At 37.0% G+C, this 57,671-nt stretch carries 47 protein-coding genes, 1 tRNA gene and 1 pseudogene (2 of these 49 cut by a window edge); 34 read left to right on the top strand and 15 right to left on the bottom strand.

The window, feature by feature from the left end:
• The 10 genes from QSH13_RS04675 to QSH13_RS04630 form a co-directional block, all read left to right on the top strand.
• On the top strand, positions 1 to 351 hold the final stretch of the coding sequence (locus QSH13_RS04675) for a hypothetical protein (protein WP_185901138.1). The gene continues 1,047 nt to the left of window position 1, outside the view; only the last 351 of its 1,398 coding nucleotides appear in the window; its start codon lies beyond the left edge, outside the window; the stop codon is at positions 349 to 351.
• On the top strand, positions 351 to 1,196 hold the full coding sequence (locus QSH13_RS04670) for a hypothetical protein (protein ID WP_286038877.1): 846 nt from the start codon (positions 351 to 353) through the stop codon (positions 1,194 to 1,196). The genes QSH13_RS04675 and QSH13_RS04670 overlap by 1 nt, the downstream gene beginning before the upstream one ends.
• On the top strand, positions 1,141 to 3,681 hold the full coding sequence (locus QSH13_RS04665; RefSeq protein WP_286038876.1) for an ImcF-related family protein: 2,541 nt from the start codon (positions 1,141 to 1,143) through the stop codon (positions 3,679 to 3,681). The genes QSH13_RS04670 and QSH13_RS04665 overlap by 56 nt, the downstream gene beginning before the upstream one ends.
• A gap of 45 nt (positions 3,682 to 3,726) precedes the next feature.
• Positions 3,727 to 5,346 carry a type VI secretion system protein TssA gene (tssA, locus tag QSH13_RS04660; protein ID WP_235375961.1) on the top strand — a complete coding sequence of 540 codons (1,620 nt, stop codon included), beginning with the start codon at positions 3,727 to 3,729 and terminating at the stop codon, positions 5,344 to 5,346.
• A gap of 32 nt (positions 5,347 to 5,378) precedes the next feature.
• Positions 5,379 to 7,142 (top strand): type VI secretion system baseplate subunit TssF, encoded by a 1,764-nt coding sequence (tssF, locus tag QSH13_RS04655; protein ID WP_185901140.1) that lies wholly within the window; start codon positions 5,379 to 5,381, stop codon positions 7,140 to 7,142.
• Positions 7,106 to 8,203 carry a type VI secretion system baseplate subunit TssG gene (gene tssG / locus QSH13_RS04650; RefSeq protein WP_109395822.1) on the top strand — a complete coding sequence of 366 codons (1,098 nt, stop codon included), beginning with the start codon at positions 7,106 to 7,108 and terminating at the stop codon, positions 8,201 to 8,203. Before tssF ends, tssG begins: the two co-directional genes overlap by 37 nt.
• The gene (gene tssJ, locus QSH13_RS04645) at positions 8,178 to 8,741 is read left to right on the top strand and encodes a type VI secretion system lipoprotein TssJ (RefSeq protein WP_185901142.1); all 564 of its coding nucleotides are present in this window, start codon (positions 8,178 to 8,180) and stop codon (positions 8,739 to 8,741) included. Before tssG ends, tssJ begins: the two co-directional genes overlap by 26 nt.
• A 2-nt stretch (positions 8,742 to 8,743) precedes the next feature.
• Entirely contained in the window at positions 8,744 to 9,172 is a 429-nt protein-coding gene (gene tssE / locus QSH13_RS04640) for a type VI secretion system baseplate subunit TssE (protein ID WP_109406570.1), read from the top strand.
• 85 nt (positions 9,173 to 9,257) lie between these two features.
• Complete coding sequence (locus tag QSH13_RS04635) at positions 9,258 to 10,634, top strand: VasL domain-containing protein (protein ID WP_286038875.1); 1,377 nt, start codon at positions 9,258 to 9,260, stop codon at positions 10,632 to 10,634.
• 572 nt (positions 10,635 to 11,206) lie between these two features.
• Positions 11,207 to 11,944 carry an ankyrin repeat domain-containing protein gene (locus QSH13_RS04630; RefSeq protein WP_194294818.1) on the top strand — a complete coding sequence of 246 codons (738 nt, stop codon included), beginning with the start codon at positions 11,207 to 11,209 and terminating at the stop codon, positions 11,942 to 11,944.
• A gap of 144 nt (positions 11,945 to 12,088) precedes the next feature.
• On the opposite strand, the gene QSH13_RS04625 is transcribed toward QSH13_RS04630, so the two are convergent.
• Positions 12,089 to 12,382 carry a helix-turn-helix domain-containing protein gene (locus QSH13_RS04625; protein WP_109395818.1) on the bottom strand — a complete coding sequence of 98 codons (294 nt, stop codon included), beginning with the start codon at positions 12,380 to 12,382 and terminating at the stop codon, positions 12,089 to 12,091.
• 846 nt (positions 12,383 to 13,228) lie between these two features.
• Between QSH13_RS04625 and QSH13_RS04620 the strand changes: the two genes are divergently transcribed.
• On the top strand, positions 13,229 to 13,537 hold the full coding sequence (locus QSH13_RS04620) for a helix-turn-helix domain-containing protein (protein ID WP_109395817.1): 309 nt from the start codon (positions 13,229 to 13,231) through the stop codon (positions 13,535 to 13,537).
• Between the two features lie 612 nt (positions 13,538 to 14,149).
• Here the strand turns inward: QSH13_RS04620 and QSH13_RS04615 are convergent.
• Positions 14,150 to 14,226, bottom strand: a tRNA-Arg gene (locus QSH13_RS04615).
• A 190-nt stretch (positions 14,227 to 14,416) separates the two neighbouring features.
• Between QSH13_RS04615 and folD the strand changes: the two genes are divergently transcribed.
• The 4 genes from folD (at position 14,417) to QSH13_RS04595 (ending at position 17,779) form a co-directional block, all read left to right on the top strand.
• A complete protein-coding gene (folD, locus tag QSH13_RS04610; RefSeq protein ID WP_109397780.1) occupies positions 14,417 to 15,289 on the top strand; it encodes a bifunctional methylenetetrahydrofolate dehydrogenase/methenyltetrahydrofolate cyclohydrolase FolD in 873 nt (290 codons plus the stop codon).
• 3 nt (positions 15,290 to 15,292) lie between these two features.
• On the top strand, positions 15,293 to 15,505 hold the full coding sequence (gene ybcJ / locus QSH13_RS04605) for a ribosome-associated protein YbcJ (protein WP_023582608.1): 213 nt from the start codon (positions 15,293 to 15,295) through the stop codon (positions 15,503 to 15,505).
• A 652-nt stretch (positions 15,506 to 16,157) separates the two neighbouring features.
• On the top strand, positions 16,158 to 17,099 hold the full coding sequence (gene fruK / locus QSH13_RS04600; protein WP_109397781.1) for a 1-phosphofructokinase: 942 nt from the start codon (positions 16,158 to 16,160) through the stop codon (positions 17,097 to 17,099).
• A 236-nt stretch (positions 17,100 to 17,335) separates the two neighbouring features.
• Complete coding sequence (locus QSH13_RS04595; protein WP_196544399.1) at positions 17,336 to 17,779, top strand: hypothetical protein; 444 nt, start codon at positions 17,336 to 17,338, stop codon at positions 17,777 to 17,779.
• A gap of 77 nt (positions 17,780 to 17,856) precedes the next feature.
• Here the strand turns inward: QSH13_RS04595 and cysS are convergent, their stop codons facing one another.
• Positions 17,857 to 19,248 carry a cysteine--tRNA ligase gene (cysS, locus tag QSH13_RS04590; RefSeq protein WP_286038874.1) on the bottom strand — a complete coding sequence of 464 codons (1,392 nt, stop codon included), beginning with the start codon at positions 19,246 to 19,248 and terminating at the stop codon, positions 17,857 to 17,859.
• A gap of 375 nt (positions 19,249 to 19,623) precedes the next feature.
• Here cysS and ppiB point away from each other — a divergent pair, with 375 nt between their 5' ends.
• The 7 genes from ppiB (at position 19,624) to QSH13_RS04555 (ending at position 27,388) form a co-directional block, all read left to right on the top strand.
• On the top strand, positions 19,624 to 20,118 hold the full coding sequence (ppiB, locus tag QSH13_RS04585; protein ID WP_006533972.1) for a peptidylprolyl isomerase B: 495 nt from the start codon (positions 19,624 to 19,626) through the stop codon (positions 20,116 to 20,118).
• Positions 20,119 to 20,130: 12 nt separating this feature from the next.
• Positions 20,131 to 20,853, top strand: coding sequence for a UDP-2,3-diacylglucosamine diphosphatase (locus QSH13_RS04580; protein ID WP_286038873.1), 723 nt, complete (start codon positions 20,131 to 20,133; stop codon positions 20,851 to 20,853).
• 134 nt (positions 20,854 to 20,987) lie between these two features.
• Entirely contained in the window at positions 20,988 to 21,509 is a 522-nt protein-coding gene (gene purE, locus QSH13_RS04575) for a 5-(carboxyamino)imidazole ribonucleotide mutase (RefSeq protein ID WP_109397785.1), read from the top strand.
• The gene (gene purK, locus QSH13_RS04570) at positions 21,506 to 22,573 is read left to right on the top strand and encodes a 5-(carboxyamino)imidazole ribonucleotide synthase (RefSeq protein ID WP_109406568.1); all 1,068 of its coding nucleotides are present in this window, start codon (positions 21,506 to 21,508) and stop codon (positions 22,571 to 22,573) included. Before purE ends, purK begins: the two co-directional genes overlap by 4 nt.
• Positions 22,574 to 22,696: 123 nt before the next feature.
• Positions 22,697 to 23,956 (top strand): MFS transporter, encoded by a 1,260-nt coding sequence (locus QSH13_RS04565; RefSeq protein WP_109397787.1) that lies wholly within the window; start codon positions 22,697 to 22,699, stop codon positions 23,954 to 23,956.
• Positions 23,957 to 24,023: 67 nt separating this feature from the next.
• The gene (locus QSH13_RS04560) at positions 24,024 to 25,049 is read left to right on the top strand and encodes a mechanosensitive ion channel family protein (protein WP_109397788.1); all 1,026 of its coding nucleotides are present in this window, start codon (positions 24,024 to 24,026) and stop codon (positions 25,047 to 25,049) included.
• A gap of 176 nt (positions 25,050 to 25,225) precedes the next feature.
• Positions 25,226 to 27,388 (top strand): ornithine decarboxylase, encoded by a 2,163-nt coding sequence (locus QSH13_RS04555; RefSeq protein ID WP_286038872.1) that lies wholly within the window; start codon positions 25,226 to 25,228, stop codon positions 27,386 to 27,388.
• Positions 27,389 to 27,476: 88 nt separating this feature from the next.
• Here the strand turns inward: QSH13_RS04555 and ybbP are convergent, their stop codons facing one another.
• Positions 27,477 to 29,918: a putative ABC transporter permease subunit YbbP gene (gene ybbP / locus QSH13_RS04550; protein ID WP_286038871.1), complete on the bottom strand. Its 2,442-nt coding sequence runs from the start codon at positions 29,916 to 29,918 to the stop codon at positions 27,477 to 27,479.
• Positions 29,915 to 30,601 carry a putative ABC transporter ATP-binding protein YbbA gene (gene ybbA / locus QSH13_RS04545; RefSeq protein WP_109397791.1) on the bottom strand — a complete coding sequence of 229 codons (687 nt, stop codon included), beginning with the start codon at positions 30,599 to 30,601 and terminating at the stop codon, positions 29,915 to 29,917. The genes ybbP and ybbA overlap by 4 nt, the downstream gene beginning before the upstream one ends.
• Here ybbA and tesA point away from each other — a divergent pair.
• From tesA to QSH13_RS04520, 5 genes are all read left to right on the top strand, one after another.
• On the top strand, positions 30,572 to 31,201 hold the full coding sequence (gene tesA / locus QSH13_RS04540; RefSeq protein WP_109406565.1) for a multifunctional acyl-CoA thioesterase I/protease I/lysophospholipase L1: 630 nt from the start codon (positions 30,572 to 30,574) through the stop codon (positions 31,199 to 31,201). The two genes, ybbA and tesA, sit on opposite strands and share 30 nt — an antisense overlap.
• Before the next feature lie 50 nt (positions 31,202 to 31,251).
• A complete protein-coding gene (locus QSH13_RS04535; protein WP_109397793.1) occupies positions 31,252 to 32,037 on the top strand; it encodes an SDR family oxidoreductase in 786 nt (261 codons plus the stop codon).
• An 84-nt stretch (positions 32,038 to 32,121) separates the two neighbouring features.
• Positions 32,122 to 32,979 (top strand): co-chaperone YbbN, encoded by an 858-nt coding sequence (locus QSH13_RS04530; protein ID WP_109397794.1) that lies wholly within the window; start codon positions 32,122 to 32,124, stop codon positions 32,977 to 32,979.
• A 37-nt stretch (positions 32,980 to 33,016) separates the two neighbouring features.
• Complete coding sequence (locus QSH13_RS04525) at positions 33,017 to 33,940, top strand: SPFH domain-containing protein (RefSeq protein ID WP_109397795.1); 924 nt, start codon at positions 33,017 to 33,019, stop codon at positions 33,938 to 33,940.
• A 2-nt stretch (positions 33,941 to 33,942) separates the two neighbouring features.
• Positions 33,943 to 34,434 (top strand): NfeD family protein, encoded by a 492-nt coding sequence (locus tag QSH13_RS04520; protein ID WP_109406564.1) that lies wholly within the window; start codon positions 33,943 to 33,945, stop codon positions 34,432 to 34,434.
• Here the strand turns inward: QSH13_RS04520 and cueR are convergent.
• On the bottom strand, positions 34,385 to 34,798 hold the full coding sequence (gene cueR / locus QSH13_RS04515; RefSeq protein ID WP_109397797.1) for a Cu(I)-responsive transcriptional regulator: 414 nt from the start codon (positions 34,796 to 34,798) through the stop codon (positions 34,385 to 34,387). The genes QSH13_RS04520 and cueR overlap by 50 nt on opposite strands.
• Before the next feature lie 131 nt (positions 34,799 to 34,929).
• On the opposite strand from cueR, the gene copA reads away from it, so the two are divergent.
• From copA to ybaK, 4 genes are all read left to right on the top strand, one after another.
• Positions 34,930 to 37,872 (top strand): copper-exporting P-type ATPase CopA, encoded by a 2,943-nt coding sequence (gene copA / locus QSH13_RS04510; RefSeq protein WP_286038870.1) that lies wholly within the window; start codon positions 34,930 to 34,932, stop codon positions 37,870 to 37,872.
• Between the two features lie 364 nt (positions 37,873 to 38,236).
• A complete protein-coding gene (locus tag QSH13_RS04505) occupies positions 38,237 to 39,769 on the top strand; it encodes a YadA C-terminal domain-containing protein (RefSeq protein WP_286038869.1) in 1,533 nt (510 codons plus the stop codon).
• A gap of 120 nt (positions 39,770 to 39,889) precedes the next feature.
• A complete protein-coding gene (locus tag QSH13_RS04500) occupies positions 39,890 to 40,699 on the top strand; it encodes a TraB/GumN family protein (RefSeq protein ID WP_196544392.1) in 810 nt (269 codons plus the stop codon).
• 23 nt (positions 40,700 to 40,722) lie between these two features.
• The gene (gene ybaK, locus QSH13_RS04495; RefSeq protein WP_109397801.1) at positions 40,723 to 41,202 is read left to right on the top strand and encodes a Cys-tRNA(Pro)/Cys-tRNA(Cys) deacylase YbaK; all 480 of its coding nucleotides are present in this window, start codon (positions 40,723 to 40,725) and stop codon (positions 41,200 to 41,202) included.
• A 120-nt stretch (positions 41,203 to 41,322) separates the two neighbouring features.
• Here ybaK and ushA read toward each other — a convergent pair whose 3' ends face one another.
• Positions 41,323 to 42,987 carry a bifunctional UDP-sugar hydrolase/5'-nucleotidase UshA gene (ushA, locus tag QSH13_RS04490; RefSeq protein WP_109397802.1) on the bottom strand — a complete coding sequence of 555 codons (1,665 nt, stop codon included), beginning with the start codon at positions 42,985 to 42,987 and terminating at the stop codon, positions 41,323 to 41,325.
• Positions 42,988 to 43,272: 285 nt separating this feature from the next.
• Between ushA and QSH13_RS04485 the strand changes: the two are divergent.
• Positions 43,273 to 43,933, top strand: a pseudogene (locus QSH13_RS04485) (MFS transporter); the annotation flags it as partial.
• A gap of 238 nt (positions 43,934 to 44,171) precedes the next feature.
• Positions 44,172 to 45,932, top strand: a complete 1,761-nt coding sequence (gene ybaL / locus QSH13_RS04480; RefSeq protein ID WP_109406562.1) for a YbaL family putative K(+) efflux transporter — start codon at positions 44,172 to 44,174, stop codon at positions 45,930 to 45,932.
• Positions 45,933 to 46,050: 118 nt separating this feature from the next.
• On the opposite strand, the gene QSH13_RS04475 is transcribed toward ybaL, so the two are convergent.
• The 8 genes from QSH13_RS04475 to QSH13_RS04440 all read right to left on the bottom strand — a co-directional run bounded on the left by QSH13_RS04475 (position 46,051) and on the right by QSH13_RS04440 (position 56,227).
• Positions 46,051 to 47,361 (bottom strand): inosine/guanosine kinase, encoded by a 1,311-nt coding sequence (locus QSH13_RS04475; protein ID WP_023582630.1) that lies wholly within the window; start codon positions 47,359 to 47,361, stop codon positions 46,051 to 46,053.
• A gap of 103 nt (positions 47,362 to 47,464) precedes the next feature.
• Positions 47,465 to 48,583, bottom strand: coding sequence for an LPS O-antigen length regulator Wzz(fepE) (gene wzz(fepE) / locus QSH13_RS04470; protein WP_109397804.1), 1,119 nt, complete (start codon positions 48,581 to 48,583; stop codon positions 47,465 to 47,467).
• Positions 48,584 to 48,746: 163 nt separating this feature from the next.
• Positions 48,747 to 49,727 carry a ferrochelatase gene (gene hemH, locus QSH13_RS04465; protein ID WP_286038868.1) on the bottom strand — a complete coding sequence of 327 codons (981 nt, stop codon included), beginning with the start codon at positions 49,725 to 49,727 and terminating at the stop codon, positions 48,747 to 48,749.
• A gap of 163 nt (positions 49,728 to 49,890) precedes the next feature.
• Positions 49,891 to 50,535 (bottom strand): adenylate kinase, encoded by a 645-nt coding sequence (gene adk, locus QSH13_RS04460; protein ID WP_006534026.1) that lies wholly within the window; start codon positions 50,533 to 50,535, stop codon positions 49,891 to 49,893.
• Positions 50,536 to 50,716: 181 nt separating this feature from the next.
• The gene (htpG, locus tag QSH13_RS04455; protein WP_109397806.1) at positions 50,717 to 52,600 is read right to left on the bottom strand and encodes a molecular chaperone HtpG; all 1,884 of its coding nucleotides are present in this window, start codon (positions 52,598 to 52,600) and stop codon (positions 50,717 to 50,719) included.
• Positions 52,601 to 52,826: 226 nt separating this feature from the next.
• Positions 52,827 to 54,011, bottom strand: a complete 1,185-nt coding sequence (purT, locus tag QSH13_RS04450; RefSeq protein ID WP_286038867.1) for a formate-dependent phosphoribosylglycinamide formyltransferase — start codon at positions 54,009 to 54,011, stop codon at positions 52,827 to 52,829.
• Between the two features lie 124 nt (positions 54,012 to 54,135).
• Positions 54,136 to 55,047, bottom strand: a complete 912-nt coding sequence (rarD, locus tag QSH13_RS04445) for an EamA family transporter RarD (RefSeq protein WP_109397808.1) — start codon at positions 55,045 to 55,047, stop codon at positions 54,136 to 54,138.
• Positions 55,048 to 55,279: 232 nt separating this feature from the next.
• Positions 55,280 to 56,227, bottom strand: a complete 948-nt coding sequence (locus QSH13_RS04440) for a PfkB family carbohydrate kinase (protein ID WP_109397809.1) — start codon at positions 56,225 to 56,227, stop codon at positions 55,280 to 55,282.
• Between the two features lie 272 nt (positions 56,228 to 56,499).
• Between QSH13_RS04440 and QSH13_RS04435 the strand changes: the two genes are divergently transcribed.
• Positions 56,500 to 57,671: the 5' portion of a glycoside hydrolase family 32 protein gene (locus QSH13_RS04435; protein WP_109397810.1), read on the top strand. It continues 295 nt past the right edge of the window; 1,172 of the gene's 1,467 nt are visible here — the first part of the coding sequence; its start codon is at positions 56,500 to 56,502; its stop codon lies beyond the right edge, outside the window.

Genomic DNA, 57,671 nt, shown 5'->3' with positions numbered 1-57,671 from the left:
ATTTACTTATCAAGATTTAAAGAAACTAGTCAGCTTTTATTTTATAAATCAGATAAAAACTATTATTGCCAAACAATAGGAGTTCAAAAATCACACATTGACAATCATTACTGGAACATATCAAAACCATTATTTCCACTAGGTACTCTTCTGGTTGGTTTTTTTGCTCTTATTTCAGTCATTTTTAAGAATATAATTGACCACGTCGAATTTAACAGTGAAAGAATAATAATCACATCAACCTCCTTTCTTTTTACTATCATAATAATTAGTGTAATTAAAAAAATTTATATTAATTTTTACTGGAAAATTCATTTTTTAAACACGCTTAACAAAAAATGGAATTTATGATGAAATCAAAAATAACACGCTATCTTTCACTCTTTGTCATTATTTCAATAATTTCATTAGCTACAATTTTGTTCTTATTTATTATTTTTAATAAAACATCTATCACAGTAACTCAATCGTACTTAATGATTGGTTCAGTTATTTTCTCCTTAATAGTGCTTTTTTTCCTTTCTCGCTACCTTAAACCTAATATAATTATGGATATTGAAGCTAATGATAAAAAAGATAAGATAAACAAAAAAAATGACAGAGTAAATGATTGGAATAAATATATAAAAGAAAACTACTCATTTACTTACAAGTCAAAACTATCAATCCAACTCCTTATCGGCTCCCCCCTTTCTATAGAAAAACTCACTCCCAACCTAACAACGGATATCTGGCAAGAAAATAACGGCACATTGCTTATTTATGGTGGCGATATCCATCAACCTATTGATGAAAATTTAATTCAAGATTTAAAACAACTGCGCCGACGTCGTCCGCTTGATGCGGTTATTTGGGTCTCTGAAAACAGCTTATCGCAACAACCATTGGGGCATTCTTTATTTAATCACTTAAACCCCGCCAATACAGACACCGCAAGCCGTTATTTCCACCAGCTCTTTCGTCAATTACGCTGGCAGGCACCTATTTGGCTATGGAACGTCAGTAATAGCGGTGAAATAACCGCAGATGAAACACCTACAGTACTGTATTCCGCCCCCTTAAAAGCCACTTCTGAAACACTTTCTAATAACTTAAAAACACTTTTACCTGCATTAGTAGAACAAGGTACACACGCTGTCTTTGCACAATCAAACACATACCTATTTACTGGCGTTAGCCCGTTTTCTACAACATGAAGGATGTGAAAAACTCGCCAATAACTTGGCGCCACTTTTATCGGGTTATCGCTCATTACCCTTTGCAGGCATGCTCTTTAGTACACCTGTTCGTGAGAATTTATCTTTATCTTCCACGATATCGTTAAATAACCAATGGACAGATAATACACACTGGAAAGCCCTACTCTCTGCAAATAAACAGCTTCCACCACAATTAAAAGCTTCACCTTTAGGTTTAAATTCAAAACGCATTTTACAATATACTGCCGCAACGGCCATGACGTTGTGGGGTATTGGTATGGTGGTCTCTTACTTGATGAATCGCCAATTAATTACCCAAAGCCAACAACAAGCGCAATTAGCAACGGACAATCACCAATCTGAACTTGCGCGTTTACAAGCCCAATATGGTTTGCAACAAACCTTGGGGTTATTGAGTTATCGAGAACAGAATGCGGTGCCATTTTGGTTACGCTTTGGCTTAAGTAGTAATAGCTCATTGCTTAGTCATCTCTGGCCGGTTTATAGTCAATCTATGTTACCGTTATTACGGGATTCAACTCAGCATCATCTTGAAACTTATCTTCAAAGCTTTGTGCAGCTTCCCCCCGAAAGTGCTGAACGCACAGAAGGGGCTCAATCTGCTTATCAAACATTAAAAGCCTATTTGATGATGAGTGAACCGTCTCGTATCGAACCGGCTTTTTTTACTGAAAGCGTACTCAATATTTGGCATCAAAATGAAGATCTAAAAGAAGGTGAATGGCAAACATTAGGCACGGAGCTATTAACCTTCTATGCCGCTCAATTACCGTATCATAATGAATGGACTATCAAACCTAATCGCAATTTAGTCGCTGGAAGTCGCACTATCCTTATTCGCCAAATTGGTCAACGTAATGGCGAGTCTGCGCTTTATCAAAAAATCTTACAACAGGCACAGCATAACTTTGCAGAGATGACATTAGAGGATATGACAGGGGATACCGATGTCAGTTTCTTACTCAGCACCTCTGAAACCATACCCGGTATTTTTACGCGCAAAGCGTGGGAAGAGTCGATTGAACCGGCGATTAAAAAAGCCGTTCATGAAAGACGAGAAGAAATAGATTGGGTATTAAGTGATACACAAAAAGAGACCGATATTGATATCTCACCTGAAAAACTGCAACAAAATCTCACCGAGCGCTATTTTAATGATTTTTCGGGCAGTTGGTTAAGCTTTCTTAATGGCTTACAGTGGCGAGAAACACAGAGTTTATCCGATACGATTGATCAACTCACACTCATGAGCGATATCAGACAGTCCCCCATTATTGCGTTGATGAATACGCTTTCTTACCAAGGCAAAACGGGTCGTCAGCAAGAAAAGCTCGCTGACTCTTTTGTGAATTCCGCCAAAGACTTATTAAACAAAGAGCAACAACCGGTAATTAGCCAAAAAGCCGAGTTCACAGGTCCCTTAGAGCCTGTTTTTGCACCAATACTGGCGTTTACTGATCCGCAATCTGCAGTACAAAATAGTGATACATTAAGCTTACAAGCCTATCTCACACGGGTAACGCGAGTGCGTTTAAAACTGCAACAAGTGGTTAATGCCCCCGATCCCCAAGCGATGTCTCAAGCCTTAGCAAGAAGTGTTTTTGAAGGAAAAACGGTCGATTTATCAGAAACGCAAGACTACGGAAGCTTAATCGCCGCAAGCTTTGGTCAAGAGTGGAATGGATTTGGGCAAACACTACTGGTACAACCCCTATCTCAAGCATGGCAACAGCTATTAGCGCCGACTTCGCAAGGTATCAACACCCAATGGCGAAATGCGGTTGTGAATGATTGGAATAGCGCCTTTGGTGGACGTTATCCACTCAAAAATACGCAAAGTGAGATCTCACTGCCTCTTATGGCGCAATATTTACGCCCTGATAATGGACGTATTCAACGTTTTCTTGAAACTCACCTTAATGGTGTTTTACATAAAGAGGGGACACATTGGGTACCCGATACCACCAATGCTCAAGGCTTAACCTTTAATCCCGAGTTCTTAAAAGCCTTAGATAAATTAAGCTACTTAGGGGATGTGGTTTTTGCGAATGGTGAAGCACGCCTTTATTTTGAATTACGTCCGGGTACCTCTCCAAATATTATGCAAACCCATCTTATGATAGATAAACAGTCTCTTATCTATGATAACCAACAACCACAATGGCAACGCTTTGTCTGGCCAGCGGATACCGTTGCCTCTGGTGCATCACTGAGTTGGATCACAACCAATACAGGCACACGTATTTATGGCGATTATCGTGGCGTCTGGGGCATTATTCGTTTATTGGAAGATGCCAATATCACCCCTTATGCCGGTAGCACAAGCAGTTATTCAGTCAATTGGAAAACCTTAAATGGACAATCTCTTAATTACACCTTAAGAACAGAAATGGGTGATGGTCCAATTGCACTCTTACAACTCCGTAATTTTGTGTTACCGGAAAAGATTTTTTTGGATTAAATAAAAATCACATTCCCTAATATCTCAAAAGGAAATACGCTCACTATGTCCTTATTGGATACCTTAATCTCATCATGCTTTGCTGATGATACAAACAAAGTGCAACAACTTGCTCAACAACAAATCAATTTATGGGATCGTTGGCTATTACCCATTACGCCTAATCAACCTGTGGGTGATGATCCCAGCTATGAAGATGACTTTGAGCGCATGAAAGAAGAAGTCAATAAACTCTCTGGTGCCGATACGGAGCTTATTTGCTTACTTGCTGAAAATTTACTGCTCAATTCCTGCAAAGATGTGCGCGTTGTAACTTATTATATTTGGGCACGCTTGCACAAAGAAGGTGAACACGGACTTGCCGATTCTTTGGGGCTTTTGGCTGGATTGCTTATTCGCTATCACGACACATTATTACCGAGCCGAGCCACTAGTCGAAAATTTGCTTTAGAGTGGTTATCTGGGCAACGTGTTTTAGATAGTTTATCGCTTTATCCCGAGGTCGATCATAATGAATTTTCTCGTATTATCGCCTTATTAACCACCATTGAAACAGAGATTGAAACATGGAATGAAAATGAAAAACCACAATTTTCAGGATTATATCAAGCACTCGAAAAACGCCTAGCTCAATCAGGCGGGACAAATTCATTAGTCCCACAAAACATTAGCCGGACTGACCCAACTTACAACAGTCCTACCTCTCCTTCAATTTCACAGAGCACACCAATAGAGACCATACAGTCGGGTCGTGAATTATTAGATCAATCAAAAATGCTCGCTAATTATCTACGTAATCAATCTAATGGTTGGTTAGCAGGACATAGATTAATGAAAGTGGTGAGATGGGATACAATTCATCAACTTCCGCCACAAGATCAGCAAGGTCGTACTCGCCTTTCGCCACCAAGAACAGATGCAAGAGCACAACTTAAACGCCTCTATTTACAACAAAGTTGGGGGGAACTGGCGGAGCAAGCGGATAAGCTTTTTGCAGAAGGTGTTAACCATTTTTGGTTAGATGTGCAGTGGTATCTCTATCAAGCACTTAGTAAATCCCCTGCACCTTGGAATGCATGGTCTGATATTATAAAAAACGATTTAAAACAATTCCTTACTCGTCTTCCTGATTTAGAGAAACTCTCATGGGAAGATGGCACACCATTTGCCGATGAAGTCACATTAAGTTGGATAAAACAACAGGTTATGGAAGAAAATTTTGATGTCATGCAAGGATTATCAAATAATGTTTCTAATCAATCTGAAGATCAATCAATACTGGCATTAGAAACCGAAGCTATCACACAAGCTGATAATGAAGGTATAGACGTTGCATTAAAATGGCTACAACATCGCCCTGATATCAGCACTTCAAGACAAAAATGGTTATTAAACCTCATAATGGCACGAATAGCAGAACAATTTGCTCGCCACGATCTGGCATTAAATTTATTACGTGAACTCGATAAAAAAGCACTTTCTATGTCGTTAACACAATGGGAGCCCAACTATATTTTTGAAGTGAAAGCACGGCAGCTTCATCTTTTCCGAGCCAAAATTCAACGTAACACCTCAGATAAGCCCCGTATAGAACAACAGATGGAACTGTTACTCAGTGAATTAACTGCAATCGATCCCGTTCGCTCTGCAATTTTATATTCCTAATCTTTTACTCGAAAAATCAAGGTATCAAATTAATGGATGATTTAACCCTTCGCTATTTTGATGCAGAAATGCGCTATCTTAGAGAAGCCGCAAAAGAGTTTGCGCAAGCACATCCCGATAGAGCGGCAATGCTCGACTTAGATAAAGCCGGTACACCCGATCCTTTTGTTGAGCGTTTATTTGAAGGTTTTGCTTTCTCTATGGGGCAATTAAGACAAAAAATTGATGATGATTTACCTGAGTTAACAGAAGGTCTTGTCAGTTTATTATGGCCTCACTATTTACAAACGATTCCATCATTATCCATTGTTGAATTAGCCCCTGACATTCAAAAAATGAAAATGACGGATAAAATACCTGCTCAATTTGAGGTTCTTTCCCGCCCTATTGGTCCTAAAAAAACGATTTGTCACTATCGAACAACACAAGATTTAACGCTTAATCCAATAAAAATTGCTGCTGTAAATTTAACGACCGAGCCAGATGGGCGTTCAGCTATTCGGTTAAAATTTAAATGCAGTGAAATAATTAATTGGTCTGAAGTAAGCCTTCATGCTCTCTCGTTTTATTTATCTGGCGATATTCCAACAACTAATGCACTGCATTTAGCATTAACTAAACAAGTTGCCAAAACTTATCTAAAGCTTCCTCAGTCAAAAGATAGAATAGCAATCCCTCTCTATTTTTCACCAGGAGGATTTAAGAATACAGACACTCTTTGGCCTAAAGGAGACACCACATTTAGTGGTTATCAATTATTACTCGAATATTTTTCTTTCCGTGAAAAGTTTATGTTTGTTTCACTTAATGGATTAGATGATATCCATTTTCCTGAAGAAACATCTGAATTTGAATTAGATATTGTTCTCAATACATTGTGGGATAACACTCTTACATTAAATGAGGAAAATATACGTTTACATTGTGTCCCCGTTATCAACCTTTTTAATATAGAAGCCGATCCACTGACTGTTAATAGATTGGAAAGTGAATATTTATTACGACCTCGCCGTGTTCAAGATGGGCATACTGAAATCTATAGTGTTGATAGCGTATATGGTTCTCAACGTACAAATGAAGCAGTTTATGTACCCTTTACCAGCTTTCGTCATCGTGGTGGCATGTTACGGCATAATGCACCTGAACGTTATTATCACACCCGAGTGAAGCGTGGTGTTACGGGCCTTCATGATACTTGGCTGATACTAGGAGGGGAACAACAAGAGATTGATTTAGCAACTCAAACAGAAACCCTGTCATTACAACTTACTGGCACGAATGGGCAATTACCTCGCAAAGCACTGCAAAGTACCTTACTTGATAGAACAGAACAAACCTTACAGATCCCATTAACAGTATGTAATTTGTGCAAGCCAACACTTCCTCTTTATCCACCTTCAGAAGATCGCTTCCACTGGCGAGTGCTAAGCCATTTAGGTTCTAGCTTTCTTAACATGATGGATAATGCTGAAGTGCTACGAGGCACTCTCGCACTTTATGATTGGCGAGATGATGATATGAACCACAGAAAACTCGACGCCATTATTCATGTCGAACATCATTTAATTGAACGCTTTGAGAAAGGTTTTTTACAGCGAGGTATTGATATCGAAGTCACGATTGATAGCAATGGTTTTAATGGTGAAGGTGATATTCATTTATTTGGAGAAATGCTTAATCGTTTTTTTGCGCTTTATGCTGATGTTCATCTTTTTAATCAATTAACACTGATTATTTTGCCAACAGGAAAACGAATTCAATGGAAAGAAAGCCACAACCCACAGCTACCTCGCTGATTCAGGCTTTAGGCGATAAATTACCTTATGTAAATTTCTATCGCTTTTGCCAATTACTTGAAAAATCCAACCCCCAATTACCTGAATTAGGAAGTTCTCATGATCCGAAAACTGATCCTATTCGTTTTCGCCCACATCGTGGTATGGGGTTTCCTGCCACAGAGATCAAAGGAACTGATCCCCTAGACAAATATCGAAAAAGCACAATACCAAGCTTACATACTACTTTTTTGGGACTTTATGGTATTACATCACCACTACCAACATCTTACCTTGACGATATTGCACAATACCGTGATGGTACAGATTCACTCACTGACTTTTTAGATATTTTTAACCACCGTCTTACTACCCAATTTTATCGTATTTGGCGCAAATATTCTTATCCTGCGACTTTTGGAGAAGGAGGATCAGATAAAACATCGCAATATCTTTATGGCTTAATTGGTTTAGGTATTCCTGGTTGTGCTAATCATGTGCAATCACCTTTATCTCGCTTTTTAGCACTATTAGGGATCTTACGTTTACCAACACGTACAGCCGAAGGTATTAGTGCATTAGTAAAATTATTAGCACCATCAACAAAAGTCAGTATTGTACCTCATGATCCCCGAAGAATTGCACTCGACACTCCTACAATTATGTCGTGCTCACAACCTACAACATTAGAAAATAAACCCGTTTTAGGTCGTTATGCTATTGATGTAAATAGCCAAGTATTAATAAAACTACACACCGAAAACAAGGAAGAAGCAAAAGGTTGGTTACCTGATGGCAGCATTTATCAGGATTTTATGGCATTACTTCGTGTTTATTTGGGATCAAGAGTTAATGCACGACTACGTTTAACATTACCTAGACATTTATTACCTGATGCAACATTAAGTGCCTCTAAAAATCAAGGGGTACAATTAGGTAGAACCGCCGTTATGCGGCCTCACAGCCAGATTGAAAAAGCACGCCCAGCATCTTTTATCACCATTGGACTTGGTTTTTATCAATATCTAACACCCCGCACTCAACATTATAAAAGTGATGAATATGGCAATTATCAATTTTAAATCGCAAACATTCCTTTCTTCTGCCCGCCGATTAGCACTGCTATTTATTGTAACGTTTACAATTGCAGGTTGTGGTTTAACTCAAACCATCAGTGATGGTACGGTCTCTTTAACAAAATCTATTTTTTATAAACAAGTCAAAATATTGCATTTAGACTTTACCGCAAGAGAGGCACTTAATACTGATGATAATGGTTCATCACTTTCCGTCATTGTGCGAATATTTCAACTAAAATCAGCAGATACTTTTAATAATAGCGATTATCTTTCACTGTTTAATCAAAATAATGAGGTTTTAAAATCCTCTTTATTAGCACAAAAAGATTTACGTATTCGCCCTGGTGAATCTATTTCTCTCGATATGCCAATGGAAAAAGAAACTGAATTTGTCGCTATTGCTACAATGTTTCATACACCTGATGAAGCCAAAAACAACTGGCGAATTGTTATTCCGAAAAACGAACTCGATCCTGATAAAGCACGTAAAATTGTGCTTTCTGAAAACACACTAATATTACAACCTTTGGATAAAAAATAACGATGTCACAACCTTCACTCTATGAAATGCTAACGGGTTATTTTTCTGGGGGATTACCTGTTGACGCTATATCAGAAGAAGATCAGGTTATTCTTTCTATTATGGATAATATTCGTCGAATATTAAATTCACGAGCAGGAACATTAAAACATCTACCTGATTATGGTTTACCTGATATGAGCAAAATAATTCAAGGACTACCAGGAAGTTCACATAAAGTAATGTCTATATTATCAACAACATTACTAAAATATGAACCAAGAATAAAATCAGTCACACTAAGTATATTACCTGAAAATGAATTTGGAAAATTGTGTTATTCTTTAGATATTGAATTACATGAAAGAGGGCTTATACGTTATGGTACTGAGTTCTCACCTGATGGAAGAATATTTCTTCATCATTTAAAAAAACAATCTTATTTATCATAATGTTATTTCTTGCTACTTATTTTTAATTTTCTTTATTTAGATTTGTTTTTATCTTATTAAGATCATCAGTTACCTTGAGGAAAATATGAATTCTTACTTAGATTCACTTTCAATTGGAGGTGATCCTCGTGTATTTAATCAATTTATTGCTATTAAAGAAGAACTTGATAAACGTTTTCATCCAGCTCGCCCAGATATTAATTGGCAATATGTCCATGAATTGTGTATTTCTTTATTTAATCAAAATGGTGTCGATCTTCAAACTGCATCTTGGTTTGTTGTATGTCGCCAGAATCAAGCTGGGCTTGATGGTTTAAATGAAGGACTTTACCTTACTCATAAAATATTGATCCAACATTGGCAAACCTTATGGCCAGTACAAACACATACGCGTATCAATATTCTTTCGTCCTTAAGTCAACAGTTAGTCTCAGGTATTCGTGGAACGACTTTTGTTTATTCTGACCTGCCGATCCTTTATCAAATTGAAGAATTATTAAAAAGTATCAATCATCATCTTCAAATATTAGAAATTAAACATCTTGTTCAATTTGATTATCTAGAGAACTTAATTATTGCTCAAGCTAGGCAATTAGAAAATGCAGACACATTAGATAGTAATTTTAATTCTCCCGAATTATCTATTATTGTCAATAAAGAAGATGAGATCTCACCTCAAATTATCGATACGACTTTATCTACTTCCCTTAATGCCAATGAAAGTAATACGTCACCAAAAACCTATATATCCTCATCCATTTCATTACAAACTCCCATAAAAAAGACATGTCGGCAGGAGCTATGGCGAGGTATTTTAATTGGCACTCTAACCAGTAGTTTATTATTTTTTATCCTATTTTATTTTTGGTTATCTGAATTAAAAAATAACAATCTAACAGATGCTTTCCCCTATATTCCAACCATTAATTCCCACGCAGGCTCTCTTATTGAACAACAAACTGTAAATGGTAAAAATATAACAAAGACGCTCAATTCCGAACAAATTGATGTGATCAAAAAACGTTTAGATGAACTCACATTACTTTCTCCCACATGGGCACAGAGTTATGGGCTTGAAGTCATCAACTATTTAAACGAGCAGTATGAAGATAATCCAGAGCTTTTAGCATTTACACAGTTTTGGAAAAACAATCTAAAAATAAATGCCACCCCGGATGAACAACTCAATCAATGGTCTAAAGGTATGACTGAACTTGATGGATTAAGCCAAAGATTAGATAGCTTTGATGGTAATCCTAAAAATTACATCACAGGCTCTGAATTAAAATCTATTATTTTCAAAGCTCGCCAACATTTCAATCAAGCCAAACCTTTAGAAGAAGAATTACGCTTACTTGAGAAACAACCAACACAAAATTCAATTTCAGACTATGAATACCAAAAAATAGATAATCATTTTAAACAACTATTGAATCGATATTCATTATTACGTTCTAAATAAGTAACAATATGTTCTTGATAAGTAGTTTAATACTTATTGGTATTATTAGTTTATTTAGTAGCTGTATTACATTTTTACTTTATGGTAGTTCTACTTTTGTTACCCTCACAGATTTAATTAGAAATAAAACACAGCAAAAATGAATATATAAAAAATCAAAAGTAAATATTAAACGTTAAAATCCAAAAAATCATCATTACACTATTTTTTATAGTGATAGTAATATCCATTAAAAAGTAACCAATTATTACAGGATAATCTTTAAATTAAAAAGGAGGAAATAAGATGATAATAAACCATGCTATCATCTCATAATTATATAGCATAATTAAATCGTCATATAATGACAAAAAACAAAAAAATTTATTACATTCAAAAAAACAAGTAAAATTACGTACGTTTGATTGCGAAATAAACAAATTAGTTAATAAGATTTATCCTTATTATAAATACGTATTAATAAAACACACCCTACTTACATTTTGTTTCAATTAACAACACTAATAAATATTAAATTTTAATAAACTAATTACAATTAGATTTGTTAATCGTTTATATTTTAAGGTGTTTAAATGAATATAAAAAAATTTGTTATTTCATTGGCATTAATTTCTTTTAACGCACAAGCATTGATTATTAATGAAAATAATCCACCCGAGTATCAATCTTTTAAATCAAATTATTCTGATATGATTGAGTTGGCTAATAAATCGCGTTTACCACATCGGGTATTCTATACTTCACCAAGTACAGGCAAAAATGCACTATGGTTTGATGCTGTTAAACACGGTGATTTAAATGAAGTAAAAAAGATGCTGGCCAATGGTCAAAACATTGAAGCAAAAGACACAGGAAGCTTAGAGCAAACAGCCCTGGGATGGGCTGCGTTTATTGGTGATGAAGAGATGGTTGATTATCTCATCTCTCAAGGTGCGAACCTTTGGGCTACGGATAAAGACGATGTTTATAATGTTTTTAAATCAGCCGTATTAGGAAATAATGTCAATGTGGTAAAAAAGATCCACGACCTAATGAGAAGTGATATTGAACTCAATAATCAAAGAGTAGAAAATGATGGTGAAACATTTATTATGATTGCCGCCAGTAATAATCGTCTTAATACTGTAAAATACCTTATTTCTCAAGGTGCTGATGTTAATCTTATTACGACGACTCAAGATAAGTCATTATTTTCTTATAACCACAGCGCGTTAAGTTATGCTTGTCAAAATAATCTTGAAGATATGCAGAAACTATTGATTAAAAATGGTGCCATAAATCATATAACAGGTACAACATCCTGCTATTAAATATAAAAAAGTCATCCTATAATAAGATGGCTTTTGTGCTATTAGTTATTGGGTTTTGAGAAATAGAATTTTAATTAATACAACTAAAAAATGATCAATATATTTATTAAAACTCAATATCAAAAAGTAATGTACTAATGTTTTTTAAATTACTTTTTTCTTTCTAAATATAACTATTTCACTCGGTTGATTTACCGAGTTCTTATCCTCAAATACCATAAAGTCTGTTTCCTTAGCTTCTAAAATAAGACTTTGAGGTGTAACACCAAGTATATAAGAAATAGTAACCAGCTGATCTACGGTTATTTTTATATGCCCATCTTCTAATTGAGAATAATGTAGCATTGTCATTCCCAACCTCTCAGACATTTCATTTTCTGTTATCTTTAATTGTTTTCTTATCATTTTTATTCTATTCCCAACTCTGGTATTAATCATCCCTTTATTCCCCTTCGTTCATTATATCATTAGATGATTACATCGATAAATTACCGAATTATAGTTTATAAATTATCAAACCATAAACTGAAAATACTTAACCATTAGCTAGTGAATAATCGTAACATTACTTATATTCACTAATTTTGTTAATAAGGTTATTCCGATATTTTAAATTTAAAATAATTTACATTTCTATATGTTATTTTAATCTTTATCATATTTAGAGTAACACTATAGTATTAAATATCGAGTTTATAATCAATAAATATCAGTGAATTAGTTAATTTTTAGTTATAATTTTATAGAAAAAGAGAAAGTTATTTTAAATAAAAAATATAAAAAGCTAAGAAAAACAACTAAAAAATAATTTTATTTTTTCAAAAAACACATCAAAATATAAATAAGATAATTTATATTGATTAATTACCCCCCATTTTCAATGATCAAATTTAGACTATTTTAGTATTATATTATTTATTTTTATAACTTTATATTTTATTTAGAATGAAAAGATAATTATTAAAAAACAACTATAAAAATACTCTTAATAATCTCAATTGGTTTTATATAAAACCCCAAAATGCAATAAAATATTTTATTGCCTATATAATATCAAATAATCTTAAATCATTTTTAATTAACACTTTTGTTACATTATTAAACAGCGAAAAAATTATTAAATATTAATGTAATTTATCTAATTATTTGATTTAAGTAAAACTGCTTAAAACTGTTAATAAATAACATTTAATAGTCAACGCCTATTGATAATCGCCATTTGATCGTTTATATCGATCTTGAGATTTTTTTACGTTATTATTTAAAAAAATAGGAGATATAGATATGAGTGAACTTAACACTATTGTTGGCCAACGAATAAAACAGAAAAGAAAGCAACTAAAACTAACTGGAATTGAAATGGGGCGACGCCTTGGTATCAGCCAGCAACATTATTCTCGCTTAGAAAATGGGCATATAAAAATAACCGTAGATCAGCTGATTACAATCTCCTTAATACTTGGTGTATCACCACAAAGTTTATTACTTACCACTGAAATAATGTCACCAATGATTAATGCATGGACAGAAAAAACATTATACTCAAGTGATGTCATTGTATTGAGAAATAAAAAAAGGCGTCATCTGAAATAAGAAAATATAAAAAATTATAGTTTTAAATTTAACTTAATTTCACAGAAAGAAAATATATACAACATATTGAATTTATTAGATTTGTTGTTTTTTAATAAGGTAAATAAAATTATAACCTTAAGGACAAGATTGTTTTTTATACTAATACACCGATTAAAATAAGAATACGTCATTACAAAATCAATCGTTTGATTAATTACTTGATTTACAACATAAAACCCACAAAATATTAACAGTGATTATTTATTAATCTACACTCTCTTATTTACACCTATAAAATACCAATCTAAAAATACCATAGTGTTTTTTCATTAATTAATATTTTATTTAACCATGTAATTAAATAAACCACTATTTTTCTAGCTCTGATATGGCTGTAATTGGATAAATTACTATTAATAATAATTTGGATTATTTATAGAAATATAAATGAAAGAATTTAATAGTGAAATGCTTATTTGATAGAAACAAGATAATAGTTTATAGCTTGATAAAATGCACTCACTTAACAGAACATGCACGTAATTTTGATGACATTTTTAATGATATACAAAAACGTCCCACTTAAGAAAAGTAGAGAATTTAAAATAAGTGTAAGCTATTGATTTGAAATGGTACGCCCTACAGGATTCGAACCTGTGACCTACGGCTTAGAAGGCCGTTGCTCTATCCAACTGAGCTAAGGGCGCCAAGAAGAACTTTAGACATCAGCAAGAGTGCTGATAACGGATGTGAATTATACGTTCAACATTCTGAGAGTCAACGATTTTTCAACGATATCAAACTATATGGTCAAAATATGGCAAGTATTCGACTGACAGATTGCTCCTGATCTGACAAAATAGACCAATACCGTAATTGAATAATTTGGATGTATAGATGTCAGCAAGAATTATAGATGGGAAATCGATTGCGCAGACCATCAGAAGCGAAGTTGCAGAAAAAGTAAAACAACGTATTAATGCAGGAAAACGAGCGCCTGGTTTAGCTGTTATTTTAGTAGGAGATAACCCAGCATCACAGATTTATGTCGGAAGTAAGCGCCGTGCTTGTGAAGAAGTCGGCTTTATTTCTCGCTCTTATGATTTACCAGATACAACCAGTGAAGCTGATTTATTGAATCTGATCGACCAACTTAATAAAGACAATACCATTGATGGTATCCTTGTTCAGCTCCCTTTACCTGCTGGAATTGATAATGTTAAGGTTTTAGAACGTATCCATCCTGATAAAGATGTCGATGGCTTTCACCCTTACAATATCGGCCGCCTATGCCAACGTGCACCTAAATTACGCCCTTGTACACCTCGTGGAATTGTCACACTACTCGAGCGTTGTAATATTCCAATGAATGGCTTAAATGCCGTTATTATTGGTGCATCAAATATTGTTGGTCGCCCAATGAGCTTAGAACTATTACTTGCAGGTTGTACAACTACAGTTACCCACCGTTTTACTAAAGATCTACGTTTTCATGTTGAACATGCAGATTTAGTCGTTGTAGCAGTAGGTAAACCTAACTTTATTCCTGGTGAATGGATTAAACCTGGTGCAATCGTGATTGATGTTGGTATAAACCGCCTTGAAAGTGGTAAAGTTGTTGGGGATGTTGATTTTGAAGCCGCCTCTCAACGTGCGGGCTGGATTTCTCCTGTCCCCGGAGGTGTAGGCCCAATGACAGTCGCAACGCTTATTCAAAACACTCTGCAAGCATGCGAAGAATACCACGACCCTGAAACAGGAAATAATTAATCAATGGAAACATTTCAATTAGATGGGCACGACTATGTCGAGCTTTGTGATTTATTAAAACTTCAAGGTTGGACTGAAAGCGGAGCAGCTGCTAAAAGTGTCATTGCTGAAGGTTTAGTGAGTGTTGACGGTGAAGTTGAAACTCGTAAACGCTGTAAAATTGTTGCAGGAAAAGTTGTCACCTTTGGTGAGTTTTCCGTTAGCGTCAGCAAATAATCAGCAAATCAATTAATATTGAAAAAGCGTTGCTATCTTAGCCTCGCTTTTTTTCTTTTTAATCCTTTTTTACCTTAAATAGACTTTTTCTTCCTCTTTTTTCTTATTTAATCACGTAAAAAAAAAAAGGAAATAACATAACCAATTGAATTAAAATAAAATAATTAAATTTAATTTAATATATTTAAATTTAGATCATTATTTTTAAACTTATCTATGATTATAATCTCCTTTCAGCGTTCAGCAAATTGTACATTTTATAAAAAAATAGATAAAAAGAAATGCTATAAGTTATTATTTTATATACAGATAACACGTTTTAACCATTACTGTAAAACTTCAGCAACAAACCTTTTTGTTGATACTTTTATCCATTTATTCATGTTTAAATGCATTAAAATGTGATTTAGATCTAATTTATTTCTACTTTCATTAGGCAAAAGAACATTGTTTGTACTAAATTACAGGTTATAATTTGAAACGATTCAGCTTAATGATACGATTTGAGTCGTTATTTTATAATATTTACATCATTTTACCCTTTATCTAACAGGAGATTTTATGCTCGACTTACCCACTCAAGGTATCTCTGTTTTTGCTAAATTACAGCAAAAATTGATGCCTGTTCTTTTATTTAAGGTAAGGAACTAGCATGAAACGCAGAGTAGCAACTATCACACTCAACCCTGCATATGATCTTGTAGGTTTAAGTGCTCCTATTGAACTTGGTGAAGTTAATCGAGTTAAAACAGCAGGCTTCCATGCTGCGGGTAAAGGCATCAATGTGGCTAAGGTTTTAAAAAGCCTTGGTGTTGATGTTACTGTTGGGGGTTTTTTAGGCAAAGAAAACCAAGATGGATTCCAAAAAGAGTTTAGTGATTCGGGTATTGCTAACCGTTTTCAAATGGTTGAAGGTCGTACTCGTATTAACGTCAAACTCACAGAACCCAATGGTAAAGTGACTGACTTCAATTTTTCTGGTTTCGAAATCACAAAACAAGACTGGACTCGCTTTGTCAATGATACGCTAAGTTGGGCGGGTCAATTTGATATGATTTGTGTCAGTGGTAGTGTACCTCCTAGCATTGATCTCAATGATTTCACTAAATGGATGACACGCTTACGTAGCGAATGTATGTGTTTGATCTTCGACAGTAGTCGAGATGCCTTTGTCGCAGGATTAAAAGCTGCCCCTTGGCTTGTTAAACCTAATCATCATGAATTAGAAATTTGGGCGGGTAGATCCTTACCTGAACTTTCTGATATTGTGCAAGCAGCTCAAGCATTGCGTCAGCAAGGTATTGCTCATGTTGTTATTTCATTAGGTGAGCAAGGTGCGATGTGGGTTAATGCCTCTGGTGCATGGATGGCTAAACCACCTAAATGTGATGTTGTAAGTACCGTCGGAGCTGGAGACTCTATGGTTGGTGGTTTAATTTATGGTTTAATGATGCGACAAACCAGTGAACATACCTTACGTCTTGCGACTGCCGTTTCTGCACTTGCTGTGAGCCAAACCAATGTTGGTATTCATGATCGCGAACAATTAGCAAAAATGATGACAGAAGTAGAATTAACTCCGCTAAAATTATAAGTAATCATACTCTATGGTAATTTGAATAATATTAAGTAGAATTACCAACTCCTCTATTAAATAGATTAACGTTCTACTATAAAACATCAAAAATAGAATCTCTTTAATTGATTAATTTCTTTTATTATTAAATCAAACTTTATTTTTTCTATTTATTCGATAAACTTCACTTTAATAAAATTTAACAAAGATATTCTCAAACCAATAAAAACTTATTTCTGTTTTTAGGAGAAGTTATGGAAAGGCCCATAATACTTTTATGGATCCAAGTTATTTCAGTATTATTTTTAGGTGTTAGTTTATTTATATTAGTTGCTGGAGCACCAATTTATTTATTGGCAATGGCAATGGGGGGAGGCCAAACAATGCTAGCAGGACTGTTCATCATGCTGTGTTTAATTATAACGATGATCATGCAAGTAACAGCATGGATAAAACTCGCTAAAAATAGTAGAAATGCTTACTCTTTTTTAAAAATATCATGGGTATGTTTATCTATTTCACTCTTTTTTATACTTAGTATTTCGATGTCATTAACAAATATATCGGAAATTAGCTTTGTAGTTTTTTCTATTATCGTGATCTTAACACATCGACTCTTTTTCTCTGAAAATGTAATTACTTATTTTGAATATAAACAAAAAGATAGCAAAAGAGAAACAAGTATTATTAGTCAATAAATTAATCATTAGACAAAAAAATATCGGATATTAAATATCCGATATTTTTATATTAAACACGATACTCAATTATTGTATTAATTATTACGGCGCCAAACCGTTCCTTGAGGACCATCTTCTAAAACAATCCCCATCGCTGTTAATGCGTCACGAGCAACATCAGCCGCTGCCCAATCTTTATTTTTACGGGCATCATTACGCTGTTGAATTAATGATTCAATTTTTTCAACTTCACCTGCGTCATCTGCTTTAGCGCCACTTTGTAAGAAATGCTCAGGCTGTTGCTCTAATAAACCTAATACTTTAGCAAGCTTACGTAATACTGTGGCTAAACCATTCGCTGCATTCATATCAACCGCTTTTAGACGATTAACTTCACGCGCTAAATCAAACAAAACGGAATAGGCTTCAGGTGTATTAAAATCATCGTTCATTGCGTCAATAAATTGCGCTTCAAACGCTTCGCCACCCACAGGCTGTGCATTTTCATCTGTGCCACGTAATGAAGTATAGAGGCGTTCTAATGCAGTACGAGCCTGTTTTAGGTTTTCTTCAGTATAATTAAGTTGACTACGATAATGGCCTGATAATAAAAAATAACGCACTGTTTCAGCATCGTAATAAGCTAACACATCACGAATAGTAAAAAAGTTATTCAGTGACTTAGACATTTTTTCTTTGTCTACCATCACCATACCAGAGTGCATCCAGTAATTAACGTAAGGGCCATCGTGAGCACAAGTTGATTGCGCTATTTCATTTTCATGATGAGGGAACATTAAATCTGAACCACCGCCATGAATATCAAAATGGTGCCCTAACTCTTTACTATTCATAGCAGAACATTCGATATGCCAACCAGGGCGACCATTTCCCCATGGGGACTCCCAGCTTGGTTCACCCGGTTTAGACATTTTCCATAAAACGAAATCCATTGGATTGCGTTTAACGTTAGCCACTTCAACTCGAGCACCAGCTTGTAGTTGCTCTAAATCTTGGCGCGAAAGTAAGCCATAATCAGGATCGGTATCAATCGCAAACATCACATCGCCATTGTCGGCGACGTAAGCATGTCCGCGTTTAATTAGCGCTTCTGTTAATTCAATAATTTCAGCAATGTGATGTGTTGCTCGTGGCTCTGAATCTGGGCGAGCAATATTTAATGCATCAAAATCTTTGTGCATTTCAGCTAACATACGTGTGGTTAATTGTTCACATGTTTCATTATTTTCAATCGCACGTTTGATGATTTTATCATCTACATCCGTTACGTTACGGACATAGTTAACATCATATCCTAAGTAACGCAGATAACGGGTTATGGCATCAAAAGCCACAAATGTACGTCCATGACCAATATGGCATAAGTCATAAATAGTGATGCCACACACGTACATACCTATTTTTCCTGCATGGATAGGTTTAAATTCTTCTTTTTGGCGAGTGAGAGTATTAAAAATCTTTAGCATCAGTGGACGTTCCCGTTTTCAACTGTACGTGTTTATTACGTTTTTATATAAAAGAAAATAACAACTACTATAGCATGATATTAATTAGAATATTGGATCTTGAAGGCAAAGCAAACTCAAGATTAGGGTTTTTATCTTACTCTGCTTAGCGCTTATTTTCACTGCTCAATCGCGGCTAGTGAACAATCAATCTTCTATTATTTGGCTAAATTTTAGCGAAACGTGTTTTTTCCTTTTATTACTGATTTAGTTAGCAAGAAAAAACAGCGTAAGAAAAAGATGCATACTGACTAAATTAGGCAACTATGATATAAAAACGGGACTGTTGTTTATGCCCAAATCTGGGTAAAGCTAAAATTATATTAGGATCTGAATATGGTTACTTTTCATACCAATTACGGCGATATCGTGATTAATACATTTGCAGACAAAGCACCTGCAACCGTAGAAAATTTTTTAGACTACTGTAAAGAAGGATTCTACGATAACACTATTTTCCACCGTGTCATCAACGGTTTTATGATCCAAGGTGGTGGTTTTGAACCAGGTATGAACCAAAAAGCGACCAAAGCACCTGTAAGAAACGAAGCAAATAATGGCCTAGCAAACAACCGCGGTACATTAGCAATGGCTCGTACGAACGATCCACATTCTGCTACTGCTCAATTTTTTATCAACGTTGCAGACAACGATTTCTTAAATTTCCGTGCTGAAAACGCAAATGGTTGGGGATATTGTGTTTTTGCTGAAGTTGTTGAAGGCATGGATGTTGTTGATAAAATTAAAGCTGTTTCCACAGGTCGTAGCGGTTTCCACCAAGATGTTCCTCGTGAAGATATCGTCATTAAAAGTGTAACGGTTAGCGAATAAGCCTCACTTTTTATGTGTACGCTTTTTATTGCAGACCTGCATTTAAGTGAACATGAACCGGCAATCACTGCCGGTTTTCTTCGCTTTTTAAAAGAACAAGCCATTCATGCAAAAGCACTTTATATCTTAGGTGATTTTTTTGATTTTTGGATAGGTGACGATGCTCCCAATCCTTTACATCAACAAATTGCTCAAGCTCTGATGACACTAAAAAATGCAGGAGTACCTTGCTATTTTATTCATGGAAATCGTGATTTTTTAATTGGCTCTCGTTTTGCAAAAGAGTGTGGTATCACCTTACTTCCACAAGAAAAAGTGCTCGAAATTGGAAAAAATCGCATATTAATTTTGCATGGAGATACACTTTGTACGGATGATGAAGCGTATCAACGTTATCGTAAAAAAGTACATAATAAATTTATTCAGCGCTTATTCTCACTCCTGCCTCTATTTATTCGACTGCGTATCGCTGACAAAATGCGCTCACGTAGCCAGCACGAAAATCAGTACAAATCAGATGCTATTATGGATGTTAACCCACAAGCTGTGATTGATACTTTTAAACATTTCAATACAGAATGGATGATCCATGGTCATACGCATCGTCCAGCAATTCATACTGTCAACATTGATGATAAAATACATTATCGTGGTGTATTAGGTGCTTGGCATACTGAAGGTTCTATGTTTAAAGTAACAGATGAAAAAATAGAACTTATTCATTTTCCCTTTTAAGCTGTTCCGTTTATTTTCCTTATAAAAAGCCATTTTTTTCTTTACGCAAACGTTTTCCTATGCGTATTAGCGTGATACTATCATGCTCAGTTTATTAGGCTATATCCGTTTATGCTTACAGGAGCAGTTAAGTAATGTCTTCTCAAGTTGGTCTAAATACCTCTTCCGCTAGAATCGCCATTGTAATGGGCTCTAAAAGTGACTGGGCAACAATGTCTCATGCCGCTGATGTACTAGACGCACTACAACTCCCTTATCATGTTGAAATTGTCTCTGCACACCGTACTCCTGATAAGCTATTTAGCTTTGCAGAACAGGCAAAAAGTAATGGCTTTGATGTTATTATTGCAGGGGCAGGTGGTGCAGCCCATTTACCCGGTATGCTCGCAGCAAAAACACTCGTTCCTGTATTGGGTGTTCCTGTTCAAAGTGCTGCATTAAGTGGTATTGATAGTCTTTACTCTATTGTACAAATGCCAAAAGGTATTCCTGTGGGAACATTAGCGATTGGTAAAGCAGGCGCAGCTAATGCTGCCTTATTAGCGGCTCAAATTTTAGCATTACACTCTCCTACTATTTTTGAAGCACTAACGGCATGGCGTACATCACAAACTGACGATGTATTAAATAACCCTGATCCAAGGGAGGCACTATGAAGCCTGTTTGTGTTCTGGGAAATGGTCAATTAGGGCGAATGCTAAGACAAGCAGGAGAACCTTTGGGAATTGCGGTTTATCCAATAGGATTAGATGCAGAGCCTGAAGCCGTTCCCTATCAAAAAAGTATAATCACAGCAGAAATTGAACGCTGGCCTGAAACCGCACTCACCAAAGAGTTAGAACGCCATACTAACTTTGTAAACCGTGATATTTTTCCATTGCTTGCCGATAGATTACCTCAAAAACAGTTACTCGATGAACTGGGCTTAGCAACGGCTCCTTGGCAACCATTAACAGCACCAACACAATGGCCTGATATCTTCTCTCAACTGGGTGATTTTATTATTGTAAAGCGCCGTGTTGGTGGTTATGACGGCCGTGGTCAATGGCGTATTCATCCCGGTGAAGAACAGCAATTACCTGCTGAAATCTATGGTGAATGTATTGTTGAGCAAGGTATTCCCTTTTCTGGTGAAGTGTCATTAGTAGGTGCAAGAGATTGTAGCGGAAACTGTGTTTTCTACCCTTTAACTCACAATCTTCACCAAGAGGGTATTTTACGCATGAGTGTTGCATTACCAACGCCTGCGTCAGAATTACAACAATCAGCAGAAAAAATGCTGACCGCCATCCTTAATAAACTCAACTATGTCGGTGTAATGGCGATGGAGTGTTTTATTGTTGGTAACAAATTGCTTATCAACGAATTAGCTCCTCGAGTTCATAACAGTGGCCACTGGACACAAAATGGCGCCTCAATTAGCCAGTTTGAGTTACATCTACGTGCAATTTTAGATTTACCTATGCCAAAACCTGAAGTTTGCCAGCCGGCAGTAATGGTTAATTTGATTGGCACTGATGTCAATCCTCAATGGCTTTCATTGCCATTAGTTCATTTACATTGGTATGAAAAAGAAGTTCGCCCTGTTCGCAAAGTGGGGCATCTCAATCTTGTTCATTGTGATAGCCAACCATTGAAAGAGACACTCAAATCATTAAGCTCAATGCTTGATGATACCTATCAGTACCCTATCAAGTGGGCTTTAGAAAAATTAAGCTAGCAGTCCGACTCATAAAGTTAGAGAATAATAGCCTTTAAACGAACAGACCTCAAATAAAGAGGTCTGTTATTCGCTATTTTCTCCTGATTATTCAGGTTACTGCACCCATTTGTTGGAGTCAGGATGCAAGTCACGCAACAGGTTTTTGGACCCGTTTATCAGTGGAGTATGCTGATATTATTGGGCTTTGTGTATTTTTTAGCTACCGCAACCACATTTACCTCTTTAGGTGTTGTTCTTCCTAGTATGATAAATGAACTTGAGTGGAACTGGACTCAAGCAGGACTTGGCTTTACGTTATTAGGGTTAACCTGTGGCCTTGCGAGTTTTTTACCTACCTTACTGATCCGTAAATTGAGTGTTCGCCTTACACTACTGATTGGGTTGAGCATTTTTGTCAGTGGTTTCTATTTTCTTTACGAAACATACACCATTACGCGTTATTTTTTAGGTACTGCACTGTTAGGTATTGGTTTTACACTACTGGCTACCGTACCCGGTACTTATGTTATTTCCCGCTTATTTGAAAAACAGTCCTTTGCCTTTGGCGTCTATTTTACGATTGGTGGATTAGGTGGTGTTGCCGGACCTTGGATCTACTTTTTGGCAACCCACTTTTGGCATACATGGCGAATGCATTGGCTTATTTCAGCGATCACACTTACCATTGTTACGCTTATCACCATTTTATTTTTACGCGAAGGTAGTAAAGAGCAAGAACACGCAAAAAAAATTAGCCAACTTCAAACCACAAAACGTATCTATCAAACTAAAGAGATATGGACAGCTCGTCATGCTTTAAGAACATGGCAATTCTATGTTATTGCTGCGACTTACACGGCCTTTTTATGGTGTGGGATCACTGTCAATAGTTTTGCTGTTGCACATATTATTGAAAACGGTTTTGGTGAAACTATTGCCGCGACACTATTAAGTAGTATGGCATTTATCAATGCCTTCTCACGCTTAGCGGGGGGAGCTATTGGTGAATGGTTAGAACCTAAAAAATTACTTATTGCAAGCTTAAGTATTATTATTATTGGCTTGCTCGCACTAAGCATGGCTAACACTTGGATTTATCTGATCTTATTTACAGTTTGTGTCGGTATTGGTTATGGCATGACATTCTTAGCATCCAGTATATTGCTTGCTAACTATTTTGGTCGTTCCCCTTATCTTGAGCTATTTTCAGTAATGAATTTAATTTCAACATTGGCTTGTTTAGCGCCATTCTTTGCTGGGGCAATCAAAGATATTTCAGGTAGTTTTACACCTGCATTCTTGATTTTAACTCTACCTGTTTTACTGATTTTAGTGGTCACTTTGTTTATGAAACCACCGGTTTACCCTAAATTTCAGCATGCAAGTGAGCAAGAAAAATAACCATTAAATAAATAAGATAGCGAGTTTCATATTATAAAAACGCATTTTCTAAGGAGGCGTTAAGCTGATGAATGATGCATTAATAATAAAATACTCAATAGGTATTGGCATTGCTTTAGCCTGTTTTGTTGGTTTTGTCATCGTATCTCTTTTTCATGACAAAAAGAAAAAACGCCACAGAAATATTATTGTTCATATCAGCCAAGCTATTTTTCTTTGTAGTTTAGTGATTATCTTAAGCCAATATTGTGAAATGGCTGTTGTTGATTTTAATCTCCATTTTATCTCTTTTAGGATGATTAATTTCGTTACTTATGTTGGCATTGCATTAATTTTAATGAGGAAATTTTTCTTACTAATTAACCGACTAGAAAAAGCTCAAATTAAAAAAGGCAGTGATCCTACTTCTGCTCGTATTATTTCTCGCATATTCAAAATCACTCTATTCGTTATTATCATTTTATTGTTCGGTGAGCATTTTGGTATGAGCTTATCCGGCTTAATGACATTTGGAGGATTAGGTGGCATCGCTATTGGCATGGCAAGTAAAGATGTATTAAGCAATCTTTTCTCTGGCGTCATGCTCTATTTCGATCGTCCTTTTAATATTGGTGATTGGGTACGCTCTCCCGACCGTAATATTGAAGGCACTGTAGTCGAAATTGGCTGGCGTATTACCAAAATCATTACTTTTGATCATCGGCCTCTTTATATTCCCAACTCCATTTTTTCATCTATTAGTGTTGAAAATCCGGGAAGAATGACAAATAGACGGATCCAAACTGAAATTGGTTTACGTTATGAAGATTCAGATAAAATTGGAGTTATCGTTGAAGAGATCCGCACCATGCTAATGCAAAATGACAAAATCGATACACAACAAACGTTGTTAGTCTATTTTAATCAATTTGCAGACTCTTCGCTCAATATTATGGTGTATTGTTTTACCAAAACAACGGTATGGGCACAGTGGCTTGAAGCTCAGCAAGAAGTCTATTTAAAGATGATTGAGATTGTGCATAAACATGGCGCTGATTTTGCCTTTCCTTCTCAAACAATCTATCTCGAAAAACCTTCTCCAATTACCCAATAATAGAAAATGGATAAGTTTATTTCCCATAGACTTATCCATTTACCGATTTATTACAATGTGAATTTATGCGTTTTATATGCATAAAACCATTGCTTCTAACTTTTAATTTATTTCAATCATATTCACAACCAAGTATATTGGTCGCCAATTCTTCTATTGATGCAAATGCGAGTATAATGAAAAAAATGAAGTTGGCGTGTCACCCTACTCTTTCACACTATTTTTATTGTGAACGTCCGATTGTTGATATTGTTGATGCAAATTTAACGCAAGTATCAGCAGTAGTGTTGTCATTATCAGATATTGAGTCCGGCGAACTAGATCGCATTCATCAAACTGGCTTTCAACTCCCTGTATTTATAGCTGTTAATCTTAATGATGCAATCAGTGCTGAATTGCTTAATCAAGTTTCAGGGATTGTCATTACAGATAAAAGTGCACATCAAAAAAATAGTACATTAATTAATAAAGCGGTGCAGCAATATGAAGAGAGCCTATCCACCCCATTTTTTTCACGTTTAGTGAATTATGTTGCCGAAAAGAACATTGCTTTTGATTGCCCCGGTCATCAAGGTGGAGAATTTTTCCGTCGTCATCCCGTAGGTGAACAGTTTTATCAATATTTTGGGGAGAATCTATTTCGCGCTGATCTCTGTAATGCGGATGTAGAAATGGGGGATTTGCTTATTCATGAAGGAGCGCCTTATGATGCCCAAACTTTTGCCGCGCAAGTGTTTAATGCCGACAAAACCTACTTTGTTTTAAATGGGACATCCTCCTCTAATAAAGTTGCCTTAAATGCGTTATTGGCACCAAATGATTTAGTGCTGTTTGATAGAAATAACCATAAATCCAATCATCATGGTGCACTAATTCAAGCTGGAGCAACACCTGTCTATTTAGAAACAGCTCGTAATCCCTTTGGCTTTATTGGTGGTATCGATGCTCATTGCTTTGAAGAGCACTATTTACGCCAACAAATTGCAGAAATTACACCGGAACGTCAATTCGCTAAACGCCCTTTCCGTTTAGCGGTTATTCAACTAGGCACTTATGACGGTACAATTTACAACGCGAGGCAAGTTGTCGATAAAATTGGTCATCTTTGTGATTATATTTTATTTGATTCTGCATGGGTGGGTTATGAACAATTCATTCCAATGATGAAACAATGTTCGCCTTTGTTACTAACACTGAATGAAGACGATCCTGGTATTCTCGTTACTCAATCTGTTCATAAGCAGTTAGCGGGATTTTCACAAACCTCACAGATACATAAAAAAGATGCCCATCTTAAAGGGCAATCTCGTTATGTTAATCATAAACGTATGAATAATGCTTTTATGATGCATGCATCCACCAGCCCATTTTATCCCCTTTTTGCCGCTCTTGATGTCAATGCAAAAATGCACTCAGGCAAAAGTGGTGAAGCTATGTGGATGAGTTGCGTAAAGCAAGGCATTGAAGCCCGTAAATCATTACTAAAGCAGTGCCAGTTTATTAAGCCATTTATTCCTGAAGTGGTTGATGGTATTGCTTGGCAAGATCACGACACAGATGAAATCGCACACGATCAGCGTTTTTTTAATTTTATTCCTAATGATGATTGGCACTCATTTGAAGGTTACACCACCAATCAATACTTTGTGGATCCTTGCAAATTAATGCTTACAACGCCGGGTATCGAGCCTCATACAGGGGAATATGGATCTTTTGGTGTACCAGCCTCTATTTTGGCAAATTATCTACGTGAGCACGGCGTTATCCCTGAAAAAAGCGATCTCAATTCAATCTTATTTTTGCTGACCCCCGCAGAACATCAAGCGAAGTTTGATCGCTTAATCTCTTTGATTGTTCAATTTGAAAAACACTTAGTTGAAGATGTGCCATTAGAACAAATTTTGCCTTCTGTGTGTCGTCGCTATCCATCTCGTTATCAGGGGTATACATTACGACAACTCTGTCAGGAAATGCATGATATTTGTGTCAGATACAATATTAAATTACTGCAAAAACAGATGTTTAGAAAGAGTCACTTTCCTAAACGAGCATTAACTCCGCAACAAGCTAATATTGAGTTTGTTCGTGGTAATGTTGAATTTTTACCTTTAAATAAATTAGCAGGACGCATTGCCGCTGAAGGTGCTTTACCTTATCCGCCTGGCGTTTTATGTGCTGTACCCGGTGAAATTTGGGGAGGTGCTGTTTTACGTTATTTTCAGGCACTTGAAGCCTCGATTAATCAGCTTCCAGGCTTTTCAACTGAACTTCAAGGGGTCTATATTTATGATGAAGAAGATGGCAGTAAGCAAATTTATGCTTATGTTATAAAAGAATAATTATCTTATCCTTTCCCATAAAAAATGCTGATGCTTAATGGCATCAGCATTTTTATTTAACACTATTTATAACTCTTATTTATTCTAACTATTCGCCTTGTATCCGTCGATATTGACCTTTATCTTGCAACAACCTAACGCCTAAGATACTGCCACATAATGAAAGTAATAATGCCGCAACAATAGGTACAGTGAGCCACATTCCCCATTGCGGTTGCCACGGGAACTTAAACACTGATATTTGTAATAAGCTTAATGCGACTTCTGCACCAATGGCAGCGGCTAACCCCGCCATTAAACCTAATAATGCAAATTCAGCCCAAAGAGTCCGTCTTAATAATGATTTACCTGCGCCTAATGTTCGATACACCACTAGCTCAATACGTCGTTGTGTCATTCCTACCTGAATTTGAGCAACTAACAATAACGCTCCGCAGATCATGACCAATCCAACCATAATCTCTAATGCTCGGCTGACTTGTTGTAAAATTTGTTGAACTTGCTGAATTAATGCACCAGTATCTAACACGCTTACCGTTGGAAATTGCCGATTTAGTGCCGTAATTAATCCACCCTCACCATTGTAATAAAAACTACTCATCCATTTCTCTGGCTGATTACTTAACCCTTCCTCAGAGAAGATAAAGAAGAAATTAGGACGCATATTTTCCCAATCAACATGACGAATACTTGTAACAATGGATTTAAATTCACGAGTATCACCGACAAATGTTAATTCATCACCCAATTTAATCTCGAGTTGTTCTGCAACACCTTGATCCAGAGAAACTCCATTCTCCTCAGGAGGCCATGTTCCCTCAACAATCACGTTATCTTTTGGCAATTCGCTATGCCATGTTAAGTTAAGCTCTCGACGAACGGTGTTATTACCTGCATCACGTTTATCTGCCCACTCTTTAGCATTATGCTCATTAATTTGTGTTAAACGCGCTAACACCACAGGGAATGCATCTGTAGGCTCAACATTATGCTTTGCCAATAAAGTATTAATTTCTTGAACTTGGGGCTCAGACATATTGATGAGGAAATAATTAGGGCTATCTTCTGGTAATTGCTTTTGCCATTTATCGAGTAAATCCCCTTGAATAAGGACTAAAAGCGTTAATAACATAAATGAAAGCGCAAAAGCCGCAAGCTGAGTCATCGTTTGAAAAGGTTGTCGTAATAAACGAGTAACGGCTAAGCGCGCACTAAGTTGACGGAATTTAAATTGCTTTAATACCCATAACCCTAGCCAGCCAATTATTCCAAGTAAAAAAGCGATAACAACAACACCAAATAGAATTGACCAGAGTAAAACACCTGTTCCCGCAAAAAGCGTTAAGGCACCGACAACAATTAGGCCTACTATCGGTAAATAATAACGAAGAGGCCATATAGGCGCCGTAGTATCACTTCTTAATACACGGGAAGGTTGTGTTGCCATTAATTGGTAGTAAGGCCTTATTCCCGTTAATAATGCAATTAGCAATAAAGAGCCTACAGACCATCCCCATGGTAAGAAACTTGCATCGGGTAAACTTTTCGGTAACACCGGCGCTAAAATTTGTAGCAGTATCGTTTCGAAAATAAGTCCTACGAATGAACCAACAATAATAGCGCCAATCAAAATCACGCCCCATTGCCCAATGATCCATTTTCTTAATGCACGCTTATCTGCCCCTAATGTTTTTAATACCGCAATTAAGGTATGACGACTGCGACAATAATGAGCCATGGAAACCGCAACTGCCGATATAGCAAGCAATAGCGTTAATAGAGCTGAAAGTAAAAGAAAGTTTTTAGCACGCTCCATTGATTGCGAAAGCGCACCACTATCTTGTTTTAAACTATTCCAACGTTGATCGGGTTTTAATAGTGGATCGAAGCGTTGTTGATAACTATCAATTACGGACTCATTACCGGCAAACATATAGCGATAAGTTAGGCGACTTCCGGGTTGTACTGCTCCAGTTGCTTCAACATCATCAAGATTAATTAAAATACGGGGGGCTATTTGAAAAGGATTAAACCCGCTGTCTGGCTCTTGAATTAATACACCACTAATCGTAAAGGATGCATCGCCTACATCAATTTTATCGCCGACTTTGATATCAAGTAATTCGAGTAATCTAGCACCAACAAGCGCAGTTCCTTTTTCAGGTTTTAACCCTGCTGGCTCTGTTTCCAACTCACCATACAGTGGATATAATTTATCCGTAGCTTTCACCAACGCGAGCTGGGGTGTATCACCTTCAGGAGCATAAGACATCGTGGTAAATTGCATTTGGCGACTGAGCGTTAACCCTTCGTTCTTCGCCTCTGTAAGCCAGTTTTCATCAACGGGATAAGACGCACGTAAGACTAAATCGCCAGCAATTAAATCACGACTTTGAGCGTAAATGCTTTTATCTATGCGATCACCTATACGCCCTAAAGCAAGCACACAAGCAACCGCAAGCGCTAAAGAAAGCCAAACAATTAATAGTGCGGGAGAACGCCATTCACGCCAAAACCAACGCCAAATCATGACTCCTCCTTAAGTTGTCCATCTACTAATCGTAATCGTCTTTGGCAACGAGCAGCTAGCTCATTGTCATGTGTTACTAAAATCAATGTTGTGGCATAGTCTCGGTTAAGAGAGAACAGCAGGTCAGCAATTTTATCGCCCGTTTTACGATCAAGATTCCCAGTTGGTTCATCAGCAAAAAGAATAGCGGGCTGAGTACAAAATGCTCTTGCTAATGCAACGCGTTGTTGCTCACCGCCAGAAAGTTGTGCTGGCATATGGTATAAACGTTCGCCTAATCCTAACAGCTTAAGTAAATCAACTGCACGCGCATGGCTATGCTTTTCTGACTCACCTTTTAATAATGCGGGCAACTGCACATTTTCGAGCGCATTCAATGTTGGGATCAACATAAATGATTGAAAAACAAACCCAACATGTTGGGCTCGTAACTTAGCACGTTCTTCTTCATTCATTTTTGTGAGATCTTCTCCCATTAAATGCACACTGCCAGAGCTTCCATCATCTAATCCAGCAATGATCCCTAGAAGCGTCGATTTCCCCGATCCTGACTCACCAATTAACGCAATTGTTTCAGCAGGCTCGACAACTAACTCAACACCCTGCAATATAGAGATCTGACTATCACCTTGTCCTACTTGTTTGGTTAACTGATGAACTTCAAGAACCTTTTCCGTCGACATACATTTTTCCTTATCATTATGATGATGTTTAGCTTTAAGGCTATTGCTGCTGATACCTTTTTAATCTTTGGTGACAGCTTGAGTGCAGGATATCGTCTTCCGATTGAAAGTGCATGGCCACAACGCCTTGCTGATAAATGGAAAACAACCTACCCTGAAATTAATGTTGTTAATGCAAGCATTAGTGGTGAAACAGCCTTTCAGGGGCAAAATAGGCTTCCTGATTTGTTAAAACAACATCAACCACGCTGGGTTTTAATTGAATTAGGTGCAAATGATGGCTTACAGGGATACCCTGTTGCACAAACAAAGGAGGCATTACAAAACATCATTACACAAGTAAAAGATGCCGGTGCTACGCCACTTTTTATGCAAATAATGATTTCACCTAATTACGGTAAACGTTATACACAATCATTTTCAGCGATCTATCCAAAGCTTGCTGAAGATAATGCGCTTCCTCTGCTTCCTTTTTATATGGAGCAAATCGCAGATAAACCTGAGTGGATGCAAAATGACAGCATACATCCCAATGAAGATGCTCAGCCTTTTATTACGCAGTGGATGGATGAAACATTATCCCCTTACTTAACACGTTAGACTATTCTGACAGTAGTTGACGTAGATTAAACGAGATTAATTGTAAAATTATGCAAAAAACGGTATTGATTACAGGAAGTTCCAGTGGAATAGGACTCTGTGCGGCAAAAGCACTAAAGAAAAGAGGCTATAGAGTTCTTGCTGCTTGCCGTAAAGGCGAAGATCTTGAACGCATGGAAACGCTGGGATTAGAACCTATTTATCTTGATCTTGATGATCCAAAAAGCGTTGAAAATGCGGCATTAGAAGTTATTCGCCTAACAAACGGTCGTTTATATGGATTATTTAATAATGGTGGATTTGGTGTTTATGGCTCACTAGATGCCATTACCCGCCAACAAATGGAAAAACAGTTTTCTACTAACTTTTTTGGTTTACATCAGCTTACTACATTACTTCTGCCAGCAATGTTACCTCATGGTGAAGGAAGAATTATTCAAACCAGTTCTGTTATGGGGATTATTTCAACAGCGGGTCGAGGTGCTTACGCAGCCAGTAAATATGCAGTAGAAGCATGGTCTGATGCGCTAAGAATGGAAATTGCGCATACAGGTATTAAAGTCAGTTTAATAGAGCCAGGTCCAATACGAACATGTTTTACTGAAAATGTCGCTCAAGCCGAAAAAGATAAACCCGTAAAAAATCCGGGGATTGCGAGTCGTTTCACATTAACGCCTGAAGATGTTGTGAAAAAGCTTATTCATGCTTTAGAAAGCCCAAAACCTAAGATACGTTATCCCGTAACCTTACTGACTTACGCCGTCAGAATACTAAAACGTTTTCTACCTGATGCTTTAATGGATGTTATTCTCAGTCGCCAAAGTGGCAAGGCTTGATTTTTCAGGATCCACCCTTACTTATTAATAAAATAGCGTTATAAATCGCATCTATATTTAAAACTCTCAAAAAGGGGCAAGTTAATGTTAGCAACTGCACATATTGTTGATGTAAATGAATCAAATATTCAACAAGTTATAGAACAATCTATGACTAAACCGGTCATGATGTATTTCTATTCAGAACGTAGCCCTCATTGTGCAGAGCTTGGCGCAACATTAGATAAACTGGCAGCCGAATTTGCTGATCAATTTATTTTGGCAAAATTGGATTGTGATGTTGAACAAATGATTGCCTCACAATTTGGCCTACGTGCGATCCCTACTGTTTACATTTTGCAAGAAGGTCGCCCTGTTGATGGTTTCCAAGGCCCTCAACCTGAAGAAGCAATTCGCCAAGTGTTAGCCAATGTATTACCAAAACCAGAAGAATTAAAAGCAGCACAAGCCTCGCAATTACTTTCTGAAGGAAAAACCGACGAAGCTTTACCTCTGCTAAAAGAAGCTCATCAACTGGCTCCTAAAAACAGTGAAATTACGCTTGCGCTAGCCGGTGCATTAATTTCTTTAAATAAAAATGAAGAAGCTCAAACGCTATTAATTACTATCCCATTACAAGATCAAGACAGTTACTACCATAGTTTGTTAGCGCAAATTGAATTACAAAAACAGGCTGCTGACACACCTGAAATTCAACAGCTACAAAACGATTTTAATCAACAACCTGAAAATACCGATCTTGCTATTCAACTCGCACTAAAATTACATGAAGTTGCTCGTAATGAAGAGGCGCTAGAGTTGCTATTTAGTTTTATCAAAAAAGATCTCAATGCAGGTGATGGGCAAGTTAAGAAAACCCTGATGGATATTCTATCAGCCTTAGGTACTAATGATAATTTAGCGTCTAAATATCGTCGTATGGTGTATTCTTTACTTTATTAATTTTATTATCTTATAAAAGCAGACTTAGGACAGGTATATGGAAATAGTCATTGGTATTATCATCTTATTCGCTATTATTTTAGTTTTATGTGGTGTTAAAACCGTTCCACAAGGTTATCAGTGGACTGTCGAACGTTTTGGTCGTTACACTCGGACTCTAGCGCCAGGACTTCAAATTCTTATACCATTTGTTGATCGTATTGGTCGTCGTATCAATATGATGGAACAGGTCCTTGATATTCCGTCTCAGGAAGTCATTTCTCGTGATAACGCCAACGTTAGCATTGATGCGGTCTGCTTTATTCAAGTCATCGACCCTGTGAAAGCTGCGTATGAAGTTAATAATCTTGAACTTGCAATTATCAACTTAACATTGACGAATATCCGTACAGTATTAGGCTCCATGGAACTTGATGAAATCCTTTCTCAACGTGACCAAATCAACAGTCGCCTTTTACTAATTGTTGATGATGCAACAAACCCTTGGGGTATCAAAATTACTCGTATCGAAATTCGTGATGTTCGCCCGCCAAAAGAATTGATTTCTGCAATGAACGCACAGATGAAAGCTGAACGAACTAAACGTGCCGACATTCTTGAAGCTGAAGGTATTCGCCAAGCGGCTATCTTAAAAGCAGAAGGTGAGAAACAAGGGCAAATACTGAAGGCTGAAGGTGAGCGTCAATCTGCATTCTTACAAGCAGAAGCCCGTGAACGTGCAGCAGAAGCAGAAGCTAAGGCAACTCAAATGGTATCTGAGGCCATTGCAAAAGGTGATATGCAAGCCATTAACTACTTTGTTGCTCAAAAATATACTGATGCACTCTCTCAAATTGGTTCAGCTAATAACAGTAAAGTTATTATGATGCCATTAGAAGCAAGTAATCTCATGGGCGCGATTGGTGGTATTTCTGAATTACTCAATACCAAAAAAAGTGACTCTGGCAACAAGAGCAATTAATTATGATTGAATGGATTAGTGCTCAACCTGCACTTTTCTGGCTTTGTCTTGGTGGCTTGCTGTTAATTACAGAAATGTTAGGAACAGCAGGATACCTTTTGTGGTCAGGAATGGCGGCTCTATGCGTATCGTTGATCACATGGATATTGCCTGTTAGCTGGCCTATTCAAGGTATTCTATTTGCGATATTAACGGTTATTAGTGCTGTACTTTGGCACCTTTGGCTTAAACGCAGAAAACTATCAAAAGAAGCTGAAAACTTAAATCAGAAAACGCATCAACTGATTGGTGTTCACGCGGTTTTATTATCAGATACTGAAAACGGTTTTAGTCGCGTAAAATTAGCTGATGGCAGTTGGCGTGTTTATTCAGACACGCCATTAGTTGCCGGCGATAAAGTAACAGTAATCGCAATTGATGGTATTACCTTACAAGTGACTACGCTTAAACAGACTGTTTCTGGTGATGACAACACCCTGACAAATGATCGATGATCGGGCAATCGGCTCCGTCATCACCGGGGCATTCGCTGGCTAACAGAAGTAACCGTTGGCGAATATCGTTGAGCTCATTAATTGTTTTCTCAATTTCAGCCACTTTTTTTAAGGTGGCTTCTTTCACATCAGAACTATGGCGAGAAGGATTTCTTAACAACATCAATAAAGCTCTACACTCTTCTAAATTAAAGCCAACTTCTCTCGCTTGTCGTAATAATGTTAACTCTTCAATATGTTGAGCCTGATAATAGCGATAGCCATTTTCACCTCTTCCCGGTGGGGTTATCAAGTCTTTTTCTTCATAAAACCGAATGGCTTTAGCCGTTAATCCTGTTTTACTGGCGATTTCACTAATATTCAAAATTCCCCCTTGACCTTCCCCTTGCGGAAAGGTTTAGCCTTTATCTCAATAAGAAAAAACCTTTAAAGAAAGCAAGTTACCGAATATTGCGCAATAATAGAGGTAACGCTTTTATGATGGAGATAATTAACATGGCAAAAACTGTAATACTCGCATTGAAAGGACTCTCATGCTCCCACTGTGTTAACAGTGTAAAAAAAGCACTTGATGCTCGCAATGACATAGAGCAGGCAATAGTAACTATTCAATACGCTAAAATTGACAGCGATGCAACTGCTGAAAGCTTAATCAACACCATTGAAGATGCAGGCTATCAAGCAAGTCTGGCAACACAACCCGATGTAAAATTAAGCCTAAGTGGCCTTAATTGCATGAAGTGTGTCGGTAAAACTGAAAAAGCATTATTAGCCGTTGAAGGTGTTGTTGCCGTTAATGTAACGAAAGAGTCGGCTGAAATTTTTGGTGACGCAAATGCGGATACTTTAATTGCTGCGATTACTGCAGAAGGTTTTCAAGCAAACTTAGCTCCTACTGACAACGTAATTTATTTAACTCTATCTGGCTTAAATTGCCAGCATTGTGTCAGTTCAGTTAAAAAAGCACTAGAAAATACAGCGGGTGTTGACACTGCTGAAGTTGAATTAACACACGCAAAAGTAACGGGTTCTGCAACCGCTGAAACCTTAATTACCGCCGTTACAGAGGCAGGTTTTGAAGCACAACTAGCGGGTACTGATTTCCCAAAAACTGAGCCGCTGGCGCAAACGCATGCACAACTGGAAGCATCGTCAGCGGCTGTTTGTGATGTTCCAGTCGAGAATGCTGATATTGATAATGGCGCTGAAATCAATATTGACGATGACAACAGTGTTCAGCTTTTAATTGATGGTATGACTTGTGCAAGTTGCGTAAACAAGGTTCACAAAGCATTACAATCCGTTGATGGTGTTGAAAATGTGCGTGTAAATCTAGCTGAGCGCAGTGCATTAGTGACCGGTGAAATCGATCATGATGCACTTGTGTCTGCCATCGAAAAAGCCGGTTATGGTGCTGAAATTATCCAAGACGACATAAAACGTAGAGAACGTCAGCAAGAAGTTGCTGTTGCCAATATGAAACGTTTTCGCTGGCAAGCTGCACTAGCGTTAATTGTCGGTATTCCTGTGATGATTTGGGGAATGATCGGCGACAATATGATGCTCACCGAAGCTAACCACAGTATTTGGTTAGCAATTGGCATTACAACATTGTTTGTAATGGTTGTTGCAGGGGGACATTTTTATCGTAGCGCATGGCAGAGCTTAAAAAACCGTAGTGCCACAATGGATACCTTAGTAGCATTAGGAACAGGTGCCGCATGGCTCTATTCCATTACCGTAAATTTATGGCCTGACATTTTTCCTGCTCAAGCGCGTCACCTCTATTATGAAGCCAGTGCAATGATCATCGGTTTAATCAATCTGGGTCATATGCTTGAGCAAAGAGCCCGTCAGCGTTCATCTAAAGCATTAGAGCGACTATTGGATTTAACGCCACCAACTGCAAGAGTCATCACTGAAAATGGTGAAGTTGAAATGCCATTAGCTGATGTTAAACAAGGAATGACTTTACGTTTAGCAACGGGTGATAAAGTACCAGTTGATGGTGAAATTATCCAAGGTGAAGTGTGGATGGATGAAGCAATGTTGACAGGCGAGCCCATTCCACAACAAAAAACAGTGGGTGACACTATTCATGCTGGAACAACGGTTCAAGATGGCTCGGTGCTATTTAAAGCGGCAGCAGTGGGAAGTAAAACAACACTTGCTCGTATTATTAAATTAGTTCGCCAAGCACAAAGTAGTAAACCTGAAATAGGACAGCTAGCTGATAAAATATCAAGTGTATTTGTACCCATTGTCGTTGCTATCGCCCTTATTGCTGGTGCTATTTGGTATTTCTTTGGCCCATCGCCACAAATTACCTATGCCTTAGTGATTATCACAACTGTTCTTATTATAGCTTGTCCTTGTGCTTTAGGTTTAGCAACGCCTATGTCAATTATTTCAGGTGTCGGTCGTGCGGCTGAATATGGCGTATTAGTTCGTGATGCCGATGCACTACAACAAGCGAGTCTGCTAGATACTTTAGTGTTTGATAAAACAGGAACGCTGACAGAAGGTATGCCTCAAGTCACTGATATTCATACTTTCAATCAAGTAGATGAAACTCAAGCACTGGCATTGGCGGCCTCTTTGGAAAATGGTTCTAATCATCCATTAGCTAAAGCCATTTTAACACGAGCAGAAGGCATTGATTTTCCTGAAGTAAACAAGTTTCGTACATTAGCTGGTATGGGGCTAAGTGGTGAAATTAATGGTAAAACAGTACTTTTAGGTAACCCTAAATTGATGGTTGAATCCGGTATTGATATTAGTGAAGTTAATTCATTGATTGATTCCCAAGCAGCCAAAGGTGTTACGCCTGTTTTGTTAGCGCAAAACGGCAAAATTGCGGCATTACTTTCGATTCGCGATCCACTCAGAGAAGATACGGTAAGTGCATTACAACGTTTACATCATCAAGGTTATCGCCTAGTAATGTTAACAGGAGATAATCCAATTACTGCGAATGCAATAGCAAAAGAAGCCGGTATTGACCAAGTTATTGCGGGTGTCATGCCAGAAGGTAAAGCACAAGCTATTACTGAGCTTCAAGCACAAGGTCGTCGTGTTGCAATGATTGGAGATGGTATTAATGATGCCCCAGCATTAGCGAAAGCAGATGTCGGCATTGCAATGGGTGGCGGTAGTGATATTGCTATTGAAACCGCGGCTATCACATTAATGCGCCATAGTTTGCATGGTGTTGCTGATGCCGTTGAAATATCAAAAGGCACGCTACGTAATATGAAGCAAAATCTATTTGGTGCTTTTGTTTACAATAGCTTAGGTATTCCCATTGCTGCTGGTATTTTATACCCATTCACGGGAACATTATTAAACCCGGTAGTTGCCGGTGCAGCAATGGCCTTATCCTCAATTACTGTTGTTAGCAATGCAAACCGCTTATTGCGTTTTAAACCCAAGCAATAACACCTAACAATATATTAATAAATATTATATTTAAACCTCTTTTACTTATCGGTAAAAGGGGTTTTTTATTATTTATCAATGATTATTAATATTTTCAAAAGGTTAAAAAAAAAGCCGATATTTCTATCGGCCAGTCAAAGAGGAATTTCTCATTATACAAGAGAGTCATCACTCCGCTCTCTTAACGCTAGAATAGCAATATATTATAAGTTTTTCATTAAAATTTATCGGCACAATAAACTTAAATTATAGTTTTTAAAAAAAGAACAAACTATCATTTAATTTTTTTTATTATTGTAGAAAACTATTATTTAAATAAAATAGAAAACTTACACAAAAATAACACTTTTAAAAGGATTTAAAAATGAATGTAAATAAAATTATTATTACAATATTACCATTAATTTATTCATCTCATGTATTTTCAGATGAAATGCATTATATAATACCAGATGAAACTCCATTTATCACCGTTGAACAAGATACGATAATCACATCTCCCTCTTCTTTTGATCAAAAAATAAGTAATTATTATATTAAGTTAGAAAAAAATAAAATATTATTAACTGATGAGATAATAGAAAAACTCAATAAAAACATAGGGAACATAAAAACAACATCTGGGGAAAGTATTACAAAAGAAAACATTAAAATAAAAAATAGTTTAATTATTTCACCGAAAGATATAGAGATAAGATCAAAGATTGCTTCTCTTTTTAATGAAATACAACCCCCTACTCTCGAATCAAACGATGATTCATATATTACATTTAATAAAAAAGCCGTTCTTCAATTTCTAGACGAACATAAAAATGATGATATACAGATTGCACGAACGGCATCAGCTAACCTAACAATTGAACAATACAATGATATTGTTAGTAGAGAAAAAAACAATATGATAAACCAAGGAGATTTATTTTCAATTGAAAATGAATTCAATAAAAAGATCACTACGTTAATCAAAAAGAACAATATTGAACTAAGTAAGTTTGATAATCAAATTAAGCTTAATAAGATGATAAGTAAAGTTAATAAATCCAGTCACGAAATGAATTTAGAAAAAATATTAGCAAATGAAGGCAGTATTGATACTAATAAAAAAGGCATTGATACCAATAGAATAGGTGTTAATATAAATAAAGAAAATATTGATAACAATAGAAAAGGCGTTGATATAAATAAACAAAATATTGACACTAATAGAAAAGGCATTGATATCAATAAAGAAAACATTGATACCAATAGAAAAGATATTAATATAAATAAAGAAAATATTGACACCAATAGAAAAGGCATTGATATCAATAAAGAAAACATTGATACCAATAGAAAAGATATTAATATAAATAAAGAAAATATTGACACCAATAGAAAAGGCATTGATATCAATAAAGAAAATATTGATACCAATAGAAAAGATATTAATATAAATAAAGAAAATATTGACACTAATAGAAAAGATATTAATATAAACAAAGAAAATATTGATAATATTAAAGATAACTATATCGATAATCTAAATATCAATGAAAGCAATATTTCATTAAAAAGCCATTTTGCTACCCTTTATATGGAACAATCAATCTCAAGAAGCGAAGTTAAAACGCTAAAAAATAACTTTGAGCATTTTAAATCTGAAACCCAAAACCGTTTTTATAAAGTAGAAAAACGCGCTAATCAAGGTATTGCCTCTGTAGCTGCAATGAGCAATTTACCTTTTACTGACTCAGCAACATTTAGCACAGCTATCGGTATTGGTAATTATCGCAATGCAACGGCTCTTGCTTGGGGGATGCAATATCGTATTAATGAAAATGTAAAAGTCAGAGCTTCTACGGCGTGGAATGATTCAAATAATTTTGTCTCAGCCGGTGGTGTTGGGATCAGTTGGTAATACTTTACTCAAAAAAGTAAACAAAGTGAAAGCTAAGTAAATACTTGGCTTTCGCTGTTTCATTCCATTGAAAATCCGTTATGCTGAGACTGAGTGATCGACACTAAAAGGAGCATATCAATGACGGGTATTTTTCAGAAAATCAAACATTGGGTAGGGATAAAAAATACTACCCATTACCCTTATCCTGCTGTTGATATTACGCTACCTAATAATATCTCTTTACACCTTGTGGGGAGTATCCATATGGGGGTTTCCACAATGTCACCACTTTCCAATGTGCTACTCAACGAAATAAAAAATGCAAATGCTATTATTGTGGAAGCCGATATTTCCACAGATGTACAACCATTTGATCAAGCATCCCTTTTTAGAAAGTCGCTAGAAACACGCTTAAATAACTCTCTTTTTGCTCAAGTCACATGTCATTGTGAAGATCTCGCTCTCTCACTTTATCAACTTGAAAATAAACCACTTTGGCAGATTGCATTGATTTTACAATCTACCCAAGCAATGCAACTTGGATTACAACCGCAATATGGTATTGATTACCAAGTCATTCAATATGCTAATGAGTACAAAAAAAACATTATAGAACTTGAAGGCATTGAGGATCAGGTCGCATTATTATTAAGCTTCCCTGATGATGGTCAGCAATTACTCGAGGATACACTAAAAAATTGGCACGATAATGCACGTACATTGCAAATCATGATCAATTGGTGGTTAAATTATAATAGCCAAGAGAAACAACCGCCTTTACCGAATACCTTTAGTAAAGCTGTATTTGATATTTTAATGGAAAGCCGTAACCAAAAATGGGTAAGCATCTTATCAAAATTACCGGCTGGACGTTATGTGGTAACTGTAGGTGCTCTTCATTTATTTGGTGAAGAGAATCTGATTGATTTACTAACAAGTCAATCATAAAAACATTGTGATTAGGAATAACTATGACTCCCGCTGTCAATTTATTGGAAAAACAAAAAATTAAATTTACGCTTCATCCTTATGAACATGATGCGAATGTGCATAATTTTGGTGATGAGGCCGTTGAAAAATTAGGTTTAGATAATCGCCAAGTATTTAAAACACTGTTAGTTGCTTTAAATGGTGATGCTAAAAATCTTGCTGTTGCAGTAACACCCGTTTCTGGTCAATTAGATTTAAAACTCGTTGCTAAGTGTTTTAAAGCAAAAAAAGCCGATATGGCAGATCCACAAATTGCACAAAAGGTCACTGGTTATTTAGTGGGTGGAATAAGCCCATTAGGTCAGAAAAAACGCCTACCAACAGTGATTGATGAACAAGCACTTGAATTTAACACTATCTTTGTTTCTGGTGGTAAACGAGGCTTAGATATTGAGTTATCTGCAAAAGACTTAGGTGTAGTGTTAGGTGCTCAATTTGCACTTATTCGTAAAGAGTCATAATCATTAATGATTTTTTATTTTAAGGCTCATCCTCAAAATAAGAAATTAACGTGATTAAGAGCAAAATAAAAGGCGACATAAAATGTCGCCTTTTGTCTATATAAGCGTTATTGATAAAACTTATTTTTTATAAACAATTTCGCCTTTAGGTTCGAAATCTGCGGCTTTCAATGGAGAGTGCGCTTCGATATAACCTTTTAAGACTTCAGCATCAACAAACCCTGTATTAACATAGCCCGGATGAGTATCAATCTTAGGATAACCATCACCACCAATGCCGTTAAAGTTTAGTGTCGCCATACGGTAAGACTTCGTTTTATCCAATGGTTTGCCTGCAATTTTAACATCGCTAACTTTACAATCTGCATCTACTGTTAAGCTAACATTGTAGAATTGAGCATAAGCACCAGAGTCTACTTTCATACATGCAACCGCAGACAAATAAGGCTCGACTTCCTCACCTTTAAAATCAACATAAACCAGTTCGTTCGCGAATGGTTGTACTTTCAGAACATCTTTATAAGTGATATCACCAGACTCAATAGAATCACGAACACCACCACCGCTCATAATTGCAAAATCAGCATTCGCACGTTCAGCTTGAGCTGATAATAATAGACGAGCCATATTAGTCTGAACAAAGCGAACTTTACTACGATCACCTTCTAATTTACCAACAACCTCACCCACTTTAATATTCAGTTGCTCACCACCTTTTTCTTGATAAGGTGTCAACAATTTCATCATTTCAGGGTTATGAGGAATTTCTTCTGTGTAATAAACAAGTTCAGTTGTACCGTCGTCTTTCTTCACTTTCTGATTTAAGTTAATTGGGATTAATTGGTAATGCTTTAACGTAAATTCACCATTACGGAATTCGAAATCTGCACGACCAACATATTTACCCCATTCATGAGCCTGAACAATCCATGTACCATTTTGATTATCTGGTGCACAAGGAGTGCCTGGTACATAATCAGCTTGTTTGTAGTTTTTATTCTCTTGAGACATACAAACAGGATCTTGTGAGTGACCACCCACAATCATATCAAGGTAGCCTTTTGGTAATTCACGCGCCATTTCCACATCACCTGGTGCGTTAGAGCCATGATTACCATCATCATAGTGACCCATATGCGTTGCTGCGATAATAATGTCTGGTTTTTCTGTTGTACGCAGTTCTTCTACAACTTTTTTAGCTTCATCTGAAGGTTTGCGGAATTCAGTATCAGGGAAGTTTGCTGGGTTACCAATACGCACAGTATCATCAGTCGTTAAGCCTAATACTGCAATTTTTACACCTTGCTTATCAAAAATGGTGTAAGGCTTGAATAAACGCTCACCCGTACTTTTTTGATAAATATTCGCAGATAAGAATGGGAATGTTGCCCATTTTTCTTGTTGGCGCAAAACATCTAATGGATTATCAAATTCATGATTACCCAAAGCCATTGCATCATACCCCACAAGATTCATACCTTTAAAATCAGGCTCTGCATCTTGTAAATCAGATTCTGGAACACCCGTATTGATATCACCGCCCGATAACAGTAGCACGCTGCCGCCTTTTTTAGCGACTTCATCTCGAATGTTATCAACAACCGTTTTTTGTGCAGCTAAACCATATTCTCCACGATCGTTATGCCAAAAATGGCCATGGTGATCATTGGTATGCAAAATAGTAATTTCGTAGGTTTTATCCTTTTCCCATGCCTGAGACATCGCAGGCGTCATCGCTAAAGAAACCGTCAATGCGCATGCTGATAATTTAAAAGATAAGCTCATGGTATATCCCCATGTATATTATTTATTGAGAAGGTTCTGCCATGGTTCTACAGTAGAAAAAGAAGACAGAAGTTAAATACTTTTGCTGTATTTTATGATGTAGGTTATATAATTTTTTTATTATTTCATTGATCCAATAGTTTTTTTGAGACATGAATCAAACTCTATTTCTCATAAAAGCACTCAATTCAAAATAGATGTAAACTAGACCAATAAAAACATAAATAATTTACAAAAAAATAATACGGAAAGGAAAGTAAATATCCGTTGATTCTCTTTGTTACGTTGCTGGCAATTGTAGTGCTATTGCAAGTTAGTCGCAGGTATAAAATTCAACAAGATGCTCAGAAAAAATAACCTAACACGCTAAAAAGGAAAGCAATATTGCCATGTAAACCCCTCTTGGGCTATTTAGCTATTTTACTTATTCTTATTTTTTCTAAGCATTTTTATCTTACAAGCATCAGTAGCTACTATACTTTCTACTTAATACCTAAATTTGACGCTTCAGTACAAAGTACACCTGTTTGTTTTCCTCTTCGCTTGTCGCAGCTAACACTATAAATGTGGATCCAGTAGACGATAAAATTGGCAGAAAATACGTTATTTGGGGAACTATTCTTGGTGTTGCACCTTTTACGCTGATACGACCTTATACCAACCTTTACTGGACGGGCGTATTGACTGTATTCATTGGCGTGATTTTGGCTTCAGCATTTTCTGCTATCTCAGTTTATGCTCAAGAGTTAATTTTAGGTGAAAAGAGCATGATTTCCGCGCATTTCTTCGGAGTTGCTTTTAGGATGGATGAATTAATGCTGAAGTCTTAGGATATATTACAGTTCAGAAGAGTATTGAATATGTCTATCATATCTTCGCTCATCTCCCTCTATTAGGTATTTTCCCCATTCTTCTTACGAAGATTGGGTGCAATAAAACTGAATAACTTGTAATTACCCCTGTTACTAAAATGAACCAGAAACAGATTATTTCTTACTTTAAAAGGTAAGACTAATTAAAATAACACAGAAAAGTGTATTTGCATTAAAAAATTCAATCAACTTGCTATTTTAATAAATAATCGATAATTTTTAGCGAATTTATTGCATGAATACGTTAAACTATTAGCCTGCTATATTACTCGCCCCCCGATACATGTAGTTTTATAAAAAGAAGGAGAATTGATGCCGCATTCAACACCCCTCATTACCACCATTGTTGGTGGATTAGCACTTGCTTACATTTTAGGCATGATCGCTCAACGGCTAAAAATTTCACCTTTAGTAGGATATCTTGCTGCGGGTGTACTCGCTGGCCCATTTACTCCCGGCTTTGTTGCTGATACCTCTCTCGCCCCTGAACTAGCTGAAATTGGCGTTATTCTGCTAATGTTTGGCGTAGGTTTACATTTCTCATTAAAAGATCTCATGGCAGTAAAAGCCATCGCTATTCCGGGTGCTATTGCTCAAATTGCAGTAGCAACACTATTAGGGTTGGGATTATCAGCATTTTTTGGCTGGGGTTTATTTAGTGGCATTGTATTTGGTTTATGTCTATCAACAGCAAGTACCGTTGTTCTTTTACGTGCACTAGAAGAAAGAGGTCTGATTGACAGCCAACGAGGCCAAATTGCTATTGGTTGGTTGATTGTTGAAGACTTAGCAATGGTGTTAGCCCTTGTACTACTTCCTGCTATTGCCAATATGCTGGAAAGTAGCGATCAAACCAATATTTCTCAACTTATGATTAATTTAGGTATCACTGTCGGTAAAGTTGTTGCCTTTATCTTAATTATGATGATTGTTGGTCGTAAGTTGATCCCTTGGATTTTAGCTAAAACGGCGGCAACAGGCTCTCGTGAGTTATTTACATTAAGTGTACTCGCTCTCGCTTTAGGTATCGCTTATGGTGCTGTAACCTTATTCGATGCTTCTTTCGCATTAGGCGCATTCTTTGCCGGTATGGTACTTAACGAGTCTGAATTAAGCCACAGAGCGGCTCAAGATACTTTACCACTGAGAGATGCTTTCGCAGTTCTGTTCTTTGTGTCCGTTGGTATGCTGTTTGATCCAATGGTGTTAATTGAACATCCTCTTGGGATCTTAGCAACACTGGCTATCATTATTATTGGTAAATCTGTCGCCGCGTTGGTGCTTGTACGAATGTTTGGGCATTCTCGACGAACAGCCTTAACCATTTCAGTCAGCCTTGCACAAATTGGTGAATTTGCCTTTATCCTTGCAGGTCTAGGTGTGGCGCTAAACGTTTTAGAGCCAGATGCACGTAATCTTGTTTTAGCCGGTGCTTTAGTCTCTATTATGTTAAACCCAGTGCTATTCTCTTTATTAGACCGTTATCTGGCAAAAACAGAAACCAAAGAAGAAGTGGAACAGCTACAACAAGAAGAGCTGGAAGAAGAGATGCCTGTCCCTGTTGATATTTGTGGTCACGCCATTATCGTCGGTTATGGACGTGCAGGAAGCATGCTTGCTGAAAAATTATTAGCTCAATCTATTCCATTAGTTATTATCGAAAATAGCCGTAATAAATTTGCTGAGTTAAAAGAGAAAAGTTTAAACACCGTGCTGGGTAATGCATCGACTAAAGAGTCACTTGCTTTAGCTCGCATTGATTGCGCTAAATCTTTATTACTGACGATACCTAATGGGTATGAAGCTGCAGATATCGCTGAAACCGCAAGAAGTATGAACCCTGATTTAAATATCATTGTTCGTGCTCATTTTGACGATATTATTGTACGAGCTAACTATGATGAAGAAGCGTCTTTTATCCTTGAGAAAGGGGCAAATCACGTCATCATCGATGAAGATCAAACCGCATCTGCAATGGCGGATATGCTAATTAAAGAAGTTGAGTTTGGTTGTGCTATTGATGATACCCCTGAAAATGGTCAACAAATCATTGCACCTAGTGCAGCGCAATAATCAAACACAGTTAATCACTTAAATTCTATGGATTTAAGTCAATAAAAAACCTATCAATAAATGTTGATAGGTTTTTTTATTTCATACAGATAAAACAAGTCTTAGAAACTATACAAACTTAACGTTCCCAATAAGCTTCTTCTAAGCTGTCTTCTTTTTCAGGTAAGCCTCGTGTTAAGCGAGGTGAATGCTGACTTAGCACTTGATAACTCACTCGGTTAGCATATTTGCAGACTTGTGCTAACGATGAATAAGTTAAATAAGTCCGAGGATGCTTACTTGAATTGGGCACATTGATGCGATGGTAGCTATTCGCTGTAATATCATGCAGTAACGCTGATAATGCTGCATCACCTGCACCATTCGTATTCATGATTTTTTCAGGACCACCCATATAAGGTTCAATATGAGAATAGACTTTCTCTGGCTCTTCACAATCTTTACGACGCATTGCACGACTAAATTCATAACGATTAAATTCAGCAATAGCACCGGGTAATAAAGGATGTGTGGTTTGACGCTTAAAGTTGTGTTCTGTATAACCGCCCATATAAAGTCCTGCAGGACCTGCGGTACACAGCACTAAATCAACCCATTCTAACGCAACATCGGAAGCTAACAGAGGATCTGCATGTCCCGTTAATTCAAAAGCTTCATCTTCATTCATTGCGACAACAGAAACGTGCTCTTTTAAGAAATCACGCCACCATTGTGGATCATCTGCAATAACATATTTTGTGCCCAGCGTCAGAACAACAGGCACATCATATTTTTTCGCGTATTCAATCGCTTTCATGGTTGCTAACGGCATCGGTTCACCCGGTTTACAGCGAACTAAATAAGCCGTTAACACTAATGCGGAAGCTTCTGCAATCACCTCTTCCGGAATGCTTTCTGGTTTAAGCTGGTTCATTTGACCTGGGCTAATCGCAAATGTACGTTCGCCATTTTCCGTGATCAGCGTGAAACAACGCCCAATGGCACCATCAACACCTTGGAGGTAATTAAGATCAGTACGGCTAGATGTGTTACATAAATAACGATAAGCATAGCTACCAATCTGAATGTTATTACACATAGTACCTAATAGCACAGAGCGATCATCAGCTAATACCGAGTAGTTATGTAGCGTATTACCAATCGTACCGCCAGCAAACTCGTGTGTTATCAGATTATTATCTGTTAATTCACGATAAAGTGCCTCTGCGACATCATCTTCAATAACAAGAGAGTGTCCCTGACTCAAGTTATAACGGTTAATAAACTCTTCATCAACTTTCGCTTCAATATCAACCAATGTTTGGTCAATACCGACGATATAAGCGCGAGAGGATTCGCTCTCCGTCATATTGATGATGGGTTGTAATAGAGGATCTCGTAAACTAACGGGAAAATAGTGTTTGGATTTTCGTTTGCCAGGGAATTTCATTGTGAACGATGCTACACAGCTAAAAAAGATGCGCAATGTTAACACAATATTATGGGAGAGACAGTAGGTGTACGTCAGTACACCTACTTATTTAAAGATATTTTTATGCAGTTTTACGACGGCTTCTTGCCATATAGCTCAGTAAAACACCCATAACAGACAGAATGAAACCAACAAAAGCGGCGCCAACTAAAATCAGGGCACGTTTAGGTGCATCTTTTTTAGTCGGTTCGTAAGGCTTCAACATATATTTGAATGGTACAAATTGAAGATCATCTAATTTTACTTTTTCTAATTGCTTCATATTGTATAAACGGTTTTTCAGATCAGAACTTACCGTTGTTGGGTCTGTGATAGCTTCTGTAATGGCTAATTTACTGCTTAACGCATCAGAACCCATGGCAATAGAATAATCAGGGTCATCTTTAATCTGTGCACCCTCACTGGAAATTGGTTTTTTAACTCCAGCGGCATTTGCGATTTCTAACGCATATTTTAGACGTTGCACATTCACATTACGCGCATTAGCGATACGCTCTAAATCCATTTCATAGGCTTTTTGTGCAAAACTTAATTTACGCTCAATTTGATCATCAATTTCGTCTTTTACTTCCATTCGTACTTTGGTAGAAATAAAACGAATATAACCAGAAAGCAAATCGTAAGCTTCTTCAGGCGTTGGGGCAGTAAAACTTAAATTAATTTCCCCACTAAACTCTTCATCACTATTCTTGCTATCCGATGATTTTAAATTAATATCTTTCGTTACAATATCTTCAATTAATCTACGCTTATCTAATGGCGTTGGTTCTTCCATTTTTGCCAGTAAGCTTTTGTAGTAGTCAGTACTAACTAAAAATTCTTCACGTAAAACACGAGAATTATAGTTATTGATAAATTTTTGATAAACAGATGAACCATTCACACCTGTATCAACATCCACTAAGCTAAGCTCAGTCAATGTTGCTCTTAATTGCTTCATTTCATCGAGCATTGGCTTGGTAATTGCAGCTTGGCTAGTCCATTTTTGTGGTAAAAAGCTTGCAACAGTAAAGCCAACGATAGCAAATAATAACGTGATACCAATAATGACAAACTTTGATTTATAAATAACAGAAAATAATTCAAAAAGATCGATTTCATCATTCTGTTTTAGATAGAAATCGTCAAAATGTCCTTTATCAATTTCTGAAGATTGTGGTTTTGAAAGCTTACTATTCATTTTCCTGCCTAAATTTATGTAATGCAGTGTCCGTTTATCAGCACTTTTAGTGATTTCCACTAAAAGACTTAAAAAATGAGAAAAGATAAGTTTATATATAACTGAAATATGATCAAATTAATATATCATCAAATCCGATAATTTTATTTATCGAATTCAGTAATTATTTTTCGCATACCTCTCGGATCATCGCTTCTAGCAAGTCAATATGCTCAATTTCAGCATTTAATGCCGGAATGTATTCGTACTGTTTACCACCACCATGAATAAAGAACTCTCGGTTCTGTTCATTAATTTCTTCTAATGTTTCCAAGCAATCAGATGAAAATCCTGGACATACAACCTGCACATGTTCAACCCCTTCACTTCCCAGCTTTTCCATCGTTTTATCTGTATAAGGCGATAACCAAGGTTCACGACCAAAGCGTGATTGGAATGTCAGCATAACCTGTTCTTTAGGATAACCTAACCGCTCTTCTAATTGCGCTTTTAGTTTTTCTGTTGTGAGACAACACTCATCATAATAAATATCCCCCGTTTTGATAAAACGCTCCGGAATACCATGAAAAGAGAGAATTAAACGATCGGGTTTACCATATTGCTGAAAGCTTTTCTCAATAGAGGTGACAAGTGCTTTGATATAAAGAGGATGTGTAGGATAACTACGAATAAAGTGAAGAGAGGGTATTGTACGCATGTCTTTAAAAACTCGGCTAACACCATCAAATACCGCAGCAGAAGTAGAGCAAGAGTATTGAGGATAAAGTGGTAACAAAATAATGCTCTCAACACCTTGTTGTAATAGCTTTTCCACCCCTTCATTTAGTGATGGGTTACCATAACACATCCCTAGTTCCACGGGTATATTAGGTAATCGCTGCGCAACAGCACGTTGTTGCGCTCGGCTATAAACTAAAAGAGGTGAACCTTCATCCATCCAAATCTGTTGATATAACTTAGCTACCTTAGGTGAACGAAACGGTAATATCACCCCTTGTAATAATGGTTTCCAAATCAAAGGAGAAACATCAACAACACGAGGATCGCTAAGAAATTGTGCTAAATAACGTCGAACAGCACCCGTTGTCGGCGCATCAGGTGTGCCAAGATTAACCAAAAGAACACCATACTTAGCATCATTCATACTATGACTCCTTAGAGTTATTTTATTAGGATAACCAGAGAGTAGAAGAATAAAGGAAAATAATAGATTGTGCTTGTCAATTTATTGGATTGAACTCTTTACCTTATTTTCTAGAGATAAAAAAAATCCCGGCTAAACCGGGATTAATCATCACAATGACGCATTAGCCAAGGATACTTTTCAGTTCAGCGTTAATTTCGCTTACTTTTTGTGTACCATCAACTTTGAAGTATTTCGCATTGCTTGCTTTAGCTTCATTTTGATAATAGGAAACTAATGGTGCTGTTTGAGTATGGTATTCAACTAAACGTTTACGAACCGTTTCTTCTTGGTCATCTTTACGTGTTGTTAATTCTTCACCCGTCACATCATCACGATTTTCCACTTTAGGTGGATTAAATTTCACATGATAAACACGACCTGATGGTGCGTGAACACGACGACCAATAATACGCTCGACAATGATGTCATCAGGTACAGCAAATTCCAGTACGAAATCCACATTGATACCTGCTTCTTTCATTGCATCAGCTTGTGGAATTGTTCTTGGGAACCCATCCAACAAGAAACCATTACGGCAATCGTCTTGTTTGATGCGCTCTTTAACTAACGCAATAACTAATTCATCTGTAACTAACTGGCCATTGTCCATCAATGCTTTTGCTTTCAGTCCGAGTTCTGAACCCGAACTTACTGCTGCACGTAACATATCACCAGTTGAAATCTGTGGGATACCATAGTTTTCTTTAATGAATTGAGCCTGAGTGCCTTTACCAGCGCCTGGAGCGCCTAGCAGAATGATACGCATCGCGTAAATCCCCTTGCATTTAATTTTTTATATTTAAACTCGAAAACGCATTACCATACCATTTTGTGAGGTCATCGCTCAAGAAATCACGGTAGCGATTGCATTTTATTTTTATCGAAAAAGAAAAAACCACGCTCTCTCTTCAGATAAACGTGGTTTAAATGTTTGAAAACGAAAACAGTTACGCTTTTTGAACTAAAAGTTGATTCACTAAGCGAATAAACTGGTTTGGATCCTCTAAAGAGCCTCTTTCAGCAAATAAAGCCTGATCCAGTAATAAATTAACCCAATCCGCAAATAGCGCTTCATCTGTTAGTTCTGCTGTTTGCTTCACTAATGGATGATTTGGATTTAGCTCAAAGTTGTATTTCACTTCTGGCACTTCTTGCCCTGCTGCAGCAAACAATTTGGCCATTTGTGTTGTCATTTCATCCGCACTGGTTGTCACAATGGCAGGCGTATCTGTTAAACGATGTGTTAATTTCACATCTTTAACTTTATCTCCCAGCAAGGTTTTAATGCGCTCAACAAAAGGAGCTAATTGTTTATCTGTTTCTTCTTGCTCAGCATGTTTCTCTTCATCAGCAAGTTTATCCAGAGATTCATCTGCTTTACTAACAGACTGGAATGATTTGCCATCAAACTCAGTCAGATAGTTCATCATCCACTCATCTATACGATCAGATAACAGCAGTACTTCAATGCCTTTTTTACGGAACAGCTCTAAATGCGGACTGTTTTTCGCAGCAGCATAGCTATCAGCTGTGATGTAATAGATTTTCTCTTGGCCTTCAACCATACGGCTAACGTAATCTTCCAGTGAAACAGTTTGAGCATCACTGTCGTTATGCGTTGACGCAAAACGTAATAATTTAGCAATTGTTTCAATGTTAGATGAGTCTTCTGCAGGACCTTCTTTTAAGACTAAACCAAACTCTTTCCAGAATGCTTGATACTCTTCCGGCTTGTTTTCTGCCAGTTTTTGTAACATCTGTAATGCACGTTTAGTTAATGCACTGCGTAAATTACGTGTAACAGAGCTATCTTGTAAAATTTCACGAGAAACATTTAACGGTAAATCATTAGAATCAACTAACCCACGGATAAAACGCAAGTAATTAGGCATAAACTGCTCAGCTTCATCCATAATAAAGACACGCTGTACATACAGTTTTAAACCATGACGTTGTTCACGATTCCATAAATCCCAAGGTGCTTTTGAAGGCACATATAATAAGCTTGTATACTCTTGCTTACCTTCTACACGGTTATGTACCCAGCTTAATGGGTCAGCAAAATCATGAGAGATATGTTTATAAAACTCTTTATACTCTTCATCACTCACTTCGGCTTTATTACGAGTCCAAAGTGCTTGCGCTTTATTAATTTTTTCCCATGTCACTGTGCCGTCTTCTTCATTTTTCGTTTCAATTTCAACAGGCAGAGAAATATGGTCAGAATATTTACTAATAATGCTACGCAGACGCCAATCATCTAAATACTCATCTTCACCTTCACGTAAATGAAGTGTGATGTCAGTACCACGATCAGCCTTTTCAATATCAGCAACGGTGTAATCACCTTCACCTTCAGATTCCCAAAAAACACCTTTATCTGCGCTTTCACCTGCAGCTCGAGTGCGTACTGTCACTTTATCTGCAACGATAAACGCAGAATAGAACCCAACACCAAACTGACCAATTAGTTGGCTATCTTTAGCTTGATCTTGTCCGATAGATTCTAAAAATGATTTTGTCCCTGATTTTGCGATAGTACCCAGGTTATCAATGACTTCATCACGAGTCATACCAATACCATTATCACTGATAGTCAAAGTACGTGCTTCTTTATCAGTGGAAATACGCACATGCAAATCGCCGTTATTTTCATAAAGCGCTGCATCTGATAATGCTCGGAAACGCAATTTATCAGCCGCATCTGATGCGTTAGAAATCAATTCGCGAAGGAAAATTTCTTTATTGGAGTAAAGAGAATGGATCATTAATTGAAGAAGTTGTTTAACTTCTGACTGAAATCCTCTTGTTTCCTGACCTTTCATACTCATTTTTACCTCAATTAATCCTAATTTGGCGAAAAAAATCGATATGAGTAAAAAGTGGGGATAGTTAAGCTAGTTTCAAGGGTCGAGTAAAAAATTAAGCTAATAAAAGTGATTACCCCCCTTATATGATGAAAGTTTGAGCCAAAATAATACTTACTGGATGTTTTTACCGCTAAGTTGATAATATTCACTTAGCGGTAAAATAGGCTAACTTAGGTTACATTTCTAATTATTTAGCATCACTTACAACGATTGCTTTTGCGCCTGCTTTTGCTTCATCTAATGCGTGTTTTATCGTATCAGCATGAGCAAGCACAACACCTAAACGACGAGAGCCGGCAATTTCAGGCTTCGCAAAAAGGCGAATTTGACGATCCGCCTTCAATACTTTTTCAATACCGGAATAAACGATATTCGTACTATAAAGCGCTGGTAAAATAACCGCGGATGCACAAGGACCTAATTGACGAATCCCACCAATGGGATAGCCTAAAAAAGCACGAACATGAAGCGCAAACTCTGATAAGTCTTGAGAAATGAGTGTCACCAATCCTGTATCATGAGGACGAGGTGAGACTTCATTAAAAAATACCTCATCACCTTGAACAAATAACTCAACACCAAATAAACCATATCCCCCTAAGTTTTCAACCACTTTACTTGCGATATGCTGTGCTTTAGCAAGTGCAATATCACTCATCTTTTGAGGTTGCCATGATTCACGGTAATCCCCTTTTTCTTGTCGATGACCAATAGGAGCACAAAAATGGATCCCATCGACAGCGTGAATAGTCAGTAAAGTGATCTCAAAATCAAACGGGATCATTTTTTCAACAATAACACGACCTTTTCCTGCTCGTCCGCCCTCTTGCGAGTAAGTCCAAGCTTGAGCTAAATCGTTTTCATTACGAATAACACTTTGCCCTTTTCCGGATGAGCTCATGACAGGTTTTACAATACAAGGAAAACCTATTGCTAAAGCGGCTTTTTTAAAACTCACTTCATCATCAACAAATTGATAGTTCGATGTAGGTAAATGCAGTGTTTCCGCGGCTAAACGACGGATCCCTTCTCTATCCATAGTGAGCTTTACAGCACGGGCACAAGGAACCACTTTTTGCCCCGCTTGTTCTAATTCAAGCAATAATGTTGTAGCAATAGCTTCAATTTCTGGAACAATAAAATCAGGTCGCTCTTGTTCAATTACTTGCTTTAATCCGTCGCTATCCAGCATATTTACAACATGATAGCGATGAGCAACATGCATAGCAGGAGCATTGAGATAGCGATCAACGGCAATCACTTCAATGCCTAAGCGTTGGCATTCTATCGCGACTTCTTTGCCTAATTCACCGGCACCTAATAACATCACTTTTGTTGCACTTGCTGTAAGAGCCGTACCCAACACTGTCATTTTTTATCCTCACTATTAATCAAAATCACAATCACGCAAACGATTGCTTTTATATAGCATAGCGGATTTAACATGATAGAAAAATAGCCAGACAAAAAAATAATCAAACAGAAAAATAAAACAATTACACCGTTTGGCTACGTTTTCCTTTTTGAATTTTTAGATAATTAAGACGTTTGCGAATAAGAGCCAATATACAGCATAAAAGCCCTAACCAAATCAACGAGAAACTCACGCCTTTTACTTCATCAAAAGCTTCATGGAATAAGAAAACAGCCAATAAAAATTGAATAGTAGGCTCAATATATTGTGCTAATCCGATTACAGTTAATGTGGTTCGTTTGACTGCTGCGGTAAAGAACAATAATGGCAATATAGTGACAGGTGCGGTTAGAATATAATAAAAACGAGTCAGATTATCTGCGGAAGGTAATGCGCTTTTATCTGTTATCAACAACCAAATAGTAACCCCTATTGCTAATGGCATTAACCAGAGTGTTTCGATAAATAAAGAAGTGATCACATCAAAACGAATAAACTTACGGATCAAGCCATATACAGCAAATGCCCCCCCCATCATAATAGCGAGTACAGGTAATTCACCGTACATCCACAATTGGTACCCCACTCCCGCACAAATTAAGGTAACCGCCCATTTTTCTGCTAGATTAAGCTTTTCTTTAAGAAAGATGACACCTAATAAAATAGAGAAGAGTGGATTAATAAAATATCCCAAGCTCGCCTCTAATACTTGTTGATGTGTTAATGCATAGGTAAATGTACACCAAGAAACGGCCATAGCCATTGAGCTAAATAGGCACATAAAAATAGAGCGCTTATCCTGTAAAACAACGCGCCATCGTGTCCTATTTTTAATAAAGAGTCGTACTAGTAATAAAAGAGGGATAGACCAGATCAAACGTTGAGCCAACATTTCTAACGGTTGCGCCCCAGGTAACAGACGATAAAACAGAGGCGTTATTCCCCAAAGAATATACGAAAAAATGGCTAATACCGCGCCTGATTGAGCCCACATTTAATGTTCCATCAATAAAAGTCAATAAGGTTTAATATCATACGCTTAAAACAGACAGAACAATATGATCAGCATCGCTGATTGATCAAACATCAATACGACGACATAGACAAGATAAAAAAAATCTCCACAAATAACGATTCCGAGAAAAGTCGTTATAAATGGAGAATTGGAAAATACCATTAAGGGAAAACCGTGGTAAAAACCACAACCAGAAAAAATAGGTAAGTTGTTAGAAAATCTCCCTAACATGTAACGGTGGTTGCTGCTGAACAAAATCACGTAATTTTTTACGACTTGGTGCTGCGGCTATCGCCCCTTTTTGGGTCGTGGCTAAAGCACCACAAGCAGCCGCTTGTGTCACTATTTTTGATAGATATTGTTCATCTTCAGCAAAACCATATTCAGCAAGCGCGGCTAACAAACCTGACATAAAAGCATCACCAGCACCGGTTGTATCAATACATTCAACGATAAAGGCGCTAAATGCGACTTGAGTATTTGGCGTAAAAACTAAACAACCTTTAGAGCCTTGAGTGATCACTTTTAAACGAGCGGGATAATCTTCTAATTTATTAAGTGCATTATTCAATGTCACTTCTTGTGTCATCCATGTAAGCTCATCTTCTGATAATTTTAATATGTCAGCTTTACGCGCATATTGATCAATAACTTCACGCATTTCTTCGTGATCACGCCACATTTGAGGGCGTAAATTAATATCAAAACTCAGCAGTGAATCGCTTTCTTTAACATTTTTGATTGCACAATCTAATGTCGAGCGACAAATGGGATTCACTAATGCTAAAGAGCAAAAATGCAAAATATCTTTATCAAAAGCAGGTAAAGATTTTTCGGTTAAAAATTGATCCGCAGACTCAGCCACTAAGAAAGTAAAATCACGCTCACCATTTTCTTGTAAAGAGACAAGAACAGTACTGGTGCGGTGAAACTCATCAAATTCCATTGCACGAGTATCCACACCCAGGTCAAATAATGTTTTTTGCATAAAATGGCCGAACGCATCTTCACCAACTCGTCCAATAAAACCACTTTGTTGACCAAGCTTAGCAACACCAGCAGCAACATTGACAGGCGCACCACCAGCGCATGCTTCATATTGCATGTTTTGCAATGGGATCAAGTCAACAACAGCGTCACCTAAAGACCAGACTTTCATAATCTCTCCTGAAGATAAGCAATTATTTTTCTTAACTATATTCTGTTCTTATGACTATTCATAACGAATAAGTAAATATATTGCTCGTAAATCCACACTGATAACGTTAACATAATAAGATAATATGATAAAGTCAATCTCATACATCGTATTTTTTTCACTCTAAATGTTATCGTTAACAACAGGAGTAATAGTGTGATTAGTCTGTTCTTTACCTTTTCTGTGCTCTTAAAAACACACTAATAACTCTAAAATAGAATAAGGATAATGATATGAAACACCGCTTAGAACAATCAACAACAGCCTTACATACTTTGATTGAAAAACGAGGCAATAAATTTTATCCCCAGTTTCATTTAGCTGCGCCCGCGGGTTGGTTAAATGATCCTAATGGTCTTATTTATCATGATGGTTTATATCATGCCTTTTATCAGCACCATCCTTATTCTCAAGATTGGGGGCCTATGCATTGGGGACATGCTACAAGCGCCGATATGATCCACTGGCAACACCAACCCATTGCGTTAGCACCGGGAGATGAGTACGACAAAAGTGGTTGTTTCTCAGGATCAGCAATTAGCCATGAAGGTAAACTCTATCTTTTCTATACAGGACACAATTGGTTAGGCGCCGAAGGGGATGATAGCCAAATCTATGAAGCACAATGTGTTGCTATCAGTGAAGATGGCATTCATTTTGAGAAAAAAGGCATCGTTTTAGAACCCCCTAAAGGCTATATGCATTTTCGTGATCCTAAAGTCTGGTATCAAGAAGGTAAATGGTGGATGGTTGTTGGTGCACGTGATGAAAAAGATCAAGGACAAGTCCTACTCTTCTCTAGCGAAACCTTATTTGTAGAGGGCCAGCAGTGGAACAACGATTACACTGTTTTAGGAAAAACGGATGATAAAAATGTCTATATGTGGGAGTGCCCTGATTTCTTCCCGATTAGTCAAGAAAACGAATTTGCAATCGTCTTTTCACCACAAGGAAAACGCGCTGAAGGCTATCAATATCGCAACCTCTTTCAATCAGGTGCATTAATTGGCAAGTGGTCACCAAATCAACCTTTTAAACCACAAGGGCACTTTATTGAACTTGATAATGGCCATGACTATTATGCGCCACAATCATTTACAACACCTGATGGTCGCCGTGTTTCTATGGGATGGATGGATATGTGGAATTCACCAATGCCTACAAAATCTGAGTTTTGGTCTGGCTGTTTTACACTCCCTCGTGAAATCACTTTTGATAAATCTAAAAATCGCTTACGCATGCTCCCCGTTAAAGAAGTGGAATCATTACGTCAAGAAAAACAGACTATCCAGCCAGTAACACTCAGTAATCAATCTATCGAGCTAGTAAATAATACCCAAGCTATCGAACTCGATTTAACATTATCTTTAGACAGTCACGCTGAGAAATTTGGCTTATGGATAGG

Source organism: Proteus faecis (genome assembly GCF_030286765.1).
Lineage (GTDB): Bacteria > Pseudomonadota > Gammaproteobacteria > Enterobacterales > Enterobacteriaceae > Proteus > Proteus faecis.
Note: the sequence above shows the minus strand (reverse complement) of the source record. Positions and strands in the feature narration are given on the sequence as shown.

Bases quoted from the DNA above. Each gene is read 5' to 3' on its own strand.
- QSH13_RS04670 (WP_286038877.1), top strand. From the start codon at position 351: ATGAAATCAAAAATAACACGCTATCTTTCACTCTTTGTCATTATTTCA.
- tssA (WP_235375961.1), top strand. From the start codon at position 3,727: ATGTCCTTATTGGATACCTTAATCTCATCATGCTTTGCTGATGATACA.
- tssF (WP_185901140.1), top strand. From the start codon at position 5,379: ATGGATGATTTAACCCTTCGCTATTTTGATGCAGAAATGCGCTATCTT.
- tssG (WP_109395822.1), top strand. From the start codon at position 7,106: ATGGAAAGAAAGCCACAACCCACAGCTACCTCGCTGATTCAGGCTTTA.
- tssJ (WP_185901142.1), top strand. From the start codon at position 8,178: ATGAATATGGCAATTATCAATTTTAAATCGCAAACATTCCTTTCTTCT.
- tssE (WP_109406570.1), top strand. From the start codon at position 8,744: ATGTCACAACCTTCACTCTATGAAATGCTAACGGGTTATTTTTCTGGG.
- QSH13_RS04635 (WP_286038875.1), top strand. From the start codon at position 9,258: ATGAATTCTTACTTAGATTCACTTTCAATTGGAGGTGATCCTCGTGTA.
- QSH13_RS04630 (WP_194294818.1), top strand. From the start codon at position 11,207: ATGAATATAAAAAAATTTGTTATTTCATTGGCATTAATTTCTTTTAAC.
- QSH13_RS04625 (WP_109395818.1), bottom strand. From the start codon at position 12,382: ATGATTAATACCAGAGTTGGGAATAGAATAAAAATGATAAGAAAACAA.
- QSH13_RS04620 (WP_109395817.1), top strand. From the start codon at position 13,229: ATGAGTGAACTTAACACTATTGTTGGCCAACGAATAAAACAGAAAAGA.
- folD (WP_109397780.1), top strand. From the start codon at position 14,417: ATGTCAGCAAGAATTATAGATGGGAAATCGATTGCGCAGACCATCAGA.
- ybcJ (WP_023582608.1), top strand. From the start codon at position 15,293: ATGGAAACATTTCAATTAGATGGGCACGACTATGTCGAGCTTTGTGAT.
- fruK (WP_109397781.1), top strand. From the start codon at position 16,158: ATGAAACGCAGAGTAGCAACTATCACACTCAACCCTGCATATGATCTT.
- QSH13_RS04595 (WP_196544399.1), top strand. From the start codon at position 17,336: ATGGAAAGGCCCATAATACTTTTATGGATCCAAGTTATTTCAGTATTA.
- cysS (WP_286038874.1), bottom strand. From the start codon at position 19,248: ATGCTAAAGATTTTTAATACTCTCACTCGCCAAAAAGAAGAATTTAAA.
- ppiB (WP_006533972.1), top strand. From the start codon at position 19,624: ATGGTTACTTTTCATACCAATTACGGCGATATCGTGATTAATACATTT.
- QSH13_RS04580 (WP_286038873.1), top strand. From the start codon at position 20,131: ATGTGTACGCTTTTTATTGCAGACCTGCATTTAAGTGAACATGAACCG.
- purE (WP_109397785.1), top strand. From the start codon at position 20,988: ATGTCTTCTCAAGTTGGTCTAAATACCTCTTCCGCTAGAATCGCCATT.
- purK (WP_109406568.1), top strand. From the start codon at position 21,506: ATGAAGCCTGTTTGTGTTCTGGGAAATGGTCAATTAGGGCGAATGCTA.
- QSH13_RS04565 (WP_109397787.1), top strand. From the start codon at position 22,697: ATGCAAGTCACGCAACAGGTTTTTGGACCCGTTTATCAGTGGAGTATG.
- QSH13_RS04560 (WP_109397788.1), top strand. From the start codon at position 24,024: ATGAATGATGCATTAATAATAAAATACTCAATAGGTATTGGCATTGCT.
- QSH13_RS04555 (WP_286038872.1), top strand. From the start codon at position 25,226: ATGAAAAAAATGAAGTTGGCGTGTCACCCTACTCTTTCACACTATTTT.
- ybbP (WP_286038871.1), bottom strand. From the start codon at position 29,918: ATGATTTGGCGTTGGTTTTGGCGTGAATGGCGTTCTCCCGCACTATTA.
- tesA (WP_109406565.1), top strand. From the start codon at position 30,572: ATGAACTTCAAGAACCTTTTCCGTCGACATACATTTTTCCTTATCATT.
- ybbA (WP_109397791.1), bottom strand. From the start codon at position 30,601: ATGTCGACGGAAAAGGTTCTTGAAGTTCATCAGTTAACCAAACAAGTA.
- QSH13_RS04535 (WP_109397793.1), top strand. From the start codon at position 31,252: ATGCAAAAAACGGTATTGATTACAGGAAGTTCCAGTGGAATAGGACTC.
- QSH13_RS04530 (WP_109397794.1), top strand. From the start codon at position 32,122: ATGTTAGCAACTGCACATATTGTTGATGTAAATGAATCAAATATTCAA.
- QSH13_RS04525 (WP_109397795.1), top strand. From the start codon at position 33,017: ATGGAAATAGTCATTGGTATTATCATCTTATTCGCTATTATTTTAGTT.
- QSH13_RS04520 (WP_109406564.1), top strand. From the start codon at position 33,943: ATGATTGAATGGATTAGTGCTCAACCTGCACTTTTCTGGCTTTGTCTT.
- copA (WP_286038870.1), top strand. From the start codon at position 34,930: ATGGCAAAAACTGTAATACTCGCATTGAAAGGACTCTCATGCTCCCAC.
- QSH13_RS04505 (WP_286038869.1), top strand. From the start codon at position 38,237: ATGAATGTAAATAAAATTATTATTACAATATTACCATTAATTTATTCA.
- QSH13_RS04500 (WP_196544392.1), top strand. From the start codon at position 39,890: ATGACGGGTATTTTTCAGAAAATCAAACATTGGGTAGGGATAAAAAAT.
- ybaK (WP_109397801.1), top strand. From the start codon at position 40,723: ATGACTCCCGCTGTCAATTTATTGGAAAAACAAAAAATTAAATTTACG.
- ushA (WP_109397802.1), bottom strand. From the start codon at position 42,987: ATGAGCTTATCTTTTAAATTATCAGCATGCGCATTGACGGTTTCTTTA.
- ybaL (WP_109406562.1), top strand. From the start codon at position 44,172: ATGCCGCATTCAACACCCCTCATTACCACCATTGTTGGTGGATTAGCA.
- QSH13_RS04475 (WP_023582630.1), bottom strand. From the start codon at position 47,361: ATGAAATTCCCTGGCAAACGAAAATCCAAACACTATTTTCCCGTTAGT.
- hemH (WP_286038868.1), bottom strand. From the start codon at position 49,727: ATGAATGATGCTAAGTATGGTGTTCTTTTGGTTAATCTTGGCACACCT.
- adk (WP_006534026.1), bottom strand. From the start codon at position 50,535: ATGCGTATCATTCTGCTAGGCGCTCCAGGCGCTGGTAAAGGCACTCAG.
- htpG (WP_109397806.1), bottom strand. From the start codon at position 52,600: ATGAGTATGAAAGGTCAGGAAACAAGAGGATTTCAGTCAGAAGTTAAA.
- purT (WP_286038867.1), bottom strand. From the start codon at position 54,011: ATGACAGTGTTGGGTACGGCTCTTACAGCAAGTGCAACAAAAGTGATG.
- rarD (WP_109397808.1), bottom strand. From the start codon at position 55,047: ATGTGGGCTCAATCAGGCGCGGTATTAGCCATTTTTTCGTATATTCTT.
- QSH13_RS04440 (WP_109397809.1), bottom strand. From the start codon at position 56,227: ATGAAAGTCTGGTCTTTAGGTGACGCTGTTGTTGACTTGATCCCATTG.